Raw genomic sequence first — 44,466 nt, forward strand, 5'->3', positions numbered from 1 at the left:
GAGGCCGGACCGGGCGTGATGCGCGACAGCGCGAAGTAGTCCAGGAATTGCGATTCGTTGATCCAGCCATAGCTGTCCACCGCCTGGCGGTGGATGTCGGGCAGGATGCTCTGGCCGCCGCCCACCGTCAGGAACGACAGCGGCGTGAACACCGAGAACAGGTCGTGCAGCAGGGCCAGGTTCATGATTGCCGTTCCTGGCGACCCTGCTGGCGCAAGCGGCTGTAGGCGATGCCGATGGACAGCGGCGCCATGGCGCCCACCACCCACAGCAAGGGCAGGCGCAACAGGAAGATCGCGGCAAAGGTCACGCCCATGATCGCGGCCGGCACCCAACCCACCAGCGCGCGCCGCGCGGCGCGCAAGCCCGTCTGCAGCGATACGCCCACCGCCGCGGCCGCCACGCCCGCCATGGCCACGTGCAGCCCCTGCGACTGCGCCATGCTGGCAAACAGCGCGGCCACGCCGATGGCCACGATCATCGGCGGCACCGTGATGCCCAGGCCGCCCAGCAAGGCCCCCGGGCCGCCGCGCAGCCGAAACCCGATCCAGATGGCCAGGTTCACCACGTTCACGCCGGGAAACGATTGCGCCAGCGCCAGCCCGCTCAGAAAGTCGGATTCCGACATCCAGCGCCGGTGCTGCACGAATTCGCGCATCATCCAGCCGCTCAGGCCGCCGCCAAAGCTGGTCAGGCCAACCTTGGTGAAGGCCAGGAATATCTGCGGCAGCGTCGGCGGGGCGGCAAGCTCGGGGTCGGAGGCGGACATGGCGGGGGCGGCGGCGGATCGATGCCGCATCTTACGGAAACCAGAATGTCGGTTGCCTGAAAAGACTTCGCCGCCTTGGCACCAGGTGCAAAAGGCGGCGAATTCAGGGCGTTGTGCGCCGGGAATCAGCGCGGCAGTTCGCTCGACCCCATCAGGTAGGCATCCACCGAACGCGCGCACTGACGGCCTTCGCGGATGGCCCAGACCACCAGGGACTGGCCGCGGCGCATGTCGCCGGCGGTGAAGACCTTTTCCACGTTGGTGCGGTAGTCGTCGGTGTTGGCGCGCACGTTGCCGCGCGCATCGCGATCCACGCCGAAGGCATCCAGCACGGTCTGCACCGGCGACACGAAGCCCATGGCCAGCAGCACCAGGTCGGCCTTGATCTCGAATTCCGAGCCTTCGACCTCGCGCATCTTCATCTGGCCGGTGGACTCGTCCTTGAACCATTCGACGCGGGCGCCGACCAGCTTTTCGACCTTGCCGTTGCTGCCCTTGAGCAGCTTGGTGGTCACGGACCAGTCGCGGTCGCAGCCTTCTTCGTGCGACGACGACGTGCGCATCTTCAGCGGCCAATACGGCCACGTCATGGTCTTGTTCTCGGACTCGGGCGGCTGGGGCATCAGTTCGAACTGCGTGACCGAGGCCGCGCCGTGGCGGTTGCTGGTGCCCACGCAATCGGACCCGGTGTCGCCGCCGCCGATCACCACTACGTGCTTGCCCTTGGCCAGCGTCTGGTTGGTGAGGCGGTCGCCGGCCACGGCCTTGTTCTGCTGGCGCAGGAAATCCATGGCGTAATACACGCCCGACAGTTCACGGCCCGGCACCGGCAGGTCGCGCGGGGTTTCCGAGCCGCCGCTCATCACCACGGCGTCGAACTCGGCCAGCAGCGATTGCGGGGTGCGCACGGTCAGGCCGTCGGCCACGGGGTCGGTCGGGTTGCCGACGTAGGTCGACGGCGCGAATTCCACGCCTTCGGCTTCCATCTGCGAGATGCGGCGGTCGATCTGGTGCTTTTCCAGCTTGAAATCGGGGATGCCGTAGCGCAGCAGGCCGCCGATGCGGTCGCTCTTTTCGAACAGCGTCACCGAGTGGCCGGCGCGCGCCAGTTGCTGGGCGCAGGCCATGCCGGCGGGGCCGGAACCTACTACTGCGACCTTCTTGCCGGTCTTGCGGGCGGGCAGCAGCGGGGTCACCCAGCCTTCGGCCCAACCCTTGTCGATGATGGCGTGCTCGATGGACTTGATGCCGACAGCGTCGCTGTTGATGTTCAAGGTACAGGCAGCCTCACACGGCGCCGGGCAGATGCGGCCGGTGAACTCGGGGAAGTTGTTGGTCGAATGCAGCACGTCCAGCGCGCGGCGCCAGTCCTGCTTGTAGACCAGGTCGTTCCAGTCCGGAATGATGTTGTTGACCGGGCAGCCGTTGTTGCAGAACGGGATGCCGCAGTCCATGCAGCGCGCCGCTTGCTGCTTGGCCTGGTCGTCGGTCAGGTGCAGCACGAATTCGCGCCAGTTCTTCAGCCGCTTCTGCGGGGCCTCGGAGGCCTCCTGCAGACGCTGAAATTCCATAAAGCCGGTAATCTTTCCCATGGTATCCCTCACGCAGCCAGTTGTTGCGGGTTGGCTGCACGCCACATTTCACCCAATGCGCGGCGGTAGTCCGTCGGCATGACCTTTACGAATTTGCCGCGCGACGCTTCCCAGTCGCCCAGGATTTCGCGGGCGCGGAAGCTGCCGGTGTAGCGGAAGTGGTCTTCCACCAGGCGGCGCAGGATGGTTTCATCCGTTTCGCGTTCGCCACCGCGCTGCGCGCTGTGCCAGACGTCGATGTTGTTCTGGGCCTGCTGCTCCGCGTGCGGGGCCACGGCTTCCAGTTCGACCATCGACAGGTTGGCGCGATGCTTGAGCGTGCGCTCGGGGTCCCACACGTACGCCACGCCGCCCGACATGCCTGCGGCGAAGTTGCGGCCGGTGGCGCCCAGCACCACGACGGTGCCGCCGGTCATGTATTCGCAGCCGTGGTCGCCCGTGCCTTCCACCACCGTGGCGGCGCCCGAGTTGCGCACGGCGAAACGTTCGCCGGCCACGCCGTTGAAGAAGGCTTCACCGGCCAGCGCGCCGTACAGGACGGTGTTGCCGGCGATGATGTGGTCGGGGCCGAAGCCGCGGAAGTCGTTGGGCGAGCGCACGATGATGCGGCCGCCGGACAGGCCCTTGCCCACGTAGTCGTTGCCTTCGCCGACCAGGTCCATGGTGATGCCATGGGCCAGGAAGGCGCCGAAGCTCTGGCCGGCCGTGCCGTTGCACTGGATGTGGATCGTGTCGTCCGGCAGGCCGTCATGGCCGTAGCGCGAGGCCACCGCGCCCGACAGCATGGCGCCGATGGTGCGGTTGCGGTTGCGCACCGGCACGATGAACGAGACCTTCTCGCCGCGCTCCAGCGCCGGCTTGCTGCGTTCGATCAGCTGGTGATCCAGCGCACCGGCCAGGCCGTGGTCCTGCTCTTCGGTCTGGCGCACATCGGCGTCGGATTGGGTCTGGTGGAACACGCGGGCAAAGTCCAGACCCTGGGCCTTCCAGTGCTCGACGCCCGAGCGCATGTCCAGCAGGTCGGCGCGGCCGATCAGGTCGTCGAACTTGCGGATGCCCAGCTGGGCCATGATCTCGCGCACTTCTTCGGCGATGAAGAAGAAGAAGTTGACGACGTGTTCGGGCTTGCCCTGGAACTTCTTGCGCAGCACCGGATCCTGCGTGGCCACGCCCACCGGGCACGTGTTCAGGTGGCACTTGCGCATCATGATGCAGCCTTCGACGACCAGCGGCGCCGTGGCAAAGCCGAATTCGTCGGCGCCCAGCAGCGCGCCGATGACGACGTCGCGGCCGGTCTTCATCTGGCCGTCGGCCTGCACGCGGATGCGGCTGCGCAGGCGGTTCAGCACCAGCGTCTGCTGCGTTTCGGCCAAGCCCAGTTCCCAGGGCGTGCCCACGTGCTTGATGGACGACACCGGCGATGCGCCCGTGCCGCCGTCGTGGCCGGCGATCACGACGTGATCGGCCTTGGCCTTGGCGACGCCCGCGGCCACCGTGCCCACGCCCACTTCCGACACCAGCTTGACCGAGATGGATGCGCGGGCGTTGACGTTCTTCAGGTCGTGGATCAGTTGGGCCAGGTCTTCGATCGAGTAGATGTCATGGTGCGGCGGGGGAGAAATCAGGCCCACGCCCGGCACCGAATAGCGCAGCTTGGCGATGTATTCCGACACCTTGTGGCCGGGCAGCTGGCCGCCTTCGCCGGGCTTGGCGCCCTGCGCCATCTTGATCTGGATCTGGTCGGCCGACGACAGGTATTCGGCGGTGACGCCGAAGCGGCCCGAGGCGACCTGCTTGATCTTCGAGCGCAGCGAGTCGCCCTTCTTCAAGGCCACGTCGGCTTCGATGCGGTCCGAGCCCAGCAGCGAGGCCAGCGTGTCGCCGTCCTTGATGGTGCTCTTGCCTTCGCGCATTTCGGCGCGGTAGCGCAGTTCGTCTTCGCCGCCTTCGCCGGTATTGGACTTGCCGCCGATGCGGTTCATGGCCACGGCCAGTACCGAGTGGGCTTCGGTCGAGATCGAGCCCAGCGACATGGCGCCGGTGGCAAAGCGCTTGACGATGTCCTTGGCCGATTCGACGTCATCGAGCGGAATGGCGCGCGACGGGTCGAAGCGGAACTCGAACAGGCCGCGCAGCGTCATGTGGCGGCGGCTCTGGTCGTTGATGATCTGCGCGTACTCTTTGTACGTGCGGTAGTTGTTGGCGCGCGAAGCGTGCTGCAGCTTGGCGATGGAGTCCGGCGTCCACATGTGCTCTTCGCCGCGCACGCGATAGGCGTATTCGCCGCCCGCGTCCAGGTCGTTGGCCAGCACCGGGTCGGTGCTGAAGGCCGCGCGGTGCTGTCGCAGCGCTTCTTCGGCCACCTGGAAGATGCCGATGCCTTCGATGTTCGACGACGTGCCGGTGAAGTACTTGTTCACCAGGCTGCTCTGCAGGCCCACGGCTTCGAAGATCTGCGCGCCGGTGTAGGACATGTAGGTGGAAATGCCCATCTTGGACATCACCTTGTTCAGGCCCTTGCCGATTGCCTTGATGAAGTTCTTGACGGCCTTTTCGGGGTCGTTCATCTTGCCCAGCGATTCCAGCGCCAGGTAGGGGTGGATGGCTTCGGCGCCGTAGCCGCCCAGCAGCGCGAAGTGGTGCACCTCGCGGGCCGAGCCGGTTTCGACCACCAGGCCGGTGTTGGTGCGCAGGCCCGCGCGGATCAGGTGCTGGTGCACGGCCGAGGTGGCCAGCAGCGCGGGAATGGCCACGCGCTCGCCGTCGACCAGGCGGTCCGACACGATCAGGATGTTGTAGCCGCTTTGCACCGCATCCACGGCGCGCGCGCACAGCGCGGCCACGCGGGCTTCGATGCCTTCGGGGCCCCAGGCGGCCGGATAGGTGATGTCCAGTTCGAAGCTGCGGAACTTCTTGCCGGTGACCTGTTCGATGTCACGGATCTGCGCCATGGCGGCGAAATCCAGCACCGGCTGCGACACTTCAAGGCGCAGCGGCGGGTTGACGTTGTTGATGTCCAGCAGGTTGGGCTTGGGGCCGATGAACGACACCAGCGACATCACCATCTGTTCGCGGATGGGGTCGATGGGCGGGTTCGTGACCTGGGCGAACAGCTGGCGGAAATAGTTGTAGAACGGCTTGGCGCGGTCGGACAGCACGGCCAGCGGGGCATCGTTGCCCATCGAACCGATCACTTCCTCGCCCGACGTGGCCATGGGTTCGAGGATGAACTTGTAGTCTTCCTGGGTCCAGCCGAAGGCCTGCTGGCGGTCCAGCAGCGACACGGACGATTGCGTCGCCACGGCAGCCTGGCGCGGGGCCGGCAGCGATTCCAGCTTGATCTGCAGGCGCTCGATCCATTGGCGGTACGGGCGGCTGTTGGCCAGTTGCAGCTTGATCTCGGCGTCGTCGATGATGCGGCCTTGTTCCAGGTCGATCAGGAACATCTTGCCCGGCTGCAGGCGCCACTTCTTGACGATGCGGTTTTCGGGAATGGACAGCGTGCCGGCTTCCGAGGCCAGGATGACCATGTCGTCATCGGTGACCAGGTAGCGCGCGGGGCGCAGGCCGTTGCGGTCCAGCGTGGCGCCGATCTGGCGGCCATCGGTGAACGCGACGGCGGCGGGGCCGTCCCACGGCTCCATCATGGCGGCGTGGTACTCGTAGAAGGCGCGGCGGCTTTCGTCCATCTGCGTGTGCTGTTCCCAGGCTTCCGGGATCATCATCATCATGGCGTGGGCCAGCGAGTAGCCCGAGTTCACCAGCAGTTCCAGGCAGTTGTCGAACGTGGCGGTGTCGGACTGGCCTTCGTAGACGATGGGGTACAGCTTCTTCAGGTCGTCGCCCAGCACGGCCGACTGCATCATGCCTTCGCGGGCGCGCAGCCAGTTGAAGTTGCCCTTGACCGTATTGATTTCGCCGTTGTGGGCGATCATGCGGTACGGGTGGGCCAGCGGCCAGGCGGGGAAAGTATTGGTCGAGAAGCGTTGGTGTACCAGCGCCAGCGCGGAGACCGTGCGCGGGTCGGCCAGGTCGCGGTAGTAGCGGCCCACCTGGTCGGCCAGCAGCAGGCCCTTGTAGACCACGGTGCGCACCGAGGCCGACGGCACGAAGTATTCCTTGCCGTGCGCCAGGTGCATGTGCTGGATCGCGTGGCTGGCGGTCTTGCGGATCACGTACAGCTTGCGCTCGAGCGCGTCGGGCACCATCACGTCGGCGCCGCGGCCGATGAACAGCTGGCGGATCACGGGCTCGCAGTCGCGCACGGTGGGCGACATGGGCATGTCGACGTCCACGGGCACGTTGCGCCAGCCCAGCACCACCTGGCCTTCGGCGCGCACCGAGCGTTCCAGCTCTTGTTCGCAGGCCAGGCGCGAGGCGGTTTCCTTGGGCAGGAACACCATGGCCACGCCGTACTCGCCGGGCGGGGGCAGGGTGATGCCGTGCTGGGCGAATTCGTCGCGGTAGAGCGTGTCGGGGATCTGGATCAGGATGCCGGCGCCGTCGCCCATCAGCTTGTCCGCGCCCACCGCGCCGCGGTGATCCAGGTTTTCCAGGATCTTCAGGCCCTGCTGGATGATGGCGTGGCTTTTCTTGCCCTTGATGTGCGCCACGAACCCCACGCCGCAAGCGTCGTGCTCGTTCTTGGGGTGGTAGAGGCCCTGGGCAGGCGGCATGCCGATGCGGGTGGCATCGATCGGGGTCGCCTTGGGCGTGGGACAGGAATCGTTCGGGGTAATTTGGGGCATGGCGCGCTCCGCAGTGAGCCTGCGTCGTAATGTTGCAGTGCAGGAGACGGACAATACCCCCGTCAACAGTAGGGTGCAACAGGAATATAAGGGGTGTGACCCTAATTTATATGATGCACCGTCATAGAGCATTAATATGGTGACGCATCAACGTCCGCGCCAGATAAGGCTTGCCGGGGACGTGTCTTCCGAGTCGCGGGGCCAAGGGTAGTGAAAGTCCTATTTTCCCGATGTTTCGTCCCCATTTATTATGATGTTTTGAGACGTCGGGAACATTGGCGCAAGCGTGACCGGCAGGCGCGAACGCCGGCCGCCGGCGGTGTTCACCGCGGCGCCATGAAAAAAGCGCCCGAAGGCGCTGTCTGTGTCAGGAAGACGAACCGGAAGTGGTCGGTGGCGAGACCGGCGCAGGCGTCGCCGGCTGTTCGGTGTCGGCGGCGGGCGTGGCCGGCTTCTTGCGCGGACGGCCGCGCTGCCCAGGCGCGACGCGGCGGCTGGCCGTGTGCGCCAGGCTGGCGATGAAGTTGGCGCCGCCCAACGCCCATTGGCCGGAGACGGCCTGGTCGATGCGCTGCGTTTCCTCGCGCGACAGGCCGTCCTGCAGGCGCTTGCGGTAGTTGGCCTGGCGGTCGAACGGCGTGTTGCCACACGCCCAGTAGTCGGCGTGGTCGGACTGCCATTGCGCCGGGGCGGCCGTGGTGTTGCCGGTATGGCTGGAGGCCGACGACCAGGGCCAGGAATCAGGATCTTGCGACGCGCCGCTGCGCACGGGGTAGGTTTCCAGCCAGACCAGGGCGGGCAGCACCCAGGCGCCCGGCTCGAGCAATGCCGAGCGGTAGCGGCCTGCGAACACCCGGCCGCCGCGCAGACGCGCTGCGAGGTTGCGGCCCAGCGTCTGCATCAGGCGCGGCAGGCCTTCTTCGTCGGCGGGCGTAGCCAAAAGCAGAATGCGGTCGTTGGCGAGCAGCCAGCCATGGACCGAGACCCGGTGGCGCTGGGCGGATTCGCCCAGCCACGCGGCAAGTTGGTTGAGGATATCGGCCGGGGCGGGCTGGGACGGCGCCGCCAGCGGCTGAATGAAGTTGGCCTGCACCAGTTGGGGCAGCCCAGGGGCGTACAGACGGGGCAGACGGGCCATAGTGTCAGGGCTTGCGCTTCCAGAAGAACGGGTTGTCTTCTCGTACTTATATAAATAGTGCCACGGTGGGCGCTGGTCAAGCCCCGTGATCACAATATGGGCACGGAATCGATACTTTTTATAAGAAGGACCCCGTTTCGGGCAGGTTAACATTCGGCGACGGATCGTCGTACCGTGGATATACCCTAATCCCGACCGTGCTCATTTCAGCCTCATCCCCCCGGAGATCGCCCATGCCCGCCGCCCTGGAACTCATTTCCCAGCATCGCTGTTTTGGCGGCACGCAGCGCTATTACCGCCATGATTCGGCCGAGATCGGCCTGCCGATGCGTTTCTCGGTGTTCGTGCCGCCCCAGGCCGAGCAAGGCCCGGTGCCGGTGCTGGTCTACCTGGCCGGCCTGACCTGCACCGAAGAGACCTTCATGATCAAGGCGGGCGCGCAGCGCCTGGCCGCTGAACTGGGCGTGATGCTCGTGGCGCCCGACACCAGCCCGCGCGGCGCCAACGTGCCCGGCGAAGACGAAAGCTGGGATCTCGGTACCGGCGCCGGCTTCTATGTGGACGCCACCACCGCGGCCTGGCGCGGCCACTACCGTATGGACAGCTACGTCACGCGGGAACTGCACGGCCTCATCACCACCGCCCTGCCCGGCGACGCCGCGCGCGTCGGCCTGTTTGGCCACTCGATGGGCGGCCATGGCGCCCTGGTGCTGGCACTGCGCAACCCGGGTCAATACCGTTCGGTGTCGGCCTTCGCACCCATCGCCGCGCCCAGCCAGTGCCCCTGGGGCAAGAAGGCGTTCGGCGCCTACCTGGGCGACAACCCGGACGACTGGGCGGCCTACGACGCTTCCCGCTTGATGGCTGGCCTGCGCCAGCCCTTTCCCGACGGCATCCTGGTCGACCAGGGCACCGCCGACCAGTTCCTGGCCGAACAGTTGTATCCCGAGGTATTCGAGGCCGCCTGCGCCGCTGCCGGCCAGCCGTTGACGCTGCGTCGCCAGGATGGCTACGACCATGGCTACTACTTCATCTCGACGTTCATCGAAGATCACATCCGGTTTCACGTCGAACGGCTTGGAAAACCGGCCGTCTGAGGCCCCGCTTCTATACTGGGCAGCCTGCCGCGGCAGGCTGTCGGCGCCCGGTGCGCCAGACTGCCCGCCTCGGCGTTCTCGTTAAGGACCGCCTGATTTGATCAACGGAATCGCTCCCTTCGTCTGGATCCTGCTGGCCGCGATCGTCCTGTTCCTGCCGGGCATCGCGATGCTGCTGGGCAAGGGCGGCCCGCGCGACGAGCGGGGCCGTCGCACCTTCCAGTTCCGCCCGGTGCGGCGCCTGTTCGGCCTGATGCTGTTGCTGCTGGGCGGCGTGTCCGGCTTGCTGGCCCTGTCGCTGGTGCAGTTCTTCAGGTTGACCACTGACCAGCCGGTTGCCCGGATCGAGGCGCGCCAGCAGGCCGACGGCCAGTTCCAGGTCAGCGCCACCGCGCCGGGCGTGGGCGCCCGGCAATATGTGTTGTATGGCGACCAGTGGCAGATCGACGCGCGCGTCGTGCGCTGGCGCCTGCCGGCCCTGATGGCCGGCGTGCCGCCGTTGTATCGCCTTGAACGCCTGTCCGGCCGCTACAGCGACACGGCGCGCGAAGCCTCGGCTACCCGTTCGGTGCACGCCCTGGACGACTGGCCTGCGCCGGATCTGGGTCAGCTCAAGCAAAGTTTCCCGAACTGGTTCCCCTTCGTCGATGTCCAATTCGGCAGTGCGGCCTACATGCCGCTTTTCGACGGCGCGAAGTACCAGGTCTTCCTGGACCCCCGCGGCGCCCTGTTCGTCCGCCCGGACGGCGAGTCCACCGCCGAGGGCCTGAAACGCCTGGGCTGGTAGGGGTGAGAGTCCCCACGCTGCACGCGCTTCGCGCGCTTGCTGCCCCCCGTGGGGGCTGCCCGCCCTTGGGGCGGCCCGGCGGGCGGGCGGTTATGAATTTAAATTGGGGACGCGTCGCACGAAGGAAACTTTGACGCGCCGCAATAGTCGAATTAGCACTCCCTTTACTAGAGTGCTAACATCGAATCCATGTCTTTACCCCTTCGCTTTCCGGAGACCGCCGCTATGAAACAACCCAGTACCTCGTTGGCCGCTTCCGGCAACGCCCTGGCGTTGGCCATTGCCAATCCGGGCGCACTCGGCACGATCGACGCGTACATTTCCGCAGTCAATCGCCTGCCGGTCCTGTCCGCCGAGCGCGAGACCGAACTGGGCCGTCGCCTGCGCGACCAGGAAGACCTGGGCGCCGCGCGCGAACTCGTGCTGTCGCACCTGCGCCTGGTGGTGTCGGTGGCTCGCCAGTACCTGGGCTATGGGTTGCCTCACGCCGACCTGATCCAGGAAGGCAACGTCGGTCTGATGAAGGCCGTGAAACGCTTCGACCCCGAGCGCGGCGTGCGCCTGGTGTCGTTCGCCGTGCACTGGATCAAGGCCGAAATCCACGAATACATCATTCGCAACTGGCGTCTGGTCAAGGTGGCTACCACCAAGGCCCAGCGCAAGCTGTTCTTCAACCTGCGCAGCATGCGCCCCGACGGCCAGACGCTCGACCCCGAACAGGTCGATCACATCGCGCGCGAACTCAATGTGCGCCGCGAAGACGTCAGCGAAATGGAAGTGCGCCTGTCCGGCCGCGACATGTCGCTTGAAAACCAGGACGACGATGACGACAGCTACGCGCCCATCGCGTACTTGTCCGACGAAGGCCGCCAGGAACCGACCCGTGTGCTGGAACGCGCTGCGCGCGACCAGCTGCAAAGCTCGGGCCTGTCCGGCGCCCTCGAAGCCCTGGACCCGCGCTCGCGCCGTATCGTCGAAGCCCGCTGGCTGCAAGACGACGGCGGCGCCACGCTGCACGAGCTGGCGCAGGAATTCGGCGTATCCGCCGAACGCATCCGCCAGATCGAAGCGGCCGCACTGAAGAAAATGCGCGGCAACCTCGCCGCCTGATCCTGCATTCGCGCCACGCAAAGGGCTGCCTTGGGCAGCCCTTTTCTTTTGCCTGCGCCGCCTGCGCGTGTACCACGTTGCCGATACAGGCAGGGCGATGCGAGACGCCAATAAATTGATACAAATTCATCGCGAAATAACGCGCAATTCCAGAAACTTAATGAGGTGCGCACCGCCTAACTTCACGTAGACCGCAAACTTTGGTTGGCAGTCTTGTCATCCGTCTCGGCTTCTCCTCTTTCCCCTCCCCTATGAGACGGATGCTTGCGGGGCACCACGCATATGGTGCCCCGTTTTTTATTGCGCGAAGCGCCTATGCTGCCTGCGCGCTACCCGGCTCGGCCTGCGCCGTGTGCCACAGCGCATCCTGCACGCGGCGCACGCCGGTGGCCATCGAGCCATCTTGGTAGAGCTTGATCCAGCGATAGCCCGGCGCCAGGTTGTCCACCACGTGCTTGCCGTCGCGGATGCTGAACTGAAAGCAGGTGGATGGGGTGGCCAGCATGCGCAGGTTGTGCCGGCGGCGATCGAATTCGTGATGCACGTGGCCCCACAGCAGCACGCGCACCTGCGGCCAGCGCGTCAGCAGCTTGAACAGCGCCTGCGGGTTGTCGATCATCATCGAGTCGTGCCAGTGGCTGTCGATCTGCATCGGGTTGTGGTGCATGGCCAATAGCGTGTGCCGGCCGGGCGCCTCGGCCAGGGCGGCTTCCAGCATGTCCAGCTGGCTGTCGGGAAGGTGGCCGGCGTTCGAACCCGGCACGGTGGTGTCCAGCGAGACCACGCGCCAGGCGCCTACGTCGGTCACGGGCATCGACCACTCGGGCAGTTCCTGGCGCATCGCCGCCGGCAGGTCATGGTTGCCGGGCAGGCAGCGGATCTGCGCGCCTTCCAGCGCCGGGGCCGAGCCGAGGGTGGCCGCCAGGCGGCGGTAGGCCGCGGGTTCACCGTCCTGGGACAAGTCGCCGGTGGCCAGAAGCAGGTCGGGATGTTTGCCGTCAGCCTCGATCTGGCGCAGCACGGCGCGCAGGCTGGCATCGGTATTGACGCCCAGCATCACGGTTTCGGGCTCGCCGAACAGGTGGCAATCGGTCAATTGGACAAGCATGGCCGGGGGATCATTGCGCCGGGCCAGGGTGTGGACGCGTGCCAAGTGCGGCTCCTGCAAAGTTCTGCACGGCCACTACCTTACCGAAAAAGTCGCGGCTCGGCGCATGCGCAGCGGTCGGGATGGCGTAACGAAACGTGGTGGGTCATGCGCCCACGGCAGGACTTGCACGAAAACCCGCTATTCTTGTGGAACTTCTCACAAGCTTCATGATCGGGACGCGGCGTTTTCCATGGATGTAGGTTTTCTCGTATTCGGCCTGGCCGGCCTGTTGACACTGGTGTGCTTCATGCCGCCCCTGGCCGGTCGCCTCAAGCTGCCCTACTCGGTGCTGCTGGCTATCGTCGGCTGCTTGCTGGGCATCATCGTGCACGTGCACGGCTGGGCGCCCAGCTGGATCGGTGACTTCCTGGATTCGCTGGAACGGTTCGAGATCTCGTCCGAGACCTTCCTGATGGTCTTCCTGCCGGTGCTGCTGTTCGAGACCGCGCTGTCCATGAACGTGCGCCGGCTGATGGACGACATCGGGCCCATCCTGATGATGGCCATCGTGGCCGTGGTGGTGTGTACGGTGGTGGTGGGCGTGACGCTGGACGCCATTTCGCCCTACGGCCTGGTGGTGTGCCTGCTGCTGGGCGCCATCGTGGCGACCACCGACCCGGTGGCCGTGGTGGGCATCTTCCGCGAAGTCGGGGCGCCCAAGCGCCTGACCACGCTGGTCGAAGGCGAAAGCCTGTTCAACGACGCGGCGTCCATCGCCTTGTATTCCGTGCTGCTGGCCGTTCTGGGCGGGCACGGCGAACTGACCGTCAGCGGCATCTTCAACGACTTCATCGTGCACTTCATCGGCGGCGGCATTGCGGGTTTCGCCATGGGGCGCCTGGCCTGTTTCCTGTTTGCCTGGCTGCGCGGCTTTCCCACCGCCGAAATCACGCTGACGCTGACGCTGGCCTACCTGTCGTTCTTCATTTCCGAGCATTACCTGAACGTGTCGGGCGTGGTCGCCACCGTGATTGCGGGCCTGGTGGTCGGGTCTACCGGGCGCACCCGCATGTCGCCCACCACCTTCGAATACCTGTCCAGCGCCTGGGAACAATTCGGATTCTGGGCCAATTCCCTCATCTTCCTGTTCGCCGCCATGCTGATTCCCAAGCTGATGGCCGCGGCCGATTGGCAGGAACTGGTCCTGGTCGGGGTCGTGTTCGTGGTGACCCTGGTGGCGCGTGCGATCGTGGTGTTCGGCCTGTTGCCCCTGCTGGGCCTGACCAAACTGGGCACCAAGGTCAGCAATCCCTATAAGGCGGTGATGCTGTGGGGCGGCCTGCGCGGCGCCGTGTCGCTGGCGTTGGCGCTGGCCGTGACCGAGCAGACCGGCGTGCCCGAAGAGGCGCGCCAGTTCATCGCGGTGGCCACCACCGGGTTCGTGCTGCTGACCTTGTTCGTCAATGGCATCAGCCTGCGGCCGCTGATCCGCATGCTGGGGCTGAACCAGCTGTCGCCGGTCGAGCGCACCATCCGCAACCAGGCGCTGGCCGTGGCGCTGGAAGACCTGCAGGGCAAGACCGACGAGGTCGCCAAGACCGAGCACATCGGCACCGAGGTGCGCGACCGCATCCGCGCCGTGTTCGACGCCAGCCTGACCAGCGTGCACGACGGCCAGGTCAGCCAGATGAGCGACGAGCAACGCGTGTCGGTCGGCCTGGCCATCGTGGCGCAGCGCGAAGAGGAAATGTTCTTCGACATTCTCAAGGCGCAGATCGTCGACTGGCGCATGGCCGAGGCGCTATTGGCGCGGGCCGAACGGCTGGAAGACGCCATCCGCATGGGCGGGGTGCCGGGCTTCGAGCGCGCCATCGTGGCCGACGTGCGCTATTCCACTGGGTTCCGGCTGGCCCTGCGGCTGCATTACCTGTTCGGCTTCCAGGGCTGGCTGGCGCGCGAGCTGGGCCAGCGGTTCGCCAACCTGATGAGCAAGCGGTCGGTGGCGCAGCGCCTTATCGTGTTTGCGCGCGAACAGATCACGCCCCTGCTGGGCGAAACGGCCACGCAACGCATCGTGTCGCTGCACCAGCGGCGGCTGGACCTGATCGACAACGCCATGCAGGCATTGAACCTGCAATACCCGTCGTATGCCCAGTGGCTGCAGGAAAGCTACCTGGGGCGCGTGGCCCGCGAACTTGAACGCATCCGCTACCGCGACATGCTCGAGCAGTTCCTGATCAGCGGCGAGGTCTATGCCGACCTGATGGCGCAATTGAAGAGCCGTTGGGCGCACATCGACACGCACCCGCCGCTGGACATCGAAATGAGCGCGGCCGACCTGATCAACCGCGTACCGCTGTTCGAAGGCCTGTCGGCCGATTCGTTGCGGGCCATCAGCAAGCTGCTCAAGCCGCGCCTGGCGCTGCCCGACCAGCGGGTGCTGACCAAGGGCCGGCATGGCGAGGAAATGTGTTTCGTGGCCTCGGGCGCCGTGGCGGTGCATCTGCCTGACAACACCATGATCGAACTGGGCAGCGGCGAATTCTTCGGCGAACTGGGCTTGTTGGGCGAGCAGCAGATCGCGCCGGAAGTGACCTCGCTGGGCTACAGCAAGCTGCTGATGCTGGCGTCTCGCGATTTCCATGCGCTGCTGGCGCGCGATGAACATCTGCGTGAGCGCATCCAGGTGGTGGCCAAGCAGCGGCTGCGCGCCATCGAGGTCTGGAAGCAGTTTTCGCAGGCGAACGCCGCGCCGGCCCCGGTGCCGGCACCGGTTTCCGCGCCTACGCCTTCGCAGGCGGCAGAGGCTGCCGAGGCCGCGGGCGCTGGCGGCGTCGATGCGCAGGCTTCGCGCGCCTTGCGTGAAGCGGGCGAGCATGAGGCGCCTTCGCACGGAGCGCCTTCGCACGAGGCCCCTTCGCATGAAGCCCCTTCGCACGAGGCCTCCCGGCGCGACGACCTCTTGGGTGAACCCGGCGTGCAGCCGCGCTAGCGCGGCCGCGAGCCGGCCGGTGCGTCAGATCTCGCCGGCCGCCTGGCGCTGCATGATGTCTTCAAGAATCACCAGCGCCGCTTCCAGCGTGAATTCACCGTCGGCCACGCGGCGTACCGCCGTGGCCACGTCGACGGCGGCGATTTCCATGACTTCGCCGTCCCGGTTGGCCGGCCGGGCATCGGCCGCCAGCACGCAGGTGCTGGTCAGCACGTCTTCGACCTGATAGCCCTCGGGCAGGCGGCGGTGGATGCGCAAGATGGTGCGCAGCGGCGTGCGCTGAACCAGGTCGGGTGCATCCAGGCCGGCTTCTTCGCCGCATTCGCGCACCAGCGCGGTTTCCAGGTCTTCGCCACTGCCCGCCAGTCCGCCCACCAGGGTGTCCCACATGCCGGGGTCGGTGGACTTGCTGAGCGAGCGGCGCGCGATCCAGACGCGGCCATCGGGCGTCCAGGCATTCAGGTGCACGGCCTTGGTCAACAGGCCCAGCGGGCGTACCGCCGCGCGTTCGATCGCGCCGATGGCGGTGTCGCCGTCCAGCACGTCCAGCAATTCATCGCGCCAGCCGCGCAGGCAGTTGGCTTGGCGCAACAGTTGCGCGGCCTGTTCGAGCACGGCGTTCAGTGCCGCGCCGGGGGCGAGCGCCGCACCGATGCGCAGCGCGTCGTCATCGGCGGTGATGTGGTCGGCGCCATGCAGCGCGTCGCATGCGGCGTGGGTGGCCCAGCCGCAGCGGCGCCCCGCTATATATAGAGCATGTGCGCCCACAGGGGCGGGCTCTTGGGCGCGCGCGCTCAGGTCGGCATACAAATCGGACAACTGCTTGGGCATCGTGGGGCCGTTGTGATGAGACTGTGCGGGATTTTATGCCACCCTGTTTGCCTGGCGCGTCAATAGGGGTCGGCCAGATGGGGGCGGGTAGCATGAATTCAAGAGCACAAACTTACATCTATTTGTGCGTCCGCTATAATCCGCCAGTTTCTTTGTGATTTCGAGTGGGAATGCGGGGGCCGCTCTATCTCCCTGCCTAGCCCTGCCATCTAATAATTGCGCGTAGTCCTGTTGCAGTGACATCCGTGCCACTAGGCGACAAGGGCCCTCGCGCCGTGTTTCGAGGTAAGCATGAAGAAGTGGAGAGGGATACTGGGGGCTTGTGCGATGCTGATTGGCAGCGTGGCCGGCGCTCAGGTGCAAGACATGCCCGGCGGCCCGAAGGTCAATCAGCTGAACCTGCACGAAGGCGTCACGCAGATCACGCGTGATGTCATGTGGCTGCACTGGATGCTGCTCACGATCTGTATCGTGATTTTCGTCGGCGTCTTCGGAGTGATGTTCTACTCCATCTGGGCGCATCGAAAGTCCCGCGGCCACAAGCCGGCGACCTTCCACGAACATCTAGGCGTGGAAGTGGCCTGGACGGTCATCCCCTTCATCATCGTCATCGCCATGGCGCTGCCGGCCACCAAGACGGTCGTCGCCATGAAAGACACTTCCAGCGCCGATCTCACCGTCAAGGTCACCGGCTACCAATGGAAGTGGGGCTACGAATATCTCGATGGCTCCGCCGCCGGCATCAAGTTCCTCGCTACGCTGTCGACGCCGCGCGCCCAGATCGAGAACCGCGAGCCCAAGGGCGAGTTCTACCTCATGGAAACGGACAACCACATGGTGGTGCCCGTCGACAAGAAGGTCCGCGTCGTTCTTACCGCGGCCGACGTCATCCACTCCTGGATGATCCCCGATTTCGGCGTCAAGCAGGATGCCATTCCCGGCTTCCTGCGCGATGCCTGGTTCCGTGCTGAAAAGCCCGGGATCTACCGTGGCCAATGCGCAGAACTCTGCGGCAAGGACCACGCCTTCATGCCCATCGTCGTGGAAGTCCTGGCGCAGGCCGACTACGATAAATGGGTCGAAGACGAAAAGAAGAAGATGGCGGCAAACGCCGACGATCCCAATAAAGAGTGGACGGAAGCCGAACTGGTTGCCCGTGGCGAGAAGGTCTTCGCCGCCAATTGCGTGGCCTGTCACCAGGCCAACGGCAAGGGCATTCCGGGCAGCTTCCCCGCGCTCGACGGAGACAAGGTTGTTCTCGGCCCGAAGGCTGGCCAGATCAACACCGTGCTGAAGGGCAAGCCCGGCACCGCCATGGCGGCGTTCGGGCCCGTGCTCAATGATGTCGAAATCGCCGCGGTCATCAGCTATACGCGCCATGCCTGGAGCAATGCCGGCAAGGGGCAGGACCCGACAGTGATGCCGAAGGATGTCGCGGCCGCGCGTTGAGCGCGCCGCGTTTTCCCATCGTCAGAGCTGGTTCCGTTTAGTTAGAGATACCCTGCCGGTTCCGTGGAACGGGGCCGGCACTCAGCAGGAAGGAGTCCATCATGAGCAGCGTCACTGTAGACCACGTGTCGCCGGGCCACGGCCACGGTCACGATGACCACCACCACGCCATGCCGACCGGCTGGCGCCGCTGGCTTTTCGCCACCAACCACAAAGACATCGGGACGATGTATCTCATCTTCTCGTTCGTCATGCTGCTCGAGGGCGGGACGCTGGCTTTGCTGCTGCGCACCGAACTCTTCGAGCCGGGCCTGCAGTTCTTCCGCCCCGAATTGTTCAACCAGTTCACCACGATGCACGGCCTGATCATGGTGTTCGGCGCCATCATGCCGGCCTTCGTGGGCTTTGCGAACTGGATGATCCCGATGCAGATCGGCGCATCCGACATGGCGTTCGCGCGCATGAACAACTTCAGCTTCTGGCTGCTGCCGGTGGCTGCGATCATGCTGACCGCCTCGTTCTTCGTGCCGGGCGGCGCCACCGCCGCCGGCTGGACGCTGTATGCGCCGCTGTCGCTGCAGATGGGCCCGGGCATGGACCTGGCCATCTTCGCCATGCACATCATGGGCGCCTCGTCCATCATGGGCGCCATCAATATCATCGTGACCGTGCTGAACATGCGCGCGCCCGGCCTGACGCTGATGAAGATGCCGCTGTTCTGCTGGACCTGGCTGATCACCGCGTTCCTGCTGCTGGCCGTGATGCCGGTGCTGGCCGCGGCCATCACCATGGTGCTGACCGACCGCCACTTCGGCACGGGCTTCTTCAACGCCGCGGCCGGCGGCGACCCGGTGCTGTACCAGCACGTGTTCTGGTTCTTCGGGCACCCCGAGGTCTACATCATGATCTTGCCGGCGTTTGGCATCGTGTCGGCCATCGTGCCCGCCTTCGCCCGCAAGAAGCTGTTCGGCTACGCTTCGATGGTGTACGCCACCGCGTCGATCGCCGTGCTGTCGTTCATCGTGTGGGCGCACCACATGTTCACGACGGGCATGCCGGTGACCGGGCAGCTGTACTTCATGTACGCCACCATGCTCATCTCCATCCCGACCGGGGTGAAGGTGTTCAACTGGGTCGCCACCATGTGGCGCGGGTCCATGACGTTCGAGACGCCGATGCTGTTCTCGATCGGCTTCATCTTCGTGTTCACCATGGGCGGCTTTACCGGCCTGATCCTGTCGGTGGCCCCCATCGACATCCAGGTGCACGACACCTACTACGTGGTGGCGCACTTCCACTACGTGCTGGTGGCCGGTTCGCTGTTCGCGCTGTTTGCCGGCACCTATTACTGGCTGCCCAAGTGGACCGGCCGCATGTACAGCGAAAAGCTGGGCAAGCTGCACTTCTGGTCGACGCTGATCTCGTTCAACGTCACCTTCTTCCCGATGCACTTCCTGGGCCTGGCGGGCATGCCGCGCCGCTATGCCGACTACGCCGCGCAGTTCACGACGTTCCACCAGATCGCCACCATCGGCGCCTTCTGGTTCGGCCTGTCGCAGCTGATTTTCCTGTGGGCGGTGCTGCGCTGCTACATGGGCAAGGGCGAAGTCGCCTCGGCCAAGCCGTGGGAAGGCGCCGAAGGGCTGGAATGGACCGTGCCGTCGCCGGCCCCGTTCCATACCTTCGAGACGCCGCCCGAAGTCAAGTAAGTCCGACCCCCTACAACGCAACAGGCAGCATAGCAATGACACCCGAGCAGCGCCGTCGCAACAAGATCGCAGGACTGATTCTGCTGGTATTCGTCATTGCCGTGTTTGCCTGGACCGTATTTCGCGGGTCGGCGCTGTTGACGGGCAAGGCCGTCGGCGGCTAGCCATGAGCGACGACCTGCGCGAATCCGCCCAGCGCAAGCTGAGCTTTCTTCAGACGATGAAGGCGGTGGCGTGGGGGTTTTTCGGTGTCCGCAAGGGCGCAGGCTACCGCGAGGACAGCGCCCGGCTCAATCCGGTCCATGTGATCGTGGCGGGGTTGTTGGCGGCGGCCATCTTCGTGACCGTGCTGGTGTTAATTGTGCGTTGGGCCGTATCCAGCCTGACTTGAATCACTTAATTCTATAAATCAGTACCAGGGAGAAAGCCATGAGTGCAAGCCACTCGGTTCAAGGAAAAGAGGCACCGTACTACTTCGTGCCCGCCGACTCGGGGCACCCCGTGCGCACGGCCGTGGCGCTGCTGCTCATGGGCCTGGGCGCCGCGGGCTGGATCAACGGCGTCAGCTGGGCCAAATGGTCGGTCCTGGTGGGTTTCGTCGCACTGATCGTCATCTTGTACTACTGGTTCGGCGACGCCATCCAGGAATCCGAAGCCGGCATGAACAGCAAGCGCATCGACGGTTCGTACCGTTGGGGCATGAGCTGGTTCATCTTCTCGGAAGTGATGTTCTTCGCGGCGTTCTTCGGCGCCCTCTGGTACGTGCGCACCATCACCACGCCGTGGCTGGGCGACATGGACCACCGCCTGATGCTGTGGCCCGACTTCCAGGCCGTGTGGCCCAACTTCGGCCCTGCCGGCGTGGTCGAGCACTTCCAGACGGTCGGCCCCTTCTGGCTGCCCACGATCAACACCGCGCTGCTGCTCAGCTCGGGCGTGACCCTCACCATCGCTCACCACGCGCTGCGTGAGAACCACCGCGGCAAGACCATGTTCTGGCTGGCCGCCACCGTGATCCTGGGCTTCATCTTCGTGGCCTGTCAGGCCGCCGAGTACCATCACGCCTACACCGAACTGAACCTCAAGTTCAATTCGGGCGCCTACGGTTCGCTGTTCTACATGCTGACCGGCTTTCACGGGTTCCACGTGATCCTGGGCGCCACGATGCTTACGGTCATCCTGATTCGCCTGATGCGCGGCCACTTCACGGCCGACCATCACTTCGGCTTCGAAGGCGCCGCCTGGTACTGGCACTTCGTGGACGTGGTGTGGCTGGGCCTGTATCTGTTCGTCTACTGGTTCTAAGGGACGGGTCCGGCAGTGCCGGGCCTGGGCCGATCGGCTGAACGGGGCGAGGCTTGCGGGCTGCCGGAAAAAACGGCGCCGCGGGTCTCGCCCTTCGCACAAGGGCGGTCCGTGTTCCAATACGGCTGGCCGGGCGGTGCAACCACCTGGCACCCGGGAACCGGCTGGGAGTTGGCCTATCTAAAACCGGTGCTTTCGATCCAGCCCATGTGGTGGGCGAACAGCACGAACAGGAACAGGGCCACCGACAGGCCGATGCGCACCGTCAGCGCATTGACCGTGCGGCTGGTAGTGCCTTTGTCCCGCATCAGGTAGACCAGGGCGGATGCCAGACTGGCCAGGATACCGATGAAGGCCAGAACGACGAAAACGCGCATGATGGTCTCCGGACAAATCAGAGTTATTGAAGACAAATGGCCCGACCGCATTCGACTCGCTACACCGTAGCCGCTTTACTTCTGCTTGGGATCGCCGTGGTGATCCTGACGTCGTTGGGCCAGTGGCAATTGCGGCGCGCCGATGAGCGACGCGCCATTCTGGCGGCTATCGAAGCCGGCCGCAAGCAAGCGCCGCTGGCGCTGTCGCCGACGACCGCACTGGGCGACCTGAAGCCCTGGCGCGTGGCGCAGGCCACCGGGACGTGGTTGCCGCAATTCAGTGTACTGCTGGACAACCGCAACTACGAGGGCCGTCCGGGCTATTGGCTGGCCACGCCGTTGCTGCTCGATGGCCCCAGCCGCAGCGCCGTGCTGGTGCTGCGCGGCTGGCTGCCGCGGGTGATCCAGGGCCAGGGCGAGCCGACGCTGCCGGCCACGCCGCAGGGCGACCAGACCATCAAGGGCGAACTGTCCGAGCGCGTGCCGCGCATGTTCGAAATCTGGTCATTGGGCAACAACGATACGTCCGCCCTGCCGGCTACCTTGCCAGTGGCCGGTGGCACCGTGCCGCAGGTGCAGAACCTGCCGCTGGACGCCTATGCCAAGGCCACCGGCCTGACACTCTTGCCCACCGTGGTGAGCCAGTTCGGCACCGGTGAAAACGATACCCTGGTGCACGACTGGCCCGAGCCGTCGGTGGACTTCCAGAAGAATACGTTCTACGCAGTGCAGTGGTTTTCGTTTGCCTTGTTCGCCGCCATCGCCTGGCTGGTGGTGCTGGGGGGCGCCATCAAGCGCATGCGCCAACGCGCGGCCAAGGATACGGCGGCCTGACCGCCCGGTTTTCACCACAACAGGACTCATAAAAAACGTGGCTCGCGACCTGACTTCTTCCAAACCCGCCAAGCGTTCGCTGGTGCCGATGGTGCTGGTGTTCCTGTGCTCGCTGGCGCCCATCGTGGCGGCGTTCGTTGTCTACATGAACCCGCAGTGGTGGCCCGAAGACGCCAGCAACTACGGCGAATTGGTGACGCCGCAGCGCCCCATGCCGGCGCCCGAGGCGCTCAAGCTGACCACGCTGGACGGCAAGCCCTTCGACCTGCAAAGCCTGAAAGGCAAGTGGCTGCTGGTGGCGGCCGACGGCGCGACCTGCCCGGAAAGCTGCGCCCGCAAGCTCTACATCACCCGCAACACGCACGCCAGCCAAGGCAAGAACGTCGACCGGCTGGCTCGGGTATGGTTCATCACCGACGACGCGCCGGTGCCGGACAAGGTGCTGGAAGCCTACAAGGGCACGATCATGCTGCGCGCCGATCCGGACCAGCTGGCGCGCTACCTGCTGGCGCGCGACGCCGCGGCCGGACAGCCCGGCCTGCAGGCGCCGATCTGGGTGGTCGATCCCCTGGGCAATCTGATGATGCAATATCCCGCCGACGCCGACGGGGTGAAGGTGCGCAAGGACATCAGCAAGCTGGTCTATAACTCGCGCATCGGTTGATTTAGTCTTTAGTTGAATTCCATGGAACGCATCAAAGCGCGGTATCGCAAGCTCGTTTTCTTCACCTGGTTCCTGACGCTGGACCTGATCATGTTCGGCGCCTTCGTGCGCCTGACGGATTCGGGGCTGGGCTGCCCGGACTGGCCCGGCTGCTATGGCAAGGTGACCCCGCTGGGCGCCATGGGCGACATCCACCAGGCGTCGCAGGCGATGCCGTTCGGCCCGGTCACGCTGTCCAAGGCCTGGATCGAGATGATCCACCGCTATGTCGGCACCATCCTGGGCATGCTGATCATCGCCATCGTCTACATGGCCTGGCGTTACCGCCGCGAACTGGGCCGCTCGCCGGCCCTGGCGGTGACCACGCTGGTGGCCGTCTGCGTGCAGGGCGCGTTCGGCGCCTGGACCGTGACGCACAAGCTCATGCCCGCCGTCGTGACGGCGCACCTGGTGTTCGGCCTGTCGGTGCTGGCGCTGATGACCTGGCTGTCGGCGCGCGAGCGCCCACACCTGGCCGTGGCGGCCGCGGCCGCGCGCTTCAAGCCCTGGGTGGTGGGGGGCTTTTTACTGCTGCTGATCCAGGTGACCCTGGGCGGCTGGGTCAGCACCAACTATGCCGCGCTGGCCTGCATGGATTTCCCCATGTGCCACGGCAAATGGGTGCCGGATATGGATTTCCATGGCGGTTATTCGATCATCCGCGGCCTGGGCGAACTGCCGTCCGGTGAAATGATTTCGCAGCCGGCGCTGACGGCCATCCATTGGGTGCACCGCAATTTCGCCTTCGTCGTGTTCGTCTACCTGGGTATCCTGGCCTGGCGCCTGCGGGCCGAGCCCGGGCTGCGCGGGCCGGCCACCTTGATGCTGGCGCTGCTGGGCGCCCAGCTGCTGACCGGCCTGACCACCATCTTCTTCCAGTGGCCGCTTCTGATCGCCGTGCTGCATAACGGCGGGGCGGCGGGTTTGACCCTGGCCGCGGTGGTGCTGATGGTGCGATTGGCCACGGCCGGGCAGCCGCCAGCCGGGGGCTACGGCCCCAATTCGGTGCGCGTTTAAAATAGGGTCCATGATGACCAGTCTTGCCGCTCCCCAAACCGGATTGTTCCGCCAATACTTCGTACTCACCAAGCCGCGCGTCACGCAGTTGGCGGTGTTTTGCGCGGTGATTGGCATGTTTCTCGCCGTCCCGGGCGTGCCGGACATGCGCCGGGTGCTGTTCGGCACCATCGGCATCTGGCTGCTGGCCGCGGCCGCGTTCGCCATCAATTGCCTGATCGAGCAGGAAGTCGACGCCCGCATGCTGCGCACGGCGCGGCGCGCCACGGCGCGCGGCACCATTTCGGCTTTCCAGGTGCTGAGCCTGTCGGGCCTGTTGGGCGGCGCGGGCATGTTCGTGCTGTACACCCTGGTCAACCCGCTGACCATGTGGCTGACGTTCGCCACGTTCGTCGGCTATGCGGTGATCTACACCATCATCCTCAAGCCGCGCACCCCGCAGAACATCGTCATCGGCGGCCTGTCGGGCGCCATGCCGCCGGCCCTGGGCTGGGCGGCGGTGGCCGATTCGGTGCCGGCCGAAGCCTGGGTGCTGGTGCTGATCATCTTCATCTGGACGCCACCGCACTTCTGGGCGCTGGCGCTGTACCGCAACCACGATTACGCCAAGGCCGGCCTGCCGATGCTGCCCGTCACGCACGGCCAGCAGTTCACCCGCCTGCATATCCTGCTCTACAGCATCGCGCTGCTTGCCACCACGCTCTTGCCCTACGCGATCCGCATGAGCGGCGTGCTGTACCTGGTGTCGGCGCTGGTGCTGGGCGGCATGTTCGTGTCGTACGCCTGGCGGCTGTATCGTGCCTACAGCGACGAGCTGGCGCGCAGCATGTTCCGTTTTTCCATTCTCTACCTGGCGCTGCTGTTCGGCGCCCTGCTGGTGGACCACTGGGTCGCCCTGCTGCGCTGACCCCCTGGAGGTTGTCGATGTCCGTATTTTCCGCCAGCCGGCGCCTGGCCTTGCGCCTGGCCACGGCCGCCGCTTTCACCGCCGCCCTGGCCGCCTGCGGCGACAATGCGCCCACGTTCAAGGGCAGCGACATCAGCGGCACGCAGCTGGGCCGCGGGCTTGAACTGTCGGACTACAACGGCAAGACGCGCCAGTTGCAGGACTTTGCCGGCAAGGTGGTGGTGGTGTTCTTCGGCTTCACGCAGTGCCCGGACGTCTGCCCGACGTCGCTGGCCGAGCTGACCGAAGTGATGAAGAAACTGGGGCCTGACGCCGACCGCGTCCAGGTGCTGCTGATCACCGTGGACCCCGAGCGCGACACCCCCGAGGTGCTCAAGCAATACGTAACGGCATTCGACCCGCGATTTCTGGGTTTGACCGGCACGCCCGACCAGGTGAAGAAGGCGGCGGCGGCATTCAAGGCGTATTACGCCAAGGCACCCACCAAGGACGGCAACTACACGATGGACCACACTGCGGCGTTCTACCTGCTGGACGGCAAGGGCGAATCGCGGGTGCTGGCCAACAACAACATCGGGGTCGACGCCCTGGTGCACGATATCCAGGCCCTGCTCAAGGGCTGACCAGCACAGGTTGGCAAGGGGCGGGCAAACCGCCCGCCTGGGACCTTGCGGGGCCCCGCAGGCTAGTCGCTGCCGCCTGCGGCCACCCAGCCGGCCAGCGCGGCGCGCGCCTTGTCGCTGAGTTCGGCGGCAGGGATGTCGCGGCGGTGCGAAATGATCATCAGCGCATAGGGGGCGGCCAGCGCGGCGGCCTCGGGGCAGAGGCGCGATTCGTCGCCGACCGACGGCGAGACGTTGCGCCAATAGTTGATGGCCGCTTCGATCTGGGGCAAGGTAATGGAATCCATGCGCCTATTGTCCACGAATGGACGGGGCTGTCCAAGGCCGGAAATGCGGCAAAGAAGCGTCACCATCGCAACATGCCGATACCGCGTCCGGGTGCTATACCACTGCCGGTTAGCAACGATGGAGCATCGTCATGAATTCGAACCCGACTCAATCTTCCCGCCGCGCCCTGCATCCGCTGGTCGGGGCCGCCGCCATCGCCGTCATCGTCATGTGCTCGGTGGGGGTTGCCGCCGTGATGGGCTGGCTGCCGACCCCATCGGCCACGCCGCACCCCGAGGACCCCGCCATGGCCCAGGCCGGCCCCGAAGGGGCGAATCTGGCACCCACCCAGCCCGGCGCGCCCGCGCAGGCGGCCCGCCAGCCCACCGCCCAGGCGCAGCCCCAGGGCCGTCCTGCCGCGCCTGCCACGCAGCCGCCGGCGCAGGCCTGCCACACCTGCGGCGTGGTCGAGACCATCCGCCAGGTGCAAGTGCCGGTCAAGGACAATAGCGACCATCTGGTCGGCACCATCGCCGGCGGTGCGGTGGGCGGCGTGGTCGGCAACCAGTTCGGCGGCGGCAACGGCAAGACCGCGCTGACCGTGCTGGGCGCGGTGGGCGGCGCTTTGGCAGGCCGTGAAGTTGAGCGTAATATCAGACAGCAACAAACGGTGACGCACTACGAGCTCACGGTACGCATGAATGACGGCAGCGCGCGCCAATTCCGCAGCGCCCAGCCGTTCGCCTTTGCGTCCGGCGACCACGTGCGAGTGGAGAATAATCAGCTGCTGCCGGGGTAAGCATCCCGGCCGGCAGCCCTTTGCGATCTATGGGGAGACCAGGAATGAGCGACCAACACAGCAATCCGTTCGTCCTACCCGGCATGGGCCAGCATTCCGACCTGTCGGGCAACCCGCTGCTGGCCAGCATGGAAATGATGCGCCAGGCATGGGCCGGCCTGACCGGCCCCGGCGGGCTGGCGAGCAGCCTGCCGATGGCGCCGCCCATGAACCTGGAAGACCTGGACCGCCGCATCGCCGAACTGCGGTCGGTGGAAAACTGGCTGCGCATGAACCTGTCGATGCTGTCCAGCACGATCCAGGGCATGGAAGTGCAGCGTTCCACCATCAGCACCTTGCGCGCCTTTGTCGATTCGGCGGCCAACATGGATCTGGGCGCGCTGCGTGAAAGCGGCGCGGCCTCGCCCCTGGAAGTGGTGCTGGGCCTGAAGCCGGCACCGGCAGCGGCTAGGAGCGCACCGGCCAAGGCGACGGACGGCAAGGCCGCTGATGCCAAGCCTGCCGATGCAAAGGCCGCCGACGCCAAGACCGATTCGGCGGCGGGGGCCGACGCCCAGCCCGGCATGACCGAACAGATGGGCGCGGCAGCGCAATCGGCCTCCAAGGCGTGGTGGGATCTGCTGCAGCAGCAGTTCAACCAGATTGCCGCTGCCACGGCCGCGTCGATGCCCGGCGCCGCGCCGGACGCAGGCAATGCACCCAAGGGCAAGGCCGGCGGCTCGCAGGCTGCCGCCGCGCCGACGGCCAAGGCGGCCGCCAAGCCCGCCGCGAAGTCACCCGCCAAGAAGGCCGCGCGCAAGCCGGCCGCGTCCAAGGCGGCAACCAAGAACACGGGGCCTGCCGACGGCAAGCCCTGATCTTTCAATCCCGACCCGGGGCGGCGCGGTGCCGCCCCGATCGATTCCAACACGTCAGAACTTATGCTTAATGTAGTGATTCTCGCCGCCGGACTGGGCAAGCGCATGCAGTCCGACCTTCCCAAAGTGCTTCACACCCTGGCCGGAAAGCCGATGCTGGGCCACGTGCTGGACAGCGCCCGCCAACTGGAACCCGCCCGCGTCATCGTGGTGGTCGGCCATGGCGCCGACCGGGTCAAGCAGGCCTTCGGTGGCCAGGACGACCTGCAATTCGCGTTGCAGCAGCCGCAGCAGGGGACGGGCCATGCGGTGCAGCAGGCGGTGCCGCTGCTGCTCGAAGGCGACGGCAAGGACGACGTGACGCTGGTGCTGTATGGCGATGTGCCGTTGGTGCAGCCCGAAACGCTGCGCCGCCTGTTGGATGCGCGTGGCGACGGCGCCGCGGTGCTGACCGAAGTGCTGGCCGATTCCACTGGCTATGGCCGCATCGTGCGTGACGCCGCCGGCAATGTCTGCCGCATCGTCGAGCACAAGGATGCCTCGGACGCCGAACGCGCCATCAAGGAAGTCAACACCGGCATCCTGGCCGCGCCGACCGCCAGGCTGAAAGACTGGCTTTCGCGCATCGACAACAACAATGCCCAGGGCGAGTACTACCTGACCGACGTCGTGGGCCTGGCTGTGACGGACAGCGTGCCGGTGGGCGCGGCCCAGCCGGGCGCGTCCTGGGAGACGCTGGGCGTGAACAGCCGTGTGCAGCAGGCCGAGCTGGAACGCCGCTGGCAGGGCGAGCAGGCCCGCCGCCAGCTGGAAGCGGGCGTGACGCTGGCCGACCCGGCGCGTTTCGACGTGCGCGGCTCGCTGACCTGCGGCCGCGATGTGTTCATCGACGTGGGCTGCGTGTTCGAAGGCAAGGTCACGCTGGCCGATGGCGTACGCGTGGGTCCGCACTGCGTGCTGCGCGACGTGAGCGTGGGTGCGGGAACGCAGATCGAGGCCTACAGCCATCTGCAAGAGGCCCAGGTGGGCGGCGATGCCCGCGTGGGCCCGTATGCCCGCCTGCGCCCCGGCGCTGAACTCGGCGACCGCAGCCACGTCGGTAACTTCGTCGAGATCAAGAAAAGCGTGCTGGGCGCGGACAGCAAGGCCAATCATCTGGCCTACATCGGCGATGCCACCATCGGTGCGCGCGTCAACGTGGGCGCGGGCACCATTACCTGCAACTACGACGGCGTGAACAAGCACCGCACCGTTATCGAAGACGACGCCTTCATCGGCTCGGACACGCAACTGGTGGCCCCGGTGCGCGTGGGCCGCGGCGCGACCCTGGGCGCCGGCACCACCCTGACCCGCGATGCGCCGGCCGACAAGCTGACCGTTTCGCGCGCCAAGCAGGTCACCATCGACGGTTGGCAACGGCCGGTCAAGAAGTCGTGACGCCGCAGGCGTCCGAGGCGACGGGCGGCGGCGCCAAGCCTGCCGCGCCCGACGGCCTGCCGGTGCCCCGCCGCTACTGGGCGGCGGCCACCGTGATGACCGGCATCAGCCTGTCGGTCCTGGACACCACCATCGCCAATGTGGCCCTGCCCACCATCGCGGCCGACCTGAATGCGTCGCCCGCGCAGGCCGTGTGGGTGGTCAACGCCTACAACCTGGCGGTGGTGATGATGCTGCTGCCCTTGTCGGCGCTGGCCGAACGCATCGGCTTTCGCCGCATGTTCACGTTCGGGCTGGTGCTGTTCACCCTGGCGTCGCTGGGCTGCGCGCTGGCCGGTTCGCTGCTGCAGCTGACGCTGGCGCGGGTGTTCCAGGGCGTGGGGGCGGCCACGCTGATGTGCCTGTTCGGCGGCCTGGTGCGCAATATCTATCCCCTGAAAATGCTGGGCCGGGGCATCAGCATCAACGCCACCACGGTGGCGGTGATGTCGGTGCTGGGGCCCACCATCGGCTCGGCCATCCTGTCGGTGGCGCCGTGGCCCTGGATCTTCGCGGTCAACCTGCCGATCTGCGTGCTGGCCATGTTCGGCCTGCGCCATCTGCCCGAGGTGCCGCGCAACGACGTGCGGCTGGACTGGATCAGCGCCCTGCTCTGCATGGCGACGCTGGGCGTGTTCATTTCGGGCATCGACATGATGGGACAGGATCTGCTGCGGGGCATCGGCCTGGTGGCGATCGCGGCCGTGGCCGGCATGGTGCTGGTGCGCCGGGCCAGCCGCCAGCCCGCGCCGCTGGTGCCGGTGGACCTGCTGCGAATCCGGCAGTTGGCCTTCGCCGTGGGGGCGTCGGCCTGCACCTTTGCCGCGCAGATGGCGTCCTACGTGTCGCTGCCGTTCTATTTCCAGCAGGTGCTGGGCCGGCCATACCTTGAGGTGGGCCTGCTGATGGGGGCCTGGCCGGTGGGCACGGCGCTGATCGCACCGGTGGCCGGGCGCCTGTCCGACCGCTATTCCGCCGCCACGCTGAGCGGCGTGGGGGCGACCGGCATGGTCATCGGCATGCTGTGGCTGGCGGCCCTGCCGGCGTCCGTGGGCAACGTGCCGATCATTGCCGGCATGTTCGTGGCGGGTGTGGGCTTCGGCTTTTTCCAGACCCCGAACAACCGCGCCATGCTGTCGGCGGCGCCGCGTGCGCGCAGTGGCGCGGCCGGTGGCCTGCAGGCCACCACCCGGGTGTTCGGCCAGAGCTTCGGCACTGCGCTGGTGGCGATCGCCTTCAGTGTCAGCGCCGCGCACGGCCCCGGGCTGGCCCTGGTGCTGGGCACGATCTGCGCCGCCCTGGCGGTGGTCGTGAACACGGTCCGCTTCAACAAGCTGCGGGCCATCTAGGGCGCGCCAGACCCGACGGCCCGGCGGCTTCTATAATGGCCGCCGGCGCCGGGTCTGCAATGCCCGGCGCAACGATTACCTATTTTTAAGGCGTTCAGGCATGAAGATCACGGTCGTGGGTACCGGTTACGTGGGGTTGGTGTCGGGAGCGTGCCTGGCCGACATGGGCAACGATGTCATGTGCCTGGACGTGGATGCGGCCAAGATCGCCCTGCTGCGCCAGGGGGGCATCCCCATCTATGAACCCGGTCTGGAAGACCTGGTCCGGCGCAACGTGCAGGCCGGCCGCCTGCATTTCACCGACGACGTGGCCCAGAGCGTGGCCTTTGGCGACGTGCAGTTCATCGCCGTGGGCACCCCCCCGGGCGAGGACGGCTCGGCCGACCTGAAATACGTGCTGGCCGCCGCCCGCAATATTGCGCGCCACATGACCAGCCGCAAGCTGGTCGTGGACAAGTCCACGGTGCCGGTCGGCACCGCCGACAAGGTGCGCGCGGTGATCGAGCAGGAACTGGCCGCACGCGGCGTGCAGGTGCCGTTCAGCGTGGCGTCCAACCCCGAATTCCTGAAGGAAGGCGCGGCGATCAACGACTTCATGAGCCCGGACCGGGTCATCGTCGGCGCCGACGACGACTACACCGTCGGCATCATGCGCCGCATCTACGAGCCGTTCCAGCGCACGCACGATCGCCTGATGGTGATGGACGTGCGTTCGGCCGAACTGACCAAGTACGCCGCCAACGCGATGCTGGCCACCCGGATTTCGTTCATGAACGAGATGGCCAATCTGGCCGAAGCGCTGGGCGCCGACATCGAGCAGGTGCGCCGCGGCATCGGCGCGGACCCCCGCATCGGCTACCACTTCCTGTACCCCGGCGCGGGCTACGGTGGCTCGTGCTTCCCCAAGGACGTGCAGGCGCTGGTCAACACCGCCGCCGAGAACCGCCTGCCGATGCGCGTCATCGAAGCGGCCGAGGCCGCCAACCACGCGCAGAAGTTCCGCTTGTCGGAAAAGCTGGTGCAGCACTACGGCGAAGACCTGCGCGGCCGCAAGTTCGCCTTGTGGGGGCTGTCGTTCAAGCCCAATACCGACGACATGCGCGAAGCGCCCAGCCTGACCATCATTGCCGAACTGACGCGCCGCGGCGCCACCGTGCGCGCCTATGACCCGGTGGCCATGCACGAGGCCGCCCGCGTGCTGGTGGGCCAGCCTGGCGTGAGCTTCGCCACCGACATGTACGACGCGCTGGACGGCGCCGACGCGCTGTTGATCGCCACCGAATGGAAGGTGTTCCGCGCGCCCGACTTCGACCGCGTCAAAGTGCTGCTCAAGACACCGTTGATCCTGGACGGCCGCAACCTCTACACGCCGGCCGACGTGCGCGCCCTGGGCTTCGAGTATTCGGGCATCGGCCGCGCATGAAGATCCTGCAGCTCAACTTCGAGAAGGGTTGGCGCGGCGGCGAACGCCAGACGCTGTATTGCATGCGCGCGTTCCGCAATGCCGGCCACCAGGTCGAAGTGCTGTGCCGCGAAGGCGGCCCGCTGGCCGAGCGCGTACGCCAGGAAGGCTTCGTGGCGCATACCTGCCGCAACGTGCCGGCCCAGCTGCGCTTTCTGGCGTCACAGGGCAAGGGATACGACATCATCCACGCCCAGACCGCCAACACCATCACCTGGGCGGTGCTGACCAAGTGGCTGCACCGCCGGCCGGTGGTGTTTTCACGCCGCACCTCGTTCGTGGTCAAGCCGGGCGAGGAATGGAAGACCGGCTTCAAGTGGCGCCACACTGACCTGTTCGTGGCCATCAGCGACATGGCCGCCAGCGAGCCGCGCCGGCTGGGGCTGGACCCGGTCATCATCCGCAGCGCGGTCGAGCCGCATGTGATCAACCAGGACAATGTTGCCGCGCTGGTGCGCGAATTCGACCTGGACGGCAAGAAGGTCATGGCCACGTCGGCCGCGCTGATCCGCGACAAGGACCCGGTGACGCTGGTGCGCGCCGTGGGCGAGCTGGCCAAGACGCGCCGCGATTTCGTCTTCCTGCATTTCGGTGCCGGCGGCGACCGCGAACAGCAGGCGCGCGACGAAGCGCGGCTGCTGGGCATCGAAGACGTCTATCGCTTCGCGGGCTTTCGCAAGGGCGTCGAAGACTTCTACAGCGTCCTGGACGTGTTCGTCATGAGCTCCGAGGAAGAAGCCCTGGGCAGCAGCGTGCTGGATGCCTTCCTGCAGCGCGTGCCGGTGGTGTCCACCGATGCCGGCGGCCTGAAGGAAAGCCTGGCCGACGGCCGCGGCGTGCTGTGCGCGGTGGCGGATTTCCACGCCATGGCCCAAGGCATGGCGCGCTGCCTGGACGACGCGGCCTTCCGCCAGGAAATCACCGACCGCGCATACGACTACGTGCGCAACGAGCACGACGTGCAGAAGATGGGCAACCGGTATCTGGCGCAGTTCGAGCGGTTGCTGGCTGCGCGCTGACAAGCGCGGCGCTGGCGCTTAACGCGTCCGCAGATCGATCCGCGTTTCAAACTTGGCCCGGTGCACCGAGAAGAACGTGCGCACGTTGCGCACGTTGGCGTGCGCGGTGAAGGCGCGGTGCGCCAGCGCGTGGTAGGCGGGCATGTCTTTCACCTGGGCGATCACCACGAAATCCGGGCCGGGCGACACCCGATAGCATTGCAGCACGGCCGGTTCGGCCAGCAGCGTCTGTTCGAAGGCGTCCAGGCTTTCGGCAGCCTGCACATCCAGCGTGATCTCGACGATGGCGGTCAGTGTGCTGCCCAGCTTGTCGGCGGCCAGGATGGCCACCTGGCGCTCGATGACCCCCTCTTCCACCAGCCGCCGGACCCGCCGCAGGCAGGTCGGGGGCGATGCATGCACCCGCAAGGCCAGGTCCTGGTTGGTCAGCGAATTGTCTTCTTGCAGCTGTTCCAGGATGCGCAGGTCCAGATCATCCAGCTCGGGCAGGGCATTGGGCGGGGTTGGCATGGTGTTTTGAATAATTAATTCATTGAAAACACATTAGTGAAATATTATTTAATCACAAATAGGTAAGTAAATAAACTGTCAAATATGAGCAGATAAAGAAATCAAATTTCTTTAGGGTGCGCGCACAATGCGTTCCGTACTCGAACTTTCAGGAGTCTCTCCCATGTGTGGCATTGTTGGCGCCGTCGCTCAGCGCGACATCACCCCGATCCTCGTTGAAGGCCTCAAGCGGCTGGAATACCGGGGTTACGACTCCTGCGGCGTCGCCGTGTATGCCGACGGCCATCTGCGCCGCACGCGCAGCACGCAGCGCGTGGCCGAACTGGCCGACCAGGTGGCCCAGGACCACGTCCAGGGCTTCACGGGCATCGCCCACACCCGCTGGGCCACGCACGGCGTGCCGGCCACGCACAACGCCCACCCGCACTTCTCGCGCCTGGGCAACGACGAACCGCGCATCGCGCTGGTGCACAACGGCATCATCGAAAACCACGACGAACTGCGCGCCGAGCTGCAGGCCGTGGGCTACGTCTTCGAAAGCCAGACCGACACCGAAGTGATCGCGCACCTGGTCAACCACCTGTACGCCGGCGACCTGTTCGAAGCCGTGCAGAACGCCGTGCGCCGCCTGCATGGCGCCTACGCCATTGCCGTGTTCTGCCGCGACGAACCGCACCGCGTGGTCGGCGCCCGCCAGGGTTCGCCCCTGGTGGTGGGCGTGGGCCAGAACGAGAACTTCCTGGCCTCCGACGCTCTGGCGCTGGCCGGCACGACCGACCAGATCATCTATCTGGAAGACGGCGACGTCGTCGACCTGCAGCTGTCGCGCGTCTGGATCGTGGACGCCAACGGCAAGAACGTCGACCGTGAAGTGCACACCGTGCACGTGCACACCGGCGCGGCCGAACTGGGCCCGTACCGCCACTACATGCAGAAGGAAATCTTCGAGCAGCCGCGCGCTGTGGGCGATACGCTGCAGGACATCGAGGCCATCACGCCCGAGCTGTTCGGCGACGACGCCTACAAGATCTTCAAGGACATCGATTCCCTGCTGATCCTGGCCTGCGGCACCAGCTACTACGCCGGCCTGACCGCCAAGTACTGGATCGAGTCCATCGCCAAGATTCCGGTGGCCGTGGAAATCGCCAGCGAATACCGCTATCGCGACAGCGTGCCCAACCCGCGTTCGCTGGTGGTCACGATTTCGCAGTCGGGCGAAACCGCCGACACGCTGGCTGCGTTGAAGCACGCCCGTTCGCTGGGCATGGAAAACACGCTGACCATCTGCAACGTGTCCACCAGCGCCATGGTGCGCGAGTGCAAGCTGTCGTACATCACCCGTGCCGGCGTTGAAATCGGCGTGGCCTCGACCAAGGCCTTCACCACGCAGCTGACCGCGCTGTTCCTGCTGACCCTGGCGCTGGCGCAGGTGCGCGGCCGCCTGAGCGACGAGCAGGAAGCCGAGCACCTGAAGGCGTTGCGTCACCTGCCCGTGGCCATTGGCTCGGTGCTGGCGCTTGAGCCGCAGATCATGGCCTGGGCCGACCGCTTTGCCTCCAAGGAAAACGCGCTGTTCCTGGGCCGCGGCATGCACTACCCGATCGCGCTGGAAGGCGCGCTCAAGCTCAAGGAAATCAGCTACATCCACGCCGAGGCCTATCCGGCCGGCGAACTCAAGCACGGCCCGCTGGCCCTGGTGACCGAGCACATGCCCGTCGTCACCATCGCACCCAAGGACGAGCTGCTGGAAAAGCTGAAGTCCAACATGCAGGAAGTGCGCGCCCGCGGCGGCGAGCTGTATGTGTTTGCCGACGCCGACAGCAAGATCCAGAGCGGCGAAGGCATGCACGTGATCCGCATGCCCGAGCACTACGGCAAGCTGTCGCCGATTCTGCACACGGTGCCGCTGCAATTGCTGTCGTACCACACGGCCTGCGCACGGGGCACGGATGTGGACAAGCCGCGCAACCTGGCCAAGAGCGTGACGGTGGAGTAAGTGCCCCAGCGCGATTCCCCGGCAGTGCCCGCCACCGCCCAGGTGGCGGGCACCGCCGCGTTCTCCAAGTTCGTGCATCTGCTGCAGCTGGTGGCTGATCGCGATACGGCGATGACCGTGGCCGAGCTGTGCAAGGTGTCCGGCTATCCGCGTCCCACCGTGTACCGCACGGTGTATGCGCTGATTGCCGAAGGCCTGTTGTCCGAGAGTGTGGTGTCGGGGCGGCTGGAACTGGGACCGCGGCTGATCCAGCTGGCCAATCGCAGTTGGAAGCGGTCGGACCTGCGCCTGCTGGCGATGGCGGACCTGACGCGCTTGCGCGACATCACGGGTGAGACCGTGCATCTGGCGGTGCCCAATGCGGACCAGATGGTCTATATCGAAAAGCTGGAAAGCCCGAAGGCGGTGCGCATGACTTCGCGCGTGGGCACCAGCGTGGCGATGCATTCGAGTTCGGTGGGCAAGGCCTATCTGGCCTTTCTGGACGAAGCGCCGCGCGAGCAATTGCTGCGCGAATTGCCGCAGCCCTGGAAGGTCTTCACGCCGCAGACGCTGACCGACGTGGCCGCGCTGCGCGTGCAGCTGGAGCGGTACCGCGAGCGGGGCTGGGCCATCGACGACGAAGAGCAGGAAGCGGGCATCCGCTGCTTTGGCGCGCCGATCTTCGGCAAGCAAGGCGCGCCGGTGGCCTGCATCAGCGTGAGCACGTTGCTGTTTCGCCAGGAAGAGGACGTGCAGCGCAAGTACGTGGCGCCGCTGCTGGAGGCGTGCCGGTCGATCTCGCGGCTGTTGCAGGACACGCCGGCCTCGTACAGCGCCGAAGCGCCCTGAGGCCAGCCATCCTGACTTCTGGCCTGCGTCAAGCCGCCAGATAGCCGCCGTCGACCGGCAGGATATGGCCGGTGATGAAGCCGGCCGCGGGCGAACACAGGAATACCGCCGCGCGGGCCACGTCTGCCGGCAGGCCCCAGCGTCCCAATGCGGTGCGTTGCAGGATCGGGCCGGAACGCGCGGGATCGTCTTGCAGCGCCTGCGTGAGCGGGGTGGCTATCCAACCCGGCGCGACGGCGTTGACCCGGATGTTCTCGGCCGCATAGGCCAGCGCCAGCGACTTGGTCAGCTGCGCGACCCCGCCCTTGCTGGCCGAGTACGCCGGCACCAGCGCGCCGCCGAAGAAGCTCAACATCGATGCGGTATTGACGATGACGCCGCCTTGCCTGGCCAGCAGCGGGCGCGCCGCGGCGCAGGTGCGCATGGTGCCGGTCAGGTTCACGGCCAGCACCTGCTCGAACACGTCCAGGTCGTGTTCGGCGTTGCGGCGGATGATGCCGGCGCAGTTCACCAGGATGTCCAGGCGGTCCAGCGTGCCGAACAGGCGGTCGACGTCCTGCTGCTTGCTGGAGTCGGCCAGTTCGACGCGCACGCCGGACGCCAGCGAGCCGTCGCCGGCATCCAGGCCGGTGGCGACGACGCGGGCGCCCAGCGCGTGCAACTGATTGGCGATGGCGGCGCCGATGCCCTGGGTGGCGCCGGTGACCAGCGCGGTCTTGCCTTGGAAGAGATCAGGTTGGTAGGTCATGGAGTTCAGTAGGTGCCGGGGTAGGCGCCGCCGTCGGCCAGCAGGTTCTGTCCGGTGATGTAGGCGGCCTGGGTGCTGCACAGGAAGGCGCAGATGGCGCCGAATTCTTCGGCGTTGCCGAAGCGGCCTGCGGGAATGGCCTGCTGGCGGGCTTCGCGCAGCGCATCGGCGTCGCGGCCGGTCTTGGCGGCGGTGGCGGCCAGCGTGGCGTGCAGGCGGTCGGTGGCAAAGGCGCCGGGCAGCAGGTTGTTGATCGTGACACCGCGGGCGGCCAGGCTGCTGCGGGCCACGCCGGCCACGAAGCCGGTCAGGCCGCTGCGTGCGCCGTTGGACAGGCCCAGGACGTCGATGGGCGCCTTCACGGAACTGGAGGTGATGTTGACTATGCGCCCGAAGCCGCGTTCGGCCATGGCGTCGACGGTGGCCTTGATCAGTTCGATGGGTGTGAGCATGTTGGCGTCGACGGCCTTGATCCAGGCGTCGCGGTCCCAGTCGCGGAAGTCGCCGGGAGGCGGACCGCCGGCGTTGGTGACGACGATGTCGAAGTCGCGCTGCACGCCGAAGACCGCCGTGCGGCCGGCTTCGGTGGTGATGTCGGCGGCGATGGCGCGCACCTGGGCGCCGTGGGCGGCAGCCGCTTTGAGCTGGCGTTCGGCCGCCTGCAGGGCATCGGCGCCGCGCGCCACGATCAGCACGTGCACGCCTTCGCGCACCAGCGCCAGCGCGCAGCCGTAGCCCAGGCCCTTGCTGGCGCCGCACACCAGCGCCGATTTGCCTTGTATGCCCAGATCCATGTCTTGTCTCTCCAGAAATGCGGGGCGCGGTCTGGCCGCGCCCCGGGTTGCAGCGTGATCCGCCGGGTTATTGCTGGCGCAGGGCCAGCTTGTCGATCAGCGCCTTGAAGGTCGCGTCGTCACGCCGCATGGTGGCTTCGAAGCCGGCGGAATCGGCATAGCGGTAGCCCAGGTTCTGCTTTTCCAGGGTCTGCCGGAAGGCCGGTTCTTCCGCGATCTTGGCGGCCGCGGATTGCAGCTGCGCAATGATCTGCGGCGGCGTGCCCAACGGGGCGGCAATGCCGCGCCAGGTGCCGATGGACAGGTCGATATTACGTTCCTTCAGCGTGGGCACGTTCTCGAAACCGGGCACGCGCTGGTCGGCCATGACGGCCAGCATCTTCAGCTTGCCGGCCGTGACGTAGGCGGCGACCTCGGCGGGGCTGACGGCCACGGCGTCGATGTGGCCGCCCAGCAGCGCCAGCACGGCGGGGTTGGCGCCGTTGAAGGGGATGTGGTTGAACTTGGCGCCGATCTTGTCTTCGAAGGCGGCGGTGGCCAGGTGCCAGATCGAGCCCGTGCCGGCGTTGCCGATCTGCAGGCCGGCCTTGTCTTTCCTGGCCGCTTCGATGAAGCCTTCGATGGTGGTGTGCGGCGAATCGGCGCGCACGGTGATGGCGGATGGGTCGGCGTTCAGCTGCGCCACCGGCACGAACTTGTCGTAGGTGGTCTTGCTGATGCCCAGGTGCGGAATGATGGCCAGGTCGGCGGTGACCAGGCCCAGCTTGTAGCCGTCTGGCCGTGCGCCGGCCACTTCGGCAAAGCCGATGCCGCCGGAGGCGCCGGGTTTGTTCAGCACCACCACGGTCTGCGGCAAGTGGTTGCGGGCCGCGTCGGCGAAGGCGCGGGCCATGGCGTCGGTGCCACCGCCAGCGGCGAAAGGCACCACCAGTTCGATGGCGCGCGCGGGGTAGGCCGCGCCCTGGGCCTGGGCGCCGAACGCGGCCAGGCCGAGCGCGGCGCCGATCATGCACCGCGCAAGCGCGGCAGTCGTACGAGGTTTCATGCGTTGTCTCCTTGGGTTTTTTTTATGCAGGTGCCGCGGTCAGTAAGTGGCGCGTCCTCCCGACAGGTCGAATACCGCGCCGGTGTTGAAGCTGCACGATGCCGAGCAGAGCCAGGCGACCAGTTCGGTCACCTCGCGCGGTTCGCCCAGCCGGCGCAGCGGGCTCTTGGCGATCATGGTTTCCACGTGGCAGGGGTCCATCTGTTCCAGCAACTGGGTCTTGACGGCCGCGGGCGCCACGGCGTTGGCCAGCACGCCGCTGCCCGCCAGTTCCTTGCCCAGCGATTTGGTCAGCGCGATGACGCCGGCCTTGGCCGCGCTGTAGGCCGAAGCGTTGGGCGTGCCCTCTTTGCCAGCCAGCGAGGCGATGTTGACGATGCGGCCGTGCTGCGCCGCGCGCATCACCGGTACCACGGCGCGGCAGACGTTGAAGATGCCAACCAGGTTCACGTCGATGATGCGGCGCCATTCGTCGGGGTCGTAGGCATCCAGCGGCACGGTCGAACCGGCAAAGCCGGCGCTGTTGACCAGGGCGTCGATGCGGCCGTACCGGCCGACCCCATCGCGTACCGCGGCGTCGATGCTGGCCGGGTCCGTGACGTCGACCCGCAGGCTGTGCGCCGCCGGGCCGTTGCGACAGGGCGCCAGGTCCCAGGCGACGGTGGTGGCGCCAGTGTCGTGCAGGTACTGAACGATGTCCGCGCCGATTCCGGCCGCGCCGCCCGTCACCACCACGACGTGGCCGCGGAAGTCGTAGCGGGCGCGGGTGTCTGCAGCCGCCGTCATCGGATGAACTGCTGCACGTAGTCGACGCCCAGGCCGACGGCTTCGTAGTGCTTGCGGCACATGTCGATCTTGGTGAAGACGTCTTCGTAGCCCATGCCCTTGCCCCACGGGTCGGTGTAGTACATGACGCCGTTGACCTGGAAGAACGTGATCATTTCTTCGACATCGGGCGGCACGTACAGGGTGTGGGTTTCGCCGGGGGGTTCGAAGACATAGCTGCCTTCCGTGGCTTCCCAGTCGTGTTCCAGATAGCGCCAGCGGCCCTTGAGCACGAAGCCGTGCACCGCCTGCGGGTGGCGGTGGCGGCTGAGCACGCCGGTCTTGCGTACGCGCAGCAGGTTGGTCCAGTAGCCCTGGCTGGCGTTCAGACAGAGCGGGCGGAACCAGACGTTCTCGGCCTGCGGCACCCAGACGCGTTCGTCGTCCGGAATCGCGCTGGGCACCACGATTTCGGGCAGGGCGTCGGACGGATTGGGGTACTGGTACGGCATCAGGGGCTGTTCGTCGCGGCTGTCTAACGGCATGCGTGTCCTTTATGTGGTCAATTGTTCATAATATGGACTTTATAAGAGAGGCCGGGCGGCAGTGTCACTTAGGTTTTTCACCTACGGGATGTCGGTGCCCGGGGTTACAGTCGGCTTTTCCTCATAGGACGGACGCCGTGACCCTGGACGAGTATTTCGCCGCGATCGATGCCCCGGGCTTTGCCGCGCTGGGTTTGCTGCCGCGCGATCGGGTCATCGACCTGACCGAGGCCATGCAGGGCCATCCGGTGGTCGACCTGCTGCAAGGGCAGGTGCTCGATGACCCCGAGACCAGCAATCACCATCTGCTGCTGGCCCGGGCGCCGTTGACGGGCCGCGTGCTGTATCTGACCCACGACGGCGATAGCCGCGTGGTGTTCGATTCCCTGGCGGACTTTGTCGCGGCGGCGCGCCAGGCGGGCGAGCAAGAGCGGGAGGTGCAGGAGCTGCATCCCGACACGTCGCCACTCGTGGATGGCCAGCCGCCGTTGGGCGGTCTGATCCGCGAACTGCTGCAACAGGAATCAGGCGTGGACGTGGTGCTGACACTGATTCCGTCGCTGGACCTGGGCGATCTGGCGTTGCTGGAAACGCTGGCGCGGGATGACGATTTCTTTCTGGGTGAAGCGGTGGCGATGGCGATCGAAAAGCGGCCGTCAAAGGCGCTGCGGGCGATCGCAGCGCTGTGCCAGGCGCATCCGCACATTCAGGTGTCCAAGGCGGGCACGCGCGCATTGCGGCGGATCGACGCGCTGGGGTAACGACGGCCGGCTCGTTGCGGCTTCGCAACGCGTCACGCCGCGTTTCTCGCACGGACGCGGAACCCTCTGTACACTTCGGCCTCCTCCTGGCGCTGCTGCTGGGGGTACAACGCCTTCCGGAACACGGAGGCCTTTCTGTACCTGTTTGATGGCAGCGAAAGTGAAGAACATCTCCCGTTTGAAATCCGCCCTGAAACGGCAGGGCATCCAGGTGGAACACCAGCATGGCGTGTACCACCTGAGCAATGAACAGGCGCAAGCGTCTGTTCTTCTCCCCGCGGCGCTTCCCCTTGAGGAAAAGGCCGTACATCAACTGCTTGCCTTTGCGTCGGTGCGTTCGCCCGATGCCGGCCATGGCGTCTGCAAAGCGTGCGCAACGCCGGATTTCCATCCGGGCAGCATCGCGCCGGTGGGCACCGTGGTGGCGACCGACAGCGGCTTCGTCATTCCGGCGGCGGTCGGCACGGACATCAACTGCGGCATGCGTTTGCTGACCACCGGTCTGGCGCACACGGCGGTCGAACCCTTCAAGGCGGAACTGATACGCCGGCTGACGCGCGTGCTGCTGGAAAACGGCCGCAACGTGCCGGTGCCCAGCAAGGCGTTCAAGGCGCTGTTCGACGACAGCCCGGATGCGTTTCTCGAGAGCCTGAAGGCCGAGGGCCTGTGGGCGGGTGTACAGCGCGATCAGTTGCACGCCGAACTCGCGCAGTGCGTCAGCCTGTCGGATTTCGACAGCGCGGCCCGCTATGCGCCGCAAGGCATGGTGGATGGCCGCGAGACCATCCGCGACCCGGGTCTGGGCACGACGGGCGGCGGCAATCACTTCGTGGAATTGCAGATCGTTGACGAGGTGCTGGACCGGCATGCGGCCTATGCGGCCGGCCTGGTGAAGGGCGACGTCGTCGTCATGATCCACACGGGTTCGCGCGATGTGGGCTTTCACGTGGGAGCGCGCTGGATGGACCGCGCGCGCGCCGAGTGGCCCAAAGGGCTGAAGCACCCGGACAGCAAGCTGTATGGGTTGTCTGGCGCCCTGGCGCAGGAATACCTGCAGGCCATGGGCTCGGCGGCCCGCTACGCCTGGGCCAACCGCATGGTGCTGGGCGAGATGGTGCGCCAGGCGCTGGACGCCACGATCGGTGGCATGCGCTCGCGCCTGGTCGTGGACGTGCCGCATAACGTGGTGCTGCGCGAGCAGGGGCTGAACATCCACCGCAAGGGCGCGACGCCCGCGCGGGCCGGCGACCTGGCCTTGATTCCCGGATCGATGGGCGATTTCAGTTTCGTGGCGACGGGCCTGGGCAATGCGGATTGGCTGTGGTCATGCAGCCATGGTGCGGGCCGCAGCATGCGCCGGCAGGAAGTGCGCCGGACGCGGCACGAGACCTCGCCGGGCACCTGGCAATGCGTGACGCTGCGCGAAGAGCGCCGCATCGAAGAGGCGCCGCACGCCTACAAGCCGATCGGCCCCATCCTGCAAGCGCAGGAAGAGGCGGGGCTGATCCGGTCGGTGGCGCGGCTCAAGCCGTGGGTTACGTTCAAGGCGTGATGGGTCAGGCCGACACTGCTACCTGGGCGCCGCCATCCAGCGCCTGGGCGGCCTGTTCGGCTTGCTTCAACGCATGTTGGACGTCGGCGGCCTGCTTTGGGTCGTGGCCGTCGGGTTCGCGCAGCTTGCGCTTGACCATGGCCAGCAGTTCCTTCAAGGCGCGGATCGCGTCGCGCACGGGGTCCGACAATCAGACGGATATCCTGGCGGTGGTATCTTCTGCGTCCATGTCCCGACACGATCCGTCCCCTTCCTTGCCCGAACCCTCCCAACCGTCTGGTGCCGGCGGCGAGCCGCCGCTGCGCCCCTTCATCCAGGAATCCGGCACCACCCGGACCCTGCATTTCTCGGAAAAAGTCATCCAGAGCCGCATGTCCACGCTCAATCCGGATGCGCTCGACCTCGAGTACACGCGGATGATGATGGGCTTCGTGCTGTTCACGCCCGCCCCGGCCGACATTCTGATGGTGGGCCTGGGCGGCGGCTCGCTGGCCAAGTTCTGCTACCGCTACCTGGCGCGTTCGCGCATCGAGGTGGTGGAAATCGACCCCGGCGTGATCGCACTGCGCGACGCTTTCATGGTGCCGCGCGACGATGCCCGCTTCCGGGTGGTGCAGGCCGACGCGGCCGATCATCTGCGCGGCTTGCGGGACGCGGCCGACGTGCTGCTGCTGGATGGCTTCGGCGACGCGGGCATTCCCGATGCCCTGTGTTCGGCCGAGTTCTATGCCGACTGCTACGAGGCGCTGCGCGACGACGGCATTCTGGTGATCAATTTCCACCTGAACCATCCCAAGCACCGCGACTATCTGGATCGGGTGCGGGAATCGTTCGGCGCGTCGATGTTCGAGGTGGTGGACGACGACATGACCAACAGCATCGTGTTCGCCTGCAAGGGCGAACGGCTGGACGATCCCGCGGCAGCCGAACTGAAGCGGCCCGAATCGATTCCGAAGGATGCCTGGCGCCAGTTGATGCCGACGCTGCGAGTGATCGGCGCGACGCGCGAATTGAAGTGAATTGAGGTGACGTGCCAGGGCGCGACCTGATCGGGGGGGCGTGAAATGAGGCCTGATTTCGCGCCAAATCTAACGTCCCGTTTCGCGTAGCCGAGTTTTGTTGCACATAGCCGGCCAGCCTGTCGCCAGGGCTTGATAGCATCCCCGCTTTCCCCGGACAGGTCTGCTCCCCCACCATGAGTCTCATCTCCCGCTTTTTCGGCCGCAATGAATCTCCCGCCGCCGCCGCACTGACCGCGAATCCGGCCATCGAGGATCCGCTCAGCCTGCAAGTGGTGTTCAGCGCCCCGCTGGCGTTGACGGCCGATGCGCTGACCACCGCACTGCGCGCCTATCACCCGGACATGAGTCAGGCCCGCGCCGAGATCGAACCCGATATGCCCGAGCTGCTCGCCATGGTCGGCTGGGGCAAGCACGTCGTGCGGCTGGTGGGCTTCAATGCGCCCTATCCGCAGGAATCGATGGAAGCCTGCGTCGCCCCGGCGCATTACCCGGCAGACGTCAAGGCGCAGGTGCGTGCGCATGTCAGCCATGTGCTGCTGTACTACGCAGGTTTCGAGGAAGACACGCTGGAACAGTACGTGGCGCTTGCCGCGGTGGCGGGCGCGCTGTCGGACTTCAATGGCGTGGCCGTGCTGAACGAGCATGCGCATACCTCGTTGCCGGCTGGCGTGTTCACGCGTGAATCCATGGGCGACGAAAGCCTGGACGTCTTGCGTTCGCTGCCGCTGACCATGCTGTACTGCGGCTTCGTGAAGTACGAGGTCGAGGGCACGGAAGGCGTCTGGATGCGCACCTATGGCGCCGACGCATTCGGACTGCCGGATTTCGCCGCGCTGGCCGCAGGCCACCACGAGGGCGAGTTGTATTCCGGCATGTTCAACAACATCATGGCGTACCTGCTGGATAGCGGCGCCGAGCTGGCCGCGGGCCACACGATGCAGATCGGTGAGACCAGCTACATGAAACTGCGCGAGCCGGCCGAGTCGGAGTATTTCCTGCATGGCCCGGGCACCGTGCTGGTGGCGGAAATCATCGACGCCTCGCAGATCAACCAGCCGGACGCCTGATCCCGTTCGTCTTCCAGTCGAATCGGGCCGTCAGCGCTGCATTGCAGTGCTGACGGCCCGATTTTTTTGGTATGTGGCGTCAGCCCTGCATCACGCCGGGCAATCGGCGCGGCGGCGCAGGCGCAGCCGGCCCGGCAGCACGCGCAGCAACAGCGCACCGCTCGCCGCCAACGTGGCCACCCCCGTCACCCCCAGCCAGCCCCAGTTGGCCAGCGCCAGGCTGCCCAGCGCGCCGCCAGCCGCCATGCCGATGAACACGCTGACCATCAGCACCGCGTTCAAGCGGCTGCGGGCGGCGGGGTCGATGCCGTAGACGATGCTCTGGTGTGCGATCAGCGCCACCTGGATGCCCAGGTCAAAGCCGATGGTGCTGGCCGCCAGCAGCCACAGCCCGGACTGCGGCGACAGCAGCGGCAGCAGCGCCATGACGGCGAACGACAACGCGGTCAGCGCGGCGCCCAGGCGGCTGACGGCGTGCGGGCCGCGCCGGTCGGCATGGCGCCCGGCCAGCGGGGCGGCCAGG

At 66.3% G+C, this 44,466-nt stretch carries 42 protein-coding genes and 1 pseudogene (1 of these 43 running past the window's edge); 26 read left to right on the forward strand and 17 right to left on the reverse strand.

From position 1 onward, the window contains the following. The 5 genes from HV798_RS24360 to HV798_RS24380 all read right to left on the reverse strand — a co-directional run. Positions 1-185, reverse strand: partial view of a chromate transporter gene (locus tag HV798_RS24360; RefSeq protein ID WP_025139920.1) — the 5' end (the start) only. 343 nt of this gene lie to the left of the window's left edge; the window shows 185 of its 528 coding nt (coding positions 1-185); the start codon lies at positions 183-185; the stop codon falls past the left edge of the window. Beyond that, positions 182-769 carry a chromate transporter gene (locus HV798_RS24365; protein WP_175193303.1) on the reverse strand — a complete coding sequence of 196 codons (588 nt, stop codon included), beginning with the start codon at positions 767-769 and terminating at the stop codon, positions 182-184. Before HV798_RS24365 ends, HV798_RS24360 begins: the two co-directional genes overlap by 4 nt. A gap of 125 nt (positions 770-894) precedes the next feature. Next, positions 895-2,361 (reverse strand): glutamate synthase subunit beta, encoded by a 1,467-nt coding sequence (locus HV798_RS24370; RefSeq protein WP_175193302.1) that lies wholly within the window; start codon positions 2,359-2,361, stop codon positions 895-897. Between the two features lie 8 nt (positions 2,362-2,369). Then, on the reverse strand, positions 2,370-7,109 hold the full coding sequence (locus HV798_RS24375; RefSeq protein ID WP_175193301.1) for a glutamate synthase-related protein: 4,740 nt from the start codon (positions 7,107-7,109) through the stop codon (positions 2,370-2,372). Between the two features lie 367 nt (positions 7,110-7,476). Continuing rightward, complete coding sequence (locus tag HV798_RS24380) at positions 7,477-8,247, reverse strand: hypothetical protein (RefSeq protein ID WP_025139916.1); 771 nt, start codon at positions 8,245-8,247, stop codon at positions 7,477-7,479. 233 nt (positions 8,248-8,480) lie between these two features. On the opposite strand from HV798_RS24380, the gene fghA reads away from it, so the two are divergent. From fghA to rpoH, 3 genes are all read left to right on the forward strand, one after another. Then, complete coding sequence (gene fghA / locus HV798_RS24385) at positions 8,481-9,344, forward strand: S-formylglutathione hydrolase (protein WP_175193300.1); 864 nt, start codon at positions 8,481-8,483, stop codon at positions 9,342-9,344. Positions 9,345-9,441: 97 nt separating this feature from the next. Continuing rightward, positions 9,442-10,131: a hypothetical protein gene (locus HV798_RS24390; protein WP_175193299.1), complete on the forward strand. Its 690-nt coding sequence runs from the start codon at positions 9,442-9,444 to the stop codon at positions 10,129-10,131. A 189-nt stretch (positions 10,132-10,320) separates the two neighbouring features. Continuing rightward, positions 10,321-11,241, forward strand: coding sequence for an RNA polymerase sigma factor RpoH (gene rpoH, locus HV798_RS24395; protein ID WP_369797722.1), 921 nt, complete (start codon positions 10,321-10,323; stop codon positions 11,239-11,241). Between the two features lie 313 nt (positions 11,242-11,554). Here rpoH and cpdA read toward each other — a convergent pair whose 3' ends face one another. Next, a complete protein-coding gene (gene cpdA, locus HV798_RS24400; protein ID WP_175193298.1) occupies positions 11,555-12,394 on the reverse strand; it encodes a 3',5'-cyclic-AMP phosphodiesterase in 840 nt (279 codons plus the stop codon). A 187-nt stretch (positions 12,395-12,581) separates the two neighbouring features. Between cpdA and HV798_RS24405 the strand changes: the two genes are divergently transcribed. Further along, positions 12,582-15,323, forward strand: coding sequence for a cation:proton antiporter (locus tag HV798_RS24405; RefSeq protein WP_246289102.1), 2,742 nt, complete (start codon positions 12,582-12,584; stop codon positions 15,321-15,323). A gap of 24 nt (positions 15,324-15,347) precedes the next feature. Here the strand turns inward: HV798_RS24405 and HV798_RS24410 are convergent, their stop codons facing one another. Then, the gene (locus tag HV798_RS24410) at positions 15,348-16,154 is read right to left on the reverse strand and encodes an NUDIX hydrolase (protein WP_175193297.1); all 807 of its coding nucleotides are present in this window, start codon (positions 16,152-16,154) and stop codon (positions 15,348-15,350) included. A gap of 291 nt (positions 16,155-16,445) precedes the next feature. Between HV798_RS24410 and coxB the strand changes: the two genes are divergently transcribed. The 5 genes from coxB (at position 16,446) to HV798_RS24430 (ending at position 20,617) form a co-directional block, all read left to right on the forward strand. Beyond that, complete coding sequence (coxB, locus tag HV798_RS24415; protein ID WP_025139909.1) at positions 16,446-17,603, forward strand: cytochrome c oxidase subunit II; 1,158 nt, start codon at positions 16,446-16,448, stop codon at positions 17,601-17,603. Between the two features lie 101 nt (positions 17,604-17,704). Beyond that, a complete protein-coding gene (gene ctaD / locus HV798_RS24420; protein ID WP_175193296.1) occupies positions 17,705-19,312 on the forward strand; it encodes a cytochrome c oxidase subunit I in 1,608 nt (535 codons plus the stop codon). 35 nt (positions 19,313-19,347) lie between these two features. Continuing rightward, positions 19,348-19,476, forward strand: a complete 129-nt coding sequence (locus HV798_RS31620; RefSeq protein WP_025139907.1) for a cytochrome oxidase small assembly protein — start codon at positions 19,348-19,350, stop codon at positions 19,474-19,476. A gap of 2 nt (positions 19,477-19,478) precedes the next feature. After that, positions 19,479-19,703 carry a DUF2970 domain-containing protein gene (locus HV798_RS24425; protein WP_006392371.1) on the forward strand — a complete coding sequence of 75 codons (225 nt, stop codon included), beginning with the start codon at positions 19,479-19,481 and terminating at the stop codon, positions 19,701-19,703. A 38-nt stretch (positions 19,704-19,741) separates the two neighbouring features. Continuing rightward, positions 19,742-20,617, forward strand: coding sequence for a cytochrome c oxidase subunit 3 (locus HV798_RS24430; RefSeq protein WP_025139906.1), 876 nt, complete (start codon positions 19,742-19,744; stop codon positions 20,615-20,617). Between the two features lie 176 nt (positions 20,618-20,793). On the opposite strand, the gene HV798_RS24435 is transcribed toward HV798_RS24430, so the two are convergent. Next, positions 20,794-20,994 (reverse strand): twin transmembrane helix small protein, encoded by a 201-nt coding sequence (locus tag HV798_RS24435; protein WP_025139905.1) that lies wholly within the window; start codon positions 20,992-20,994, stop codon positions 20,794-20,796. A gap of 36 nt (positions 20,995-21,030) precedes the next feature. Between HV798_RS24435 and HV798_RS24440 the strand changes: the two genes are divergently transcribed. The 5 genes from HV798_RS24440 to HV798_RS24460 all read left to right on the forward strand — a co-directional run bounded on the left by HV798_RS24440 (position 21,031) and on the right by HV798_RS24460 (position 25,078). Then, positions 21,031-21,828 (forward strand): SURF1 family protein, encoded by a 798-nt coding sequence (locus HV798_RS24440; protein WP_175193295.1) that lies wholly within the window; start codon positions 21,031-21,033, stop codon positions 21,826-21,828. An 88-nt stretch (positions 21,829-21,916) separates the two neighbouring features. Beyond that, positions 21,917-22,492, forward strand: coding sequence for an SCO family protein (locus HV798_RS24445; RefSeq protein WP_175193343.1), 576 nt, complete (start codon positions 21,917-21,919; stop codon positions 22,490-22,492). 21 nt (positions 22,493-22,513) lie between these two features. Further along, positions 22,514-23,548, forward strand: a complete 1,035-nt coding sequence (locus HV798_RS24450) for a COX15/CtaA family protein (protein ID WP_025139902.1) — start codon at positions 22,514-22,516, stop codon at positions 23,546-23,548. 13 nt (positions 23,549-23,561) lie between these two features. After that, positions 23,562-24,455: a heme o synthase gene (gene cyoE, locus HV798_RS24455; protein ID WP_175193342.1), complete on the forward strand. Its 894-nt coding sequence runs from the start codon at positions 23,562-23,564 to the stop codon at positions 24,453-24,455. Between the two features lie 17 nt (positions 24,456-24,472). Further along, entirely contained in the window at positions 24,473-25,078 is a 606-nt protein-coding gene (locus tag HV798_RS24460; RefSeq protein WP_175193294.1) for an SCO family protein, read from the forward strand. A 62-nt stretch (positions 25,079-25,140) separates the two neighbouring features. Here HV798_RS24460 and HV798_RS24465 read toward each other — a convergent pair whose 3' ends face one another. Further along, positions 25,141-25,365 carry a DUF3717 domain-containing protein gene (locus tag HV798_RS24465; RefSeq protein ID WP_025139899.1) on the reverse strand — a complete coding sequence of 75 codons (225 nt, stop codon included), beginning with the start codon at positions 25,363-25,365 and terminating at the stop codon, positions 25,141-25,143. A 131-nt stretch (positions 25,366-25,496) separates the two neighbouring features. Between HV798_RS24465 and HV798_RS24470 the strand changes: the two genes are divergently transcribed. The 6 genes from HV798_RS24470 (at position 25,497) to HV798_RS24495 (ending at position 32,307) form a co-directional block, all read left to right on the forward strand. Beyond that, positions 25,497-26,144, forward strand: coding sequence for an outer membrane lipoprotein (locus HV798_RS24470; protein WP_175193293.1), 648 nt, complete (start codon positions 25,497-25,499; stop codon positions 26,142-26,144). A 44-nt stretch (positions 26,145-26,188) separates the two neighbouring features. Next, positions 26,189-27,001, forward strand: coding sequence for a PhaM family polyhydroxyalkanoate granule multifunctional regulatory protein (locus tag HV798_RS24475; protein ID WP_175193292.1), 813 nt, complete (start codon positions 26,189-26,191; stop codon positions 26,999-27,001). 63 nt (positions 27,002-27,064) lie between these two features. Continuing rightward, on the forward strand, positions 27,065-28,438 hold the full coding sequence (glmU, locus tag HV798_RS24480; RefSeq protein WP_175193291.1) for a bifunctional UDP-N-acetylglucosamine diphosphorylase/glucosamine-1-phosphate N-acetyltransferase GlmU: 1,374 nt from the start codon (positions 27,065-27,067) through the stop codon (positions 28,436-28,438). Continuing rightward, on the forward strand, positions 28,435-29,826 hold the full coding sequence (locus HV798_RS24485; protein WP_175193290.1) for an MFS transporter: 1,392 nt from the start codon (positions 28,435-28,437) through the stop codon (positions 29,824-29,826). Before glmU ends, HV798_RS24485 begins: the two co-directional genes overlap by 4 nt. Positions 29,827-29,926: 100 nt before the next feature. Further along, positions 29,927-31,249 (forward strand): UDP-glucose dehydrogenase family protein, encoded by a 1,323-nt coding sequence (locus HV798_RS24490; protein ID WP_175193289.1) that lies wholly within the window; start codon positions 29,927-29,929, stop codon positions 31,247-31,249. After that, on the forward strand, positions 31,246-32,307 hold the full coding sequence (locus HV798_RS24495) for a glycosyltransferase family 4 protein (RefSeq protein ID WP_175193288.1): 1,062 nt from the start codon (positions 31,246-31,248) through the stop codon (positions 32,305-32,307). The genes HV798_RS24490 and HV798_RS24495 overlap by 4 nt, the downstream gene beginning before the upstream one ends. A gap of 18 nt (positions 32,308-32,325) precedes the next feature. On the opposite strand, the gene HV798_RS24500 is transcribed toward HV798_RS24495, so the two are convergent. Continuing rightward, positions 32,326-32,817, reverse strand: a complete 492-nt coding sequence (locus tag HV798_RS24500) for an Lrp/AsnC family transcriptional regulator (RefSeq protein WP_175193287.1) — start codon at positions 32,815-32,817, stop codon at positions 32,326-32,328. Between the two features lie 163 nt (positions 32,818-32,980). Between HV798_RS24500 and glmS the strand changes: the two genes are divergently transcribed. Next, positions 32,981-34,813, forward strand: a complete 1,833-nt coding sequence (gene glmS / locus HV798_RS24505) for a glutamine--fructose-6-phosphate transaminase (isomerizing) (protein WP_175193286.1) — start codon at positions 32,981-32,983, stop codon at positions 34,811-34,813. Further along, positions 34,814-35,644 carry an IclR family transcriptional regulator gene (locus HV798_RS24510; protein ID WP_175193285.1) on the forward strand — a complete coding sequence of 277 codons (831 nt, stop codon included), beginning with the start codon at positions 34,814-34,816 and terminating at the stop codon, positions 35,642-35,644. Positions 35,645-35,672: 28 nt separating this feature from the next. On the opposite strand, the gene HV798_RS24515 is transcribed toward HV798_RS24510, so the two are convergent. The 5 genes from HV798_RS24515 to HV798_RS24535 form a co-directional block, all read right to left on the reverse strand. After that, entirely contained in the window at positions 35,673-36,392 is a 720-nt protein-coding gene (locus HV798_RS24515; RefSeq protein ID WP_025139887.1) for an SDR family NAD(P)-dependent oxidoreductase, read from the reverse strand. A 5-nt stretch (positions 36,393-36,397) separates the two neighbouring features. Then, the gene (locus HV798_RS24520; RefSeq protein ID WP_175193284.1) at positions 36,398-37,186 is read right to left on the reverse strand and encodes an SDR family oxidoreductase; all 789 of its coding nucleotides are present in this window, start codon (positions 37,184-37,186) and stop codon (positions 36,398-36,400) included. 67 nt (positions 37,187-37,253) lie between these two features. After that, a complete protein-coding gene (locus tag HV798_RS24525) occupies positions 37,254-38,231 on the reverse strand; it encodes a tripartite tricarboxylate transporter substrate binding protein (protein ID WP_175193283.1) in 978 nt (325 codons plus the stop codon). 39 nt (positions 38,232-38,270) lie between these two features. Then, positions 38,271-39,017 (reverse strand): SDR family NAD(P)-dependent oxidoreductase, encoded by a 747-nt coding sequence (locus HV798_RS24530; RefSeq protein WP_175193282.1) that lies wholly within the window; start codon positions 39,015-39,017, stop codon positions 38,271-38,273. Then, entirely contained in the window at positions 39,014-39,541 is a 528-nt protein-coding gene (locus HV798_RS24535) for a 2,4'-dihydroxyacetophenone dioxygenase family protein (RefSeq protein ID WP_175193281.1), read from the reverse strand. Before HV798_RS24535 ends, HV798_RS24530 begins: the two co-directional genes overlap by 4 nt. Before the next feature lie 137 nt (positions 39,542-39,678). Between HV798_RS24535 and HV798_RS24540 the strand changes: the two genes are divergently transcribed. After that, complete coding sequence (locus tag HV798_RS24540; protein ID WP_175193280.1) at positions 39,679-40,302, forward strand: hypothetical protein; 624 nt, start codon at positions 39,679-39,681, stop codon at positions 40,300-40,302. Positions 40,303-40,450: 148 nt separating this feature from the next. Then, positions 40,451-41,854 carry an RtcB family protein gene (locus HV798_RS24545; protein WP_175193279.1) on the forward strand — a complete coding sequence of 468 codons (1,404 nt, stop codon included), beginning with the start codon at positions 40,451-40,453 and terminating at the stop codon, positions 41,852-41,854. Between the two features lie 4 nt (positions 41,855-41,858). On the opposite strand, the gene HV798_RS24550 is transcribed toward HV798_RS24545, so the two are convergent. Beyond that, the gene (locus HV798_RS24550; protein WP_175193278.1) at positions 41,859-42,044 is read right to left on the reverse strand and encodes a hypothetical protein; all 186 of its coding nucleotides are present in this window, start codon (positions 42,042-42,044) and stop codon (positions 41,859-41,861) included. Positions 42,045-42,081: 37 nt separating this feature from the next. On the opposite strand from HV798_RS24550, the gene HV798_RS24555 reads away from it, so the two are divergent. Both HV798_RS24555 and HV798_RS24560 read left to right on the forward strand, forming a co-directional pair. Then, positions 42,082-42,873, forward strand: coding sequence for a fused MFS/spermidine synthase (locus tag HV798_RS24555; protein ID WP_175193277.1), 792 nt, complete (start codon positions 42,082-42,084; stop codon positions 42,871-42,873). 176 nt (positions 42,874-43,049) lie between these two features. Further along, a complete protein-coding gene (locus HV798_RS24560; protein WP_175193276.1) occupies positions 43,050-43,943 on the forward strand; it encodes a DUF4261 domain-containing protein in 894 nt (297 codons plus the stop codon). Positions 43,944-44,033: 90 nt separating this feature from the next. Here the strand turns inward: HV798_RS24560 and HV798_RS24565 are convergent. Then, positions 44,034-44,466 (reverse strand): annotated as a pseudogene (locus tag HV798_RS24565) (MFS transporter); the annotation flags it as partial.

It is taken from the genome of Achromobacter deleyi, assembly GCF_902859705.1.
GTDB lineage: Bacteria > Pseudomonadota > Gammaproteobacteria > Burkholderiales > Burkholderiaceae_B > Achromobacter > Achromobacter deleyi.

Excerpts from the sequence above, each read along its gene's own strand:
- HV798_RS24470 (WP_175193293.1), top strand. The coding sequence starts at position 25,497 with ATGAATTCGAACCCGACTCAATCTTCCCGCCGCGCCCTGCATCCGCTG.
- HV798_RS24445 (WP_175193343.1), top strand. The coding sequence starts at position 21,917 with ATGGTGCTGGTGTTCCTGTGCTCGCTGGCGCCCATCGTGGCGGCGTTC.
- HV798_RS24475 (WP_175193292.1), top strand. The coding sequence starts at position 26,189 with ATGAGCGACCAACACAGCAATCCGTTCGTCCTACCCGGCATGGGCCAG.
- HV798_RS24535 (WP_175193281.1), bottom strand. The coding sequence starts at position 39,541 with ATGCCGTTAGACAGCCGCGACGAACAGCCCCTGATGCCGTACCAGTAC.
- HV798_RS24545 (WP_175193279.1), top strand. The coding sequence starts at position 40,451 with ATGGCAGCGAAAGTGAAGAACATCTCCCGTTTGAAATCCGCCCTGAAA.
- glmS (WP_175193286.1), top strand. The coding sequence starts at position 32,981 with ATGTGTGGCATTGTTGGCGCCGTCGCTCAGCGCGACATCACCCCGATC.
- HV798_RS24370 (WP_175193302.1), bottom strand. The coding sequence starts at position 2,361 with ATGGGAAAGATTACCGGCTTTATGGAATTTCAGCGTCTGCAGGAGGCC.
- HV798_RS24520 (WP_175193284.1), bottom strand. The coding sequence starts at position 37,186 with ATGGATCTGGGCATACAAGGCAAATCGGCGCTGGTGTGCGGCGCCAGC.
- HV798_RS24450 (WP_025139902.1), top strand. The coding sequence starts at position 22,514 with ATGGAACGCATCAAAGCGCGGTATCGCAAGCTCGTTTTCTTCACCTGG.
- coxB (WP_025139909.1), top strand. The coding sequence starts at position 16,446 with ATGAAGAAGTGGAGAGGGATACTGGGGGCTTGTGCGATGCTGATTGGC.
- HV798_RS24380 (WP_025139916.1), bottom strand. The coding sequence starts at position 8,247 with ATGGCCCGTCTGCCCCGTCTGTACGCCCCTGGGCTGCCCCAACTGGTG.
- HV798_RS24365 (WP_175193303.1), bottom strand. The coding sequence starts at position 769 with ATGTCCGCCTCCGACCCCGAGCTTGCCGCCCCGCCGACGCTGCCGCAG.
- HV798_RS24405 (WP_246289102.1), top strand. The coding sequence starts at position 12,582 with ATGGATGTAGGTTTTCTCGTATTCGGCCTGGCCGGCCTGTTGACACTG.
- HV798_RS24425 (WP_006392371.1), top strand. The coding sequence starts at position 19,479 with ATGAGCGACGACCTGCGCGAATCCGCCCAGCGCAAGCTGAGCTTTCTT.
- fghA (WP_175193300.1), top strand. The coding sequence starts at position 8,481 with ATGCCCGCCGCCCTGGAACTCATTTCCCAGCATCGCTGTTTTGGCGGC.
- HV798_RS24495 (WP_175193288.1), top strand. The coding sequence starts at position 31,246 with ATGAAGATCCTGCAGCTCAACTTCGAGAAGGGTTGGCGCGGCGGCGAA.
- HV798_RS24440 (WP_175193295.1), top strand. The coding sequence starts at position 21,031 with ATGGCCCGACCGCATTCGACTCGCTACACCGTAGCCGCTTTACTTCTG.
- HV798_RS24530 (WP_175193282.1), bottom strand. The coding sequence starts at position 39,017 with ATGACGGCGGCTGCAGACACCCGCGCCCGCTACGACTTCCGCGGCCAC.
- HV798_RS24560 (WP_175193276.1), top strand. The coding sequence starts at position 43,050 with ATGAGTCTCATCTCCCGCTTTTTCGGCCGCAATGAATCTCCCGCCGCC.
- HV798_RS24515 (WP_025139887.1), bottom strand. The coding sequence starts at position 36,392 with ATGACCTACCAACCTGATCTCTTCCAAGGCAAGACCGCGCTGGTCACC.
- HV798_RS31620 (WP_025139907.1), top strand. The coding sequence starts at position 19,348 with ATGACACCCGAGCAGCGCCGTCGCAACAAGATCGCAGGACTGATTCTG.
- rpoH (WP_369797722.1), top strand. The coding sequence starts at position 10,321 with ATGTCTTTACCCCTTCGCTTTCCGGAGACCGCCGCTATGAAACAACCC.
- HV798_RS24555 (WP_175193277.1), top strand. The coding sequence starts at position 42,082 with ATGTCCCGACACGATCCGTCCCCTTCCTTGCCCGAACCCTCCCAACCG.
- ctaD (WP_175193296.1), top strand. The coding sequence starts at position 17,705 with ATGAGCAGCGTCACTGTAGACCACGTGTCGCCGGGCCACGGCCACGGT.
- HV798_RS24460 (WP_175193294.1), top strand. The coding sequence starts at position 24,473 with ATGTCCGTATTTTCCGCCAGCCGGCGCCTGGCCTTGCGCCTGGCCACG.
- HV798_RS24465 (WP_025139899.1), bottom strand. The coding sequence starts at position 25,365 with ATGGATTCCATTACCTTGCCCCAGATCGAAGCGGCCATCAACTATTGG.
- glmU (WP_175193291.1), top strand. The coding sequence starts at position 27,065 with ATGCTTAATGTAGTGATTCTCGCCGCCGGACTGGGCAAGCGCATGCAG.
- HV798_RS24430 (WP_025139906.1), top strand. The coding sequence starts at position 19,742 with ATGAGTGCAAGCCACTCGGTTCAAGGAAAAGAGGCACCGTACTACTTC.
- HV798_RS24410 (WP_175193297.1), bottom strand. The coding sequence starts at position 16,154 with ATGCCCAAGCAGTTGTCCGATTTGTATGCCGACCTGAGCGCGCGCGCC.
- HV798_RS24435 (WP_025139905.1), bottom strand. The coding sequence starts at position 20,994 with ATGCGCGTTTTCGTCGTTCTGGCCTTCATCGGTATCCTGGCCAGTCTG.
- HV798_RS24525 (WP_175193283.1), bottom strand. The coding sequence starts at position 38,231 with ATGAAACCTCGTACGACTGCCGCGCTTGCGCGGTGCATGATCGGCGCC.
- HV798_RS24490 (WP_175193289.1), top strand. The coding sequence starts at position 29,927 with ATGAAGATCACGGTCGTGGGTACCGGTTACGTGGGGTTGGTGTCGGGA.
- cyoE (WP_175193342.1), top strand. The coding sequence starts at position 23,562 with ATGACCAGTCTTGCCGCTCCCCAAACCGGATTGTTCCGCCAATACTTC.
- HV798_RS24375 (WP_175193301.1), bottom strand. The coding sequence starts at position 7,109 with ATGCCCCAAATTACCCCGAACGATTCCTGTCCCACGCCCAAGGCGACC.
- HV798_RS24500 (WP_175193287.1), bottom strand. The coding sequence starts at position 32,817 with ATGCCAACCCCGCCCAATGCCCTGCCCGAGCTGGATGATCTGGACCTG.